We start from the raw sequence: 47,296 nt of genomic DNA on the forward strand, positions 1-47,296 counted from the left end.
CCCACGCCGAAGTGCTCGAAGTCTTCGCCCGCAACGTCGACCGGCTGCGCACCGTCCTGTTCAAGGCCCTGGAGGCGCTGCCCACCACCCGCGACTGCATCTGTTCCCACGCCCTGGACGACCTGGAGACCGGCCTGCCCGGCGTCTGACCCCGCTACCGGTTCCCGCCCGTCGTTCCCGACCGCCCCACCGCTCCGTACCGCCCCACCGCTCCCCGCCGGCCGGTCTGTCCTGCGGGCCCTTCAGCAGAGCCCGAGCTGGAGATACGAACCGGAGACGCGAACCGAAGACGCGAACCGGAGACGCGGGCCGCCCGTCGGCGGCCCGCCTGCCGGGCGGCTACCGAATTCGCCCTCGTCGGTGCAGGTGTGCCGCGACCACCACCAGCACCACCAGCACAGCGGCCCAACCGATCACCACGGCCAGCAGCAGGGCCGGTTCGTCCAGTGCCACCGCCATCGCCAACAGTCCGAACGAGACGGTCAGACAGCCGGAGATCACCGCGACCACGATCCATGGCCGGGCCACCAGCGTCCGTCGTAGCCGTGCGATCCTCGCTGTCCGCATCGTGCGCAGCTCGCGTTCCAGCTCCTGATCGCTCCCCAGCTCGGCCTCGATCTGCTGGAGAATCAGTAGCTCACGCGGGGAGAGTGCCGGTCCGTCCATCAACCACCTCCGCGCCGCAGGCAGGCACGCCCCGGCCTTCCCCGCCGACGCGCCCCTGCTCCCAGGTAGCAACACATGTGCCCGCTGGACGCCGGTTCTAACACGCGAACACGCGCTCGACCTCCTCCGTGTCCGTTGATATTCCGTCCAGTTGACGTCCCCTCGCCTCCGTCGCGCTCGCCGGGAGCGGGGACACGCGACGCGGACGGGCAGAACCGTTTTGCTGCCCGGCCCCGCTCCTACCGTTGTGCGTGCCGGGTCGGGCGCCCCGACCCCCACCTCGACCGGAAGGCCGTTCCACCCCATGCACCTGCGTCAGACGGTTGCCGCCGCCACTGCCTCGATCGCCCTGCTGCTCGCCCTGCCCAGCCCGGCCGGCGCGGCCGTCGGCGAGTTCCGCTACACCTACTACGACGACTTCGGGAACCGCGCGTCCGGCTTCCTCGTCGACCCGGACAGCCGGGTCTGCGTGACCCTCCCCGAGGTCGCGGACCCCGACGTCACCGAACCCGCCTTCGCCCCGCAGAACTTCACCGGATCGACAGTGACGGTGTTCACCGGCCCCGACTGCGACGGCGACCACTACAGCCTCCGCCCGGGCGGCCGCGCCTCCGACCGTCTCAAGCTCCGCTCCGCGATCTTCTCCTGACTCCGGTCCCGACCCTCGACCCCGCCCCTCGATCCTGGCCCGATCCCGGGTGATCCGCACTCGGCCGGAACTCGCCCGACCCCGGCCCGTGCCCTTCTCCGCCCCGGGGCTGTCGGTCCGCCGACCGGTGGGGCGGTCGGCGGGCCGTCGGACCGGGGCGGCAGCGGGCGGTGGGCCGATCAGCCCGCGGCGGGCGGCTCGGCGATCAGGGCGGTGGCTATTCGCCGGAAGCCGACGCTCTCGTATATCCGGGCCACCGCGGCGTCGCTGGCGGAGAGGAACACCGTCCGCACCCCGGTGGCGCGGGCGTGCTCGACCAGCCGCGAGGTGACCTGCCGCCCCAGGCCCTGTCGGCGCAGGGCCGGCAGGGTGGCCACCGCGACGATCTCGCTGACCTCGCCGACCGGCTGGTGGCAGCCGGAGGCGGTGGGCCCCCCGTCCGGGCCGATGGCCGCGGCGAGCACCGTGCGCCCGGCGGCTATCCGGTCGGCCATCCGGGTCGCCGCCGCTTCCGTCTCGGGGTTCTTCACGGCCTCGGCGAGCTGCTCGGGCCCGGCCGCGCCGATCCGGGTGCCGGACTCGGCGAAGGCCAGGTGCGGCAGCGTGACGGCGGCCGGCAGCAGCGGGTCGTCGGGGGCGAGCACCCGTACTTCGGGGCCGTCCGCCACTGCGGGGCCGCTGTCCGCCGCCGCGGAGCCGTCGGTGGACGGGGCGTCCAGGTCGAGCACCAGCAGCGGGTGCTCGTGCACCTCCAGCCCGGTGGCCTCGACGGCGGCGCGCAGGCCCGGCGTGGTCTCGTGCACCCACTCGAAGCTCTCGGGCGCGCCGAGCTCGCGCTGTCGGGCCCGGACCCGCTCGACGTCCTCCGGGGTGAAGACGCCGGGGGCGCCCAGTGCGGGTCGTCCGTAGTAGTGCCAGCCCTGCCCGGTGCGGACGAACAGGGTGAAGGGACCGTGCTCCTCGGTCCTCGCGGAGAACCGGGGGACCGCGTCGTAATAGGTTTCGAGCCGGGCCAGGACCGTCTCCGGCCCGGAACCGGGGGTGCGGTGCGTTTCGCGCATGCTGTCGTCCAAGGGTGCGGTACTTCCTCTTCCGTCTTCGTCGAGGTCGATCAGGCGGCATCACATCAGAGCGGTCGATCGTGTGCACGGGGTTTTTCGAACCGCGCCCACCTTCCGTTCGAACCGGGAAGCGTGACGGCGCATCAGTGGTGAACCGTTTCTGCCTGTCACCGATAGCCCCGTAGCGGCAGGAAAACGTCCCGACCGGCCGGGCGTCCAGTGGGTGCGACGTCCCGGCCGATCGGCGGGATTCACCCTGGAGAGTGAGGCCGGGGAAAACCGGAAGAGCTCGAACGGAATCCGAGCGGAGTCCGGGCGGGAAACGGCCGCAGGGCCCGGGGGAGGGCCCCGGGAACGCGGCGGGAGGTCATCGCCGACCGACCTCGGCGAGCCGGGCGAGCAGCAACTCGGCGGTCTCCGCCGGGCGTTCCAGGGCGGGCAGGTGGCCGGCCCAGGGGAGCTCGCGGTGCTCGGCGTCCGGCAGCAGGGCCGCCAGGTCGGCGGCGATCCGCCGGAAGTCGTCCAGGTCGTGCGCGCCGGAGTACACCAGGGTGGGGGCGACGGCCGCCCGCAGGTCCACCTCGACCGGCGTCGGGGAGATCTCCTCCTCGGGCGCCAACTGCACCTCGTACGCGTTGCGCTGCATCGTCCGCACCAGCGCCCGGGCCGTCTCGTCCGCGTCCGGCCCGAGCCAGGTGTCCACCATCAGCTCGACCGCCTCGTCCAACCGGCCGGACTCGACCAGGTCCACCTCCAGCTCGTCCAGCGCCACCAGCTCGGCGCTCGGCCGGTGGTCGGGGCTGCCCGGGCAGAGCAGGGTCAGCGAGCCGACCCGGTCGGGGTACCGGGCCGCGAACTGCAGGGCGATCCGGCCGCCGAAGGAGGAGCCGACCAGGGCCGCCCGTTCGATGCCGAGTCCGTCCAGCAGGTCCGCCAGGTCGGTCAGGTTGTCGTAGGGGCGGTCCGCGCAGGGGGTCTCCCCGAAACCGCGGAAGTCGCACCGCAGCACGCGGTAGCCGGCCTCGCGCAGCGCGTCCCACTGCCCGTCCCACATCCGCCGGTCGCAGACGGAGGAGTGCAGCAGGACCACCGCGGGGCCGCTTCCCGTCACCTCATGAGTGATCGTCATTCCGCCGACCGTAGAGCAGACCCGGCCCACTGACCAGCGGTTTCCGCTGGGAGCAGAGCGCGGCGGCGGGGAGGGGGCGCCCGATGGCGGTGTCGGTGGCGGACGGCATGATGGGGGACGTGCCCGAAGGAGACACCATCTACCACGCCGCCACCCAGCTGAACCAGGCGCTCGCCGGTCACCCGCTGACGGTGTCGGACTTCCGCGTGCCCGCCCACGCCACCGCCGACCTGACGGGGCGCCGGGTGCTGCGGACGGTGCCGCGCGGCAAGCACCTGCTGACCAGGTTCGAGGGCGGCGTGACGCTCCACACCCACCTGCGGATGGACGGCCGCTGGCAGACCTTCCGGCCCGGCGAGCGCTGGCGCGGCGGCCCCGCGTTCCAGGTCCGGGTGGTCCTCGGCACCGAGCACGGCACCGCCGTCGGGTACCGGCTGCCCGTCGTCCAGCTGCTGCGCAGCGAGGAGGAGCACCGGGTGGTCGGCCACCTCGGGCCCGACCTGCTCGGCCCGGACTGGGACGCCGCCGAGGCGCGCCGGCGGCTGCTCGCCGACCCGGCGCGCCCGGTCGGCGCCGCCCTGCTCGACCAGCGCAACCTGGCCGGCGTCGGGAACGTGTACGCCAACGAACTGGCCTTCCTGGCGGGTGTCACCCCCTGGCTGCCGGTCGGCGACCTGCCCGACCCGGACAGGCTGCTGCACCGGGCCCACCAACTGCTGGACGCCAACAAGCTGCGGCCCGGCCACGTCACCACCGGCGACACCCGCCCCGGCTGCCAGCACTGGGTGTACGGGCGGGGCCGCCGCAACTGCGTGCGCTGCGGCACGCCGATCCGCGTCGCCAAGCACGACCAGGAGCGCGTCGCCTACTGGTGCCCGCGCTGCCAGCGCGGCCCCGTGCCGGGCGCCTGACCGCCCGGCGCGCGCCCGGGGTCAGTCCCGTTCCACCAGCGCAGGGTGCCTGGGGTCCTCGACCCGCACCGTCAGGTCGGCCAGTTCGTCCGGACCGGTCTCGGTGCGGTAGCGCTCGTACGCGGGCAGCGTCCAGCGCTCGGGCTCCGGGGTGCGGCGGGCCAGCGCGGCGGCGGACTGGGTGAGGTGCACGGTCAGTTCGAACGGCAGCCAGCGGCCGAGCAGGAACGGCCCGTCCAGCAGCAGCACGCCGCGCGGCGGGAGTTCGACGTAGCCGGCCCGGGTGGAGCGGTCGGTCTCCCGGTCCCAGTACGTGGGCAGGACGCGGCCGTCGCCGTCCGGTTCCAGCGGGTCGAGGACCTCGCGCAGCAGCGCGCCCTGGTCGAGCCACAGGTCGTGGAAGGCGTCCGCGTCCTGCTTGCCGTACTCCAGGCGCACCGAGGCGGGGCGCAGGAAGTCGGCCGCGGACACCCGCTGCACCGGCCGGCCGAGCAGGCGCAGCGGTTCCACCAGGGCGTCCGCCAACTCGCCGGGCCGGGCGGCGTCCGCGCCGTCGATCGCGACCCGCAGCCGCCGGCCGTCGTCGGCCAGTCCGTCGATCCGCCCCGCGAGCAGCTCCACCAGTCGCTCCGGGGAGATCGGAGTCACCCGCACCGGACGATCACTCCCTTCGGTCAACCGGACTATACGTCGCGGCGGCTGAGCGCCCGTCCACCGATCCGGGGCCGGGCGGCGCGTGGAACACTCCGACCCGAACACCGCGAGCGGAGCACTCCGGGTGCAGTGCTCCGGGCAGAGCACTCCGGACGGAGTGGAGAAGGGAAGACACCATGACCAGCGCACCGCCGCTGACCCCGGACGAGGTCGACGTCCTCGCCGCCCGCGCACACGCCGGCCAGCACGACCGGATCGGGGTGCCGTACGTGGAGCACGTGCGCGCCGTGGCCGCCGGCGTCGCCCCGTTCGGCGCGGGCCTGCGGATGGCGGCGCTGCTGCACGACGTGCTGGAGGACACCCCCGTCACGGCGACGGACCTGCTCGCCGCGGGCGTTCCCGCCGCCGTGGTGGCGACCGTCCGGCGGGTGACCCGGACGCCCGGGACGGACTACCGGACGATGCTGCTGGACGTCGCCACCGACCACGCCGCCGCCCTGGTCAAGATCGCCGACAACGCGCACAACTCCCGCGCCGACCGCGCCGCGCTGCTCCCCGCCGCGGACCGGGAGCGGCTGGCCGAGCGCTACCGGGCCGCCCGCGCCGTGCTGTGGCCCGCCGTCGCGGAGGCGGACGTCCGGACGATCCTCGCGCTGGTCAACCCGGACCTGCTGGCCGAACTCGACTGAGACCGCCCGCGGAGGCACGCTGGAAGGAGAAGCGGGGGTTCTAGAGCGAGGAGCCCGGGATGTCCGAGATGAGCGACAGGCTCGACGAGAAGGCCCGGCGGGACGAGGACGACGTCCGGTCGGTCGACCCCGAGGAAGGCATCACCTCCTACCAGACCATGCACGCGTGGGAGGAGTCCCAGGCGGAGGGCGATCCGGTCGCGGACCCGCAGCAGGAGGAGGGGCGGTGAGCGGCCGCGCCGCGGTGCCCGAACCGCACAGCACCGAGTGGTCGGTCCGGCTGCGGGTGGTCGAGGTCGGCGACCTCACCCAGGCGCACGCCGTCCTCGACACCGGCGTCAACCTGATCGAGGTCGAGGCCGAGGCCCACCGCAGCCGGACCGACCCCGCGGATCCCGAGATCGGCGACGAACTCGCCGTCGGACGGGCCCTCACCGCCCTCGGCCAGCAGTTGGTCCACCGCGGCTCCATCGCCGCCGAGGCCGCCGCATCCGTCCGCCACCGCGACGCGCCGCCCGCGGACAGCGCCTGGTGACCGCCCGCCCGGTGGCACCGCCCGCCCGGTGACCGCCCGGCCGCGACCGTGCGCCGCCGACCGTCCGACGATCGGTGTGCGAAACAGCCGAATCGTGACCTTCCCCCGTCGCCGTGGCGGAACCCGCCCGGCCGGGGGCGCGTCACTCCCGGTGGCCGTGCACCCGCGCCGGCCCGCAGACGACGGACGGGGCGCCCCCGCGCAGCACGGGGGGCACGGGGGTGGACAGGGTGACGAGCGATCAGCATCCGGGCGGCGGCGGACCGGCGGACCCGCCCCCGCCCGGCCACCACGGCGAGCCGTCCGTCGCGGGCGGGCCCGTCCACTGGGAACTCCCCGACTACGCGCACGAACGCGAACTCGGCGCCGGCGCGTCCGGCCGGGTCGTCCTCGCCCACCACCGGGCCACCGGCACCCCGGTCGCGATCAAGTACCTGCTCGGCGACCACCCCGACCAGGCCGCCTTCCGGGTCGAGGCCGAACTGCTCGCCGCCCTCGACAGCCCGCACGTCACCCGCCTCCACGAGTACGCCGAGGGCCCGCGCGGCGCGGCCATCGTGATGGAGCTCGTGGAAGGGATCTCGCTGCGCGACCTGCTGCGCGCCGAGGGCGGCACCGGACCGGAAGCCGCCCTGGTCGTCCTCAAGGGCTCCCTGCTCGGCCTGGCCGCCGCGCACCGGGCGGGCGTCGTGCACCGCGACTACAAGCCGGGGAACGTGCTGGTCACCGTGGACGGGGAGTCGAAGCTCGTCGACTTCGGCATCGCCGTCCGGACCGGCGCCGGCGGTACCGTCGCCGGAACGCCGGCCTACATGGCCCCCGAGCAGTGGGCCGGGCACCCCGCCTCCCCGGCCACCGACGTGTACGCCGCCACCGCGACCTTCTTCGAGTGCCTCACCGGCGCCAAACCGTACGCCGGAACCACCCTGATGGAACTCGCGGTCCAGCACACCGAGGCCGAGATCCCCGACACCCGGGCGCCCGAAGCCCTCCGCCCGCTCATCCGGGCCGGGCTCGCCAAGACCCCCGAGCAGCGGCCCCCGGGCGCGGAAGCCCTAGTCGGCGAGTTGGAGGCCGCGGCCGGTGCCGCCTACGGCGCCGACTGGGAGGAACGCGGACGCAAGCGGCTGGCCGCGCTCGTCGCCCTGCTGCCGCTGCTGCTGCCCACCCCGACCGCCGAGGGCGCCCTGCCCGGTGCCACCTCGCACGCGACGACGGTGCTGGCCCCGCGCCGCCCGTTCCGGGGCAGGCTGGCCGCCACCGTCGGCGCGGTCGTCCTCGTCGTGGGCGCGCTTGCGGCGGTCGCCTCGGCCGGCGAGGACGGGACCACCACCGCCCCGCGACCCGTCGCCGCCCCGCTCGCCACCACCAGCGTCGGGCCCGTCGAGACGCCCACGCCCGAGGCCGCGCCGACCCCCGCCGACAGCCCCGGCCCCGGCGTTTCGCCCTCGCCCACGCCCTCGTCCTCGCCCACCGAGGAGAGCAGCCCGAGCGCGCCCCCGAGCCCGACCGCGAAGCCCAGCACCACCACGAAGCCGAGCCCCGCTCCCAGCGCGTCCGCCACGCCCTCGCCGACGCCCAGTCCGACCGCGAGCACCGCGCCGCCGGCCACGGTCAGGTTGAGCCGGGTCGCGGGCAGGCTGGACGGATACACCCTCACGGTGAACGTCCCGGTCTCGGTGCAACCCGCGGACGCCACCGGCGTGACGATGACGTTCACCTGGCTCGACGGCGCGGGCGGTTCCGTGACGGACGCCCCGGTGCAGGTCCAGGCCGGCACGAAGGCCGTGCAGCAGACCCACACGTTCCGGTGCCCCACCGGGAGCGGCGTCCACTACGTGAGCGCGAGCGTGACCACCACGCCGGCGGCGGTCGGAGGACCGGTGGCCTCCGGCAAGTACCTGATGATCTGCCCGGTGCCGTAGGAGACCGACGATGACCGAGCTTCCTCCCGACCCCGGCTTCCGGCTCGGGCCCGTCCGCAGGCCCGACGCCGCCGGTCCGACGGTCCGGCTGCGGCCCGCCGCTCCGTCCGACGGGCCGCGCACCGTCCGGCTCCGCCCGGCCGCCCCGCCGTCCGACGCCGAGCTGACCGTCCGGCTGCCCGTGGACCCCGCCGCCACCGTGCCCGCCCCCGTGGTGCCCGTGCCCGCTCCCGGGCCGGACGGCGGGTTGCGGCGGTTCGGCCCCGGGGTGCCGCCCCGGGCCGCCGCGGTGTGGCACGGGGAGGGCGTCGTGGCGCCGCCGCCGCGGCGGTGGGACAGGTGGCTGCTGGTGCCGCTGGCACTGCTGCTCGCACTGCTCGGGTACCTGGTGTGGGACAGGTACGTCCGCCCCGTCGAGGTGGTGGGCGTGACGGCGGGCGGCCCGGCCACCGGGCCCGGGTGCGACGGCACCGCCGTGGTCACCGGGACGCTGGAGACCGACGGCGGCGAGGGCGACGTGCGCTACCGGTGGGTGCGCAGCGACGGCACCGACTCCGGGCCGATCGTCCAGCACGTGGCGGCCGGGCGCCGGAGCACCGGGGTCGCGCTGGAGTGGACCTTCCAGGGGCGCGGCGAGCTCACCGCCACCGCCCGGCTGGAGGTGCTGGAACCCGCGGGCAGCCGCCCCGCCGAGGCGACGTTCCGGTACTCCTGCCCGTAGCGGCGGGCCCGGCAGGACGCACGAAACCCGGGTCGCGGCCGACGGCGCGTCGGCGGCGGCCCGGGCGGGCTGCTCCGGTCATGCCTGTGGGGCGGTCGCACCCCCGCCCGTCTTCACGGCCTCCACCATGTGCTGGTGCACCTCGCGCGCCGCCGCCTCGTCCGCGGCAGCCACGGGGCTGCCCTCCACGGTGAACCAGTCGAGCGCGCCGCTGTACTGCACGGTCAGCCGCGCCTCGCCCTCGATCCACATGGTGTGCACCGTCAGATCCCCGGTGATGACGCCGATCTCCACGGTCTTCACACCGCCGTGACCGGACAGAATGCCCTGAGTGGTCCAGGTTGCCCAGGTATTCACAAACCCGCTCCCATCCGCCGCCCAACGGGCCGCTCGGTCCCGACCCCACAGGTACCCGATCCATGGCGACCGCTTCCCACTGTCACCCGAAGGGCCGAAAACCGCCCCCCGGGCGGGTGCTCGCCGCGCGGTCTAGCATCGACGTATGGGAGAGCGAGAGGCTGCGCTCACCGCGCCGAAACTGATCCTGGAAACCGCTGGCGACTCGACGGTCATCACCCCGAGCCGCAGGTACGCCCTCGGACGCGACCCCACCAGCGACATCGTGCTGACCGACCCGCGGGTCTCCTGGCACCACGCGGAACTGCACGTCGGCGACGGCCACTGGATCGTCGACGACACCGGTTCCACGAACGGCACCTACGCCGCCGACGGCCACCGGGTCGTCCACCTGGAGATCGAGCCCGGCACCGTGCTCTGCCTGGGAAGTCCCGCCGACGGCCCGCGCTGCACGTTCAGCGCGTTGCCCGAACCGACCGCCGTGCACCCGCTGCCCGGCCGCCGCCCGTCCGGGCTGACCGCGATCACCGGGTCGTACCGGCCGCCGTCCAGCGTCATGCCGCTGCCGACCAAGGTGGTGCGGATCGGCCGGGCGCCCGACAACGACCTGGTGGTCGGTGACCTGTCGGTCTCCCGGCACCACGCCGAACTGCGCGCCGCGCCCGGCGACCGCTACGAGATCGCCGACCTGGACAGCCACAACGGCACCTACCTGAACGGCCAACCGGTGCGACGGGCCCCCGTCGGGCCCGGGGACCTGGTCGGAATCGGCCATTCGGTGTTCTGCCTGGTCGGCGACGAGCTGCAGGAGTTCGTCGACACCGGCGACATCGACCTCGACGTGGAGGACCTCACCGTCCAGGTCGACGGCGGCCGCACCCTGCTGGACCAGGTCACCTTCCCGGTCGGGCAGAAGAGCCTGCTCGCGGTCGCCGGTCCCAGCGGCGCCGGGAAGTCCACCCTGCTCAACGCCCTCACCGGGCTGCGCCCCGCCGACCGCGGCACCGTCCGCTACGACGGCCGCGACCTCTACCGCGACTACGCCGAACTGCGCCGCCGGATCGGCCTCGTCCCGCAGGACGACATCCTGCACACCCAACTGCCCGTCCGGAAGGCCCTCTCGTACGCCGCCGAACTGCGCTTCCCCGACGACACCGCGCCCGAGGAGCGGGCCGCCCGGGTCGAGGAGGTGATCGACGAACTCGGCCTCGGCAAGCGCGCCGACCAGGTCATCTCCAGCCTCTCCGGCGGCCAGCGCAAGCGGGTCAGCGTCGCCCTGGAACTGCTCACCAAGCCGTCCCTGCTCTTCCTCGACGAGCCCACCAGCGGGCTCGACCCCGGCATGGACCGGTCCGTGATGCAGATGCTGCGCAACCTCGCGGACGACGGCCGGACCGTCATCGTCGTCACCCACAGCGTGCTCAGCCTCGACCTGTGCGACCGGCTGCTGCTGCTCGCCCCCGGCGGGCGGACCGCCTGGTACGGGCCGCCCGGCGAGACGCTGGAGCACTTCGGGTTCGCCCACTGGCCGGACGCCTTCGAGGCGTTCGAGAACCAGACCGAGCGCGACTGGGCCGGGCAGTTCCGCGCCTCCGCCCCCTACCGCAAGTACGTCAGCGGCCCGGCCGGCGGCCCCGGCGACTGGCCCGGCGCGCTCGCCCCCGCCGAGCGCGCCCTGCCCGAGGAGGCGACCCCCGCGCCGCTGCCCCGGCCGCGGAGCTGGCTCGGGCAGGTCAGCACGCTGTGCCGCCGGTACGCCAGCGCGCTCGCCGCCGACCGGACCTTCCTCGCTGTGATGATCGCGCTGCCGTTCGTCATGGGCGCGATGGCGCACGCCCTGGCCGGCAGCCGGCTGAACCAGGACACCGCCCTGAACGCGCTGCTGATCCTGTGCGTCGGCGGGGTGCTCACCGGCGCCGCCAACGCGGTGCGCGAACTGGTCAAGGAACGCACCATCTACCAGCGCGAACGCGCCGTCGGCCTGTCCAGATCCGCGTACCTGTGCTCGAAGGTCGTCGTGCTGGGCACCGTCACGGTCGTCCAGTCGGTGGTGCTGACCATGGTCGCGCTGATCGGGGTGAAGCTCAGACCGCTGGGCGGCAGCGGGGTCTTCCTGCCGCCACTGCTGGAGATCACGCTGGCCGTGGCACTGCTCTCGCTCAGCGCGATGATGCTCGGACTGCTGATCTCCGCGCTGGTCAAGAAGGAGGAGGTGACCATGCCGCTGCTGGTGCTGGTCGCCATCGTCCAGGTGGTGTTCTGCGGGGCGCTGCTGCAACTCGACCACATTCCGGTGCTCAACCAGCTGTCCTGGCTGGTCCCCTCGCGCTGGGCGCTCGGCGCCATGGCCGCCACCATCGACCTGCACGCCACCGTGCCCGGCACGCTCACCGACGACCCGCTGTTCGCGCACCGGCAGGGCATCTGGCTGCTCGACATGGGCATGCTGGTCGTGCTGGCCGTCGCCTACGGCCTGGTGGTCGCCCGGCTGCTGCGTCGGCACGAACCCGCCGTGATGCGGCGGTAGCGCATGGGCCCGCCCGACGGGTTCCGGCCCACCCACGTCGTCCCGGCCGACGGGCTGCCGACCTGGACCGCCCCCGACCCGGCCGCCGCCGGAGTGCCGCTCGACCCGCTGCTGCCGGTCGTGCTCGCCGAGTCCAACGGCAACTGGGCCCGGATCGTCTGCTCCAACGGCTGGACCGCCTGGGTCGACGGACGCCTGCTGGTCGCCCTCCCGCAACGCCCCCCGGCCACCGGCACCCCGCTCGCCACCACCGACGACCCGCGCCCGCTGCTCGCCGCGCTGGAGCGCTCGCTGGCCACCTACCGGCGGCTGGTCGACGACTGGGCGACCGGCCGGATCGACCTGGAGGCCTTCCGTGACGGCACCCGCGACCTGCGGCTGGGCGCGGTGCTGGACGGCTCGGACGCCTGGCTGCTCGACCTCGACCGGGGCCGCTGGTACTACTGCGACGCCGCCCAGTTGCAGACCTACGCGGCCGCCGACCGCGACGAGCGGGGCTGACCCGGTGCCCGGGGAACGGCCCGAACCGCCGTCGCTGGCCGCCGCCGAACCCGGCGAACTGGACGGGCGCACGCTGGCCGGCTACCGGCTGGAGCACGTGCTGGGACGGGGCGGCATGGCGGTGGTCTACCGCGCCGAGGACCTGCGGCTCGGCCGCACCGTCGCGGTCAAACTGCTCGCCCCCGAACTGACGCGCAACGAGACCTTCCGGAAGCGCTTCGTCCGCGAGTCGCACATTGCCGCCTCGCTCGACCACCCGAACATCGTCCCGGTGTACGACGCGGGCGAGGTCGAGGGCGTCCTCTACCTGGCCATGCGCTACGTGCGCGGCCGCGACCTGCGCGCCCTGCTCGACCGGGAGGGCCCGCTGACCGGCGCCCAGACCGTGCGGATCGCCGTCCAGGTGGCCAGCGCGCTGGACGCCGCGCACGCCCACGACCTGGTCCACCGGGACGTCAAGCCCGGCAACGTGCTGATCGCCGAGGGCACCGACCCCGACCACCCCGAACACGCCTACCTGACCGACTTCGGACTCACCAAGAAGTCGCTCTCGCTGACCGGCCTGACCAGCGTCGGCCAGTTCGTCGGCACGCTCGACTACGTGGCCCCCGAGCAGATCTCCGGCAGACCGGTGGACGGGCGGTGCGACGTGTACAGCCTGGGCTGCGTGGTGTTCGAGATGCTCACCGGCAGCCCGCCCTACCGGCGCGACGACGACCTGGCGCTGCTCTGGGCCCACCTCAACGACCCGCCGCCGGACGTCCGGGAACGGCGCGCGGAGCTGCCCGCCGAGGTGGGGGCGGTGCTGGAACGGGCGATGGCGAAGCGGCGCGACGACAGGTACGGGAGCTGCCTGGAGTTCGTCGCGGCGCTGCGGTCGGCGGCGGAGGTGCGGAGCGCGCCCCCGGTGGTGCCCTCGGCCTCCCGGGAGGCGGTTCGGGTGGTGCACTGGCGGGACCGGCCGCCGGCGCCGCCACTGTCGCCCCCGCCGCCGCCGGCCTGGGCGCGGCCGGTGTTCGAACCCTGAGCGCGTCGCGAGGGCGTCGGACCGGTCGCGGGCCCGCGCACCTGCGGGCCCGCGCGTCTGCGCGTTCGCGTGCCCGGGGCCGGCGGTTGGCGGGCCGGCGGGTTTGCGGGCTGGCGGCTGGTGGGGCAGCGGTTGGTGGGGCAGCGGATCGGGGACCGGCGAGCGGCGTCGGGGCGGTGGCCGGCGGGCCGTCAGGGTTCCGTCCGGTCCGGCGGACGCTGCCCGGCGGTGCCCGGCCGGCTCCGGCGGCGCCGCGCCCGCCCCCGGACGAGCAGCGCGCCCAGCAGGCCGGCCAGCGCGCCCCAGCCGGCGGCGATCGGGACGGCGGTGAGCAGGTCCGGTTCCAGCACCGTCCGCCCGCCGCCGCCCAGGCCCAGCAGCGACAACCCGAACACCGCCGACACCCGGGTCACCAGGCCGACCGCCAGCACCGCCAGCGCCAGCACCACGGCCCACTGCACGGCGGAACGCCACACCGGCAGCGGCGGACGCGTCCGGGCCGCCGACACCACGCCCGCCGCCAGGACCAGCAGCGCCGCCAGCGGGAGCAGCAGCCACGCCCAGCCGTTCCGCTCCGCCAGCGCCCCCAGGTTCAGCGTCACGTCCTGCCCGGAGTGCAGCACCGCCGCCAGCGCGTGCGGGAACGGGAGACCCAGACTGTTCGTGACGTGACCGTGCCAGGACGCGCCCAGGCCGACCCCGAAACCCAGCCAGGCCAGGTTCGGCAGCCCCAGGCACACCACCGCCAGTGCCTCGCGCGGCTCGCTGCTCGTCACCGCGCCCACCAACCCGCCCACCAGCCCCAGCAGCACGTATCCCAACAGCAGCGCCAGCACCGCGTGCACCGTCGGGCGCAGCGTGCCGTGCCAGCGCACCAGGCCGGTCGGCAGCGGCGCCCGGCGCGAGGCCGCCAGCGCCAGCAGCACCACCACCGCCAGCCACAGCAGGCCGAAACCCACCGCCGGGCCCGGATCCACCCGGAACCCCACCGTCGGCGCCGCGCCGAACGCCCCGCCCAGTTCGTCGAGCAGCGGATCGCCCGTCGACACGGTGAAGGAGTGCCGCGCGGCCGCGGACAGCAGCAGCACCGCCAACGTCCAGCAGGCCGCCAGCGCGAGCACCCGGGCCAGCAGCGCCCGCCCGCCCACCACGGCGTGCCGGCGCAGCGGCCGCAGGAACAGGTACGCAGCCACCAGCGCCCCCACCAGCGTCACCGACAGCGGCATCGCCGAGATCCCGCCCTGCGCGGTCGCCACGAAGGCCGCGCCGCCGTCGAGTTGCGCCGGCGCGCCCAGCGCCAGCAGCAGCGTCGCCGCCAGCACCGGGCCGAAGCCGCCGCCGGGCAACCGGTCCGCGCCCGCCAGCCACAGGCCGAGCGCGGCCACCACCGCCATCGCCGCGAGCGCGCCCGCCACCGTCACCAACGCGGAGACCAGGACGGGGAGGGGCGCGGAGAGCCGGCCGGACGGGCCGGAGGACGGCGGCGGGGGCGGGGGAGTGCGGGGGTTCGCAGGAGTGGCGGCACCAGGCACGCGTCTCACCGGCCCTTCGAACGCGGTCCCCCGACGCCGGCCAGGAGCGGCCGACCCCTCCAGCTTCCGACAGGCCGCAACGGACGGCGAGTCGCCGCGGGCGTCGGCCCCGGGGCCGGGACAGCCGGCGATCCGGGGGCGCAGTGCGGTTCGGGACGGAGTGACGGAGTGCGGTTCGGGGCGGCGGGTTCGGAGGGGCGGGCGGACAATGGTGGGTGCGCACGTGGACTCGGGGGAGTCCGACCGGAAGGCAGTCCGTGACTGAGCAGCCGACACCCCGGCAGCCCGAAGAGCCGGGTAGTGAGAACGACGGTGCCCAGGCCTCGCCGCCGCACCGCCCCACCGAGGTGGCGGGCGGGACGGGCGGACCTCCGACAGAGGTGGTCGGGCCGGGCGTGGTGGGTGCGGAGGGCGCCGAGGTCGTGGGGATCCCGGAGGTGCCGCCGATCCCGGAGCCACCGGAGACCGAGCCGCCGGAGACTGCCGGGGGTGCGCCGACCGAGCTGGTGGACCGGGCGGGCGGGGCGGCTGGCGGAGGCGGAGCGGGCGGGCCTGGCCCGGGGGCGGGAGGTGGTGGGACGGCAGCGGGGGCGTCGGCCGCCTCTCCGCCCTCGTCCTCCGGCGAGGGCGGAGCCGGACCCGCAGGACCGCCGTCCGGGCCGCTGTCGGCGGGCGGGCTGCGCCCGTCGGGCGACTCGGGGAGCGGCGCGCCGGCGCCCGGTGGCGGCGGTTCGTCGGCCGGTGGTGGCTCGTCGGCGGGCGGTGGCTCGGGGACGGGCGGGGAGGGGCCGCTCGGCGGCGGAGCGTCCGGTGGGAGTGGCGGGAGGCCGTGGTGGCGGAGGGGGCCGGTGCTCGCCGGGGCGGTCCTGGTCGCCGGGCTGGGCATCGCGCTGGGCGTGGTCGCCACCGGAGGCTCGGGCGGCGGTGGCAGTGCGCAGGCCGTCGAGATGCAGCCGGTGTCCTCGTCCGGGAAGGAACCCTTCACCGACTCGGTCGCCAACGGCGGCGCGCCCGCTTCGGCCTCGCCCAGCGGCGCCACCTCGGCCGGGGGTTCCGCCCCGTCCGGCAGCGCCACCTCCGGCGGTGCCTCGGCACCGTCCGTCGCCGGGAGCCCGAGCGCGTCCGGCGGCACCGTGAACGGCGGCCAGCCCGGCCTGTACGGCGGGACCCGCGAGATGGCCAGCTGCGACGTGCCGAAGCTCTCCGGGTACCTGGCCGCCAACACCGACAAGGCCCACGCCTGGGCCGGGGTCGAAGGCGTCGACAGCTCGCAGATCGACGGCTACCTGAACGGCCTGACGCCCGTGGTGCTGCGCCAGGACACCCGGGTCACCAACCACGGCTACCAGGACGGGCGGGCCACCCCCTACCAGGCGGTCCTGCAGTCCGGGACGGCCGTGCTGGTCGACAGCCAGGGCGTACCGAGGGTGCGCTGCGCCTGCGGCAACCCGCTGACGCCGCCCAGCGGCACGGGCGGTACGTACACCGGGGCGGCATGGTCCTCCTTCCGTCCGGACGGGGTGGTGACGGTGCAGCCCGCACCGGCGCCGGTGAACCAGATCGTGCTGGTCGACCAGACGTCTGGCCGTCAGTTCGATCGCCCGGTGGGCGGAACGGGCGGAAACGACGGGTCGGCCTCGCCCAGCGCGTCCGGCTCGGGCCCCTCCGGGAGCCGCTCCGGGACGGGCACGCCGTCCGGCTCCTCCTCGGCGCCCTCGTCCGGAGCGTCGTCGGCGCCGTCGTCCGGCGGTCCCGGCTCCTCCGGCTCCGGTTCGTCCGGACCGGCCTCGCCGGGCAGTCCGGGTTCGGGCGGGGCCTCCGGCGGCGGGTCGGGGCCCTCGAGTCCGGCCGGAGCGTCCTCGGGCGCGTCGAAGGCGCCGGGTTCGGGCACGCCGTGACGGGGCGGGTGCCGGGTGTGCTGCGGCTTCCTGCTCCGGTCGGATCCGGTCGGGGCCGGGCAGGTTCGGTCGGGGCGGCCGCGTCCGCCGGGGCGGGGCCGGAGTGAGCGGGGCGGGGCGCCGCCGGGGCGGGTCAGCGGCGCAGGTAGCGGAGCAGCGTGACGCCGCTGCCGAAGGTGCGCGTCTCGGCGAGCACCAGGTCGGTGCGGGTGCCGGAGGGCGGGAACAGCGGGCGGCCGCGGCCCAGCACCACCGGGTGGACGTAGAGGCTGTACTCGTCGATCAAGTCCAGCCGGCGGAGCTCGGCGGCGAGGGCGGCGCCGCCGACGGCCAGATCGGACGCGGACGAGGATTTGAGGGCGGTGATCGCCTCCGGGTCGACGGTGCGGGCGATCGTGGTGTTCCAGCCGGCGTGGTCGAGCGTTCGGGAGAAGACCGTCTTCGGCATCTCCCGCCAGATCCGGGCGAACTCGACCACCGGCGGGGTGCTGGTCGGGTCCTGGTCGGCGGTGGGCCAGTAGTCGGCCATCAGCTGGTACGTGACGCGGCCGTCGAGGAAGCCGCTCATCGCGGCCAGTCTGCGGTTGAAGTGCTCGTGCAGCTCGTCGTCGATGAGCTGCCAGTCCAGTTCGCCGTCGGGGCCGGCGAAGCAGCCGTCGATCGACACGGACATCATCAGCACGAGGTCGGACATCGGCGCCTCCGGGACCGTCTGCGGCCAAGGGTGCGGGTCACGCTACCCGCGCACGGCACCCGAACGGCGGAGGCGGCCGGCCACGGGCGCGCGCGCCGTGGAAAAGCATCCACCGGTTGACGCCGGGGTCAACCGATCAGCTGATGGCTCGTCAACCGATCGTCGCCGCAACGGCATCCGATCGTCCGGTGGGCGGGCCGGGAGGGCCGGGCACACTTCCAACAGCAGGAGACAGAAGGTACGGACGGTGCGGATCGGGCACCGGCGTCGAAAGGGGAACACCATGCGTGAGGCGCACGAGAGGCGCGGGGTGCGCGAGACGTCCGCGGAGAGCGGGCCGCCTCGCCCGGGCGGCCTGCAGGCCCTGCTGGACCGGCGGGTCGCGGACGGCACGGTGCCCGGAGCGGTGGCCCTGGTCGCCCGGCCGGGGGAGGTCGAGACGGCCGCCGCGGGCGAACTGGGCCGGGGGTCGCCGGTGCGGATCGCCTCGGTGGGGAAGCCCGTCACGGCCGCGGCGGTGCTCCAGTTGGTGGACGACGGGGTGCTCGGGCTGGACGACCCGGTCGAGCGCTGGCTGCCGGAGCTGGCCGACCGGCGCGTGGTGCGAACACCGCACGCCCCGGTGACGGACACCGTCCCGGCCGACCGGCCCTTCACGGTGCGGGACGTCCTGGAGTCGCGGGCCGGCTACGGCTTCCCGGCGGACTTCACCCTGCCCGCGCTGGCCCCGCTGTTCGCGGAACTGGGGCAGGGGCCGCCGCAGCCGCAACGGGTCGCCCCGCCGGACGAGTGGACGGCCGTCCTGGCGGGGATCCCGATGCTCCACCAGCCCGGTGCCGCCTGGCTGTACAACACCTGCTCCGACATCCAGGGCGTCCTGGTCTCCCGGGCGACCGGCCGGCCGCTCGACCAGGTGCTGGAGGAGCAGCTGTTCGACCCGCTGGGCATGCCGGACACGGCCTTCCACGCGCCACCCGACCGCCTGAGCCCGCTCTACCGACCGAACCCGGACGGCACGCTGACGGTGGCCGACCCGCCGGACGGCCAGTGGAGCACCCCGCCCCCGTTCCCGTCCGGGGCCGGCGGCCTGGTGTCCACGCTCGACGACGTGTTCACGTTCCTGCGGATGCTGCGCTCCGGAGGCCGCGCCGAGGACGGGCGGCGGGTGCTCTCCCTCGGCGCGGTGCGGTTGATGACCACCGACCACCTGACGGAACGCCAGCGGGCGGAGAGCGAGCTGTTCCTGGAGGGGCAGGGCTGGGGCTACGGCGGCTCAGTGGACGTGGTCGGGCGTGACCCGTGGAACGCACCGGGCCGCTACGGCTGGGTCGGCGGCACCGGCACCGCCGCGCACGTGGTGCGGTCGACCGGGTTGGTGACGGTGCTGCTCACCCAGCGGGAGATGACGGGCCCCACTCCGCCGCCGCTGATGCGGGAGTTCTGGCGCTACGCGGCGGGGGGCTGAACACAGCCCGGGGCGGTGGCGGTGTCACCCGGGGTGCCGTCCGGAGTGCCCTCCGGGGCGTTTCCCGGGGCTTCGAGGTCGGCGGTGGTGGCCCGGCGGTAGCTCGACCCGTCCCGGGTGCGGGTCAGCAGGTGGGCCTCGACCAGGTAGCGGCGGAGCATGGAGGTGTCGGAGTGGACGGCGAGCAGCGCCTCGTTGACCTCCCGCTCGGTGTACGGGCGCTCGGGGTCGAAGAGGGAGCACGCCAGGTGCTGGAGCAGGGCGGCGCGGCGGGCCGGCTTGCGCGGGACGGACGTCAGACGGCCGTCGGTGAAGAACGCGGCGAGGGTGGCCGGCGGTTCGTGAGCGGACATGACCGGCAGCCTGTCAGGGCGGCCACCAGGAGACAACCGGATTACCGGACGGGGTGCCGGCCCGATGAGCTGGGACGACACCCCGGAGGAGGGGGGAACGGATGGGTACGAGCAATGCCGGGCCGGGCCGCTTCCGGCGGGCGCCGACACGGGCGCCGATGCGGGCGCGGGCGCGGGCGCGGGCGCGGGTACGAGTGCGGCGGCGGAACCGGACGGGGCGGTGGGCCCGGTGGGTTGAACGGGTCGAGCGGGTCGATCGGGCGCCGGGTACGGGGAGAGGGGCAGGCGGCGGGGACGGGTTACGACAGCGGGAGGCGGAACTCGACGGAGCGGTGGGTGCTGCGGTAGCCCAGGGCGTGGTTGACCGCCAGCATGCCGGTGTTGTGTTCGGCGGTGTCGGTGAGCAGACCGGTGATCCCGGGGTGCTCGGCCCGCGTCCAGCGGATCGACTCGGTCTTCATCGCCCGGGCCAGGCCGCGCCTGCGGTGGTCGGGCTGGACGGCGGTGCCGTAGTGCTGGGCGTCGCCGGACCGGTCGGCGGGCAGCACCAGTTCGCTGAACCCGACCAGCTCGCCGGTGGCGGTCTCCAACACGGCGACGGTGTGCAGCAGTTCGCCCCGGTCGGCGACGGCCTGCGCCGCGGACAGCGTCCGGGCCTCGTCCCAGGCGACCGGGCCGTACCCGGTGTCGCCCATCGGCATGTCGTCCATGGCGGTGCGCGAGCGGGTGAAGGCGGGCAGCCACTCCTCGGGGCAGCGGCCGACCCAGGAGACCAGCCGGTAGCCGGGCGGGAGCCCGGCGGCGGAGCCGGGGGCGGGGGTGGCGGCGGTGGCGGCGGTGGCCAGGTCCAGCCGGGCGAAGTCGAGGACGAGGGCCCGCTCGAAGCCGCGGGCGGAGAGGAACGCGTCGCCCGGGGAGCCTTCGACCGCCTGGGCGAGCAGCGCGCGGCGCCCGTCCTCCCGGGCCGCGGCCGTGGCGGCCGCGAGCAGTGCCGACCCCACGCCGCGCCGCCGCTCGGCGGGGTGGACGTCCAGGGTGAGTTCGCACAGGTGGGCCTGCCCGGGGGAGGTGAGCAGGCGCAGGAAGGCGCTGCCGAGTGGGGTGCCGTCCGAGGCGGCGGCCAGCCAGGCCAGGCGGCGGGAGAAGGGGGTTTCGGCGGGATCGGCGAGGGCGGTCAGACGGAAGGTCACGGGTGGCGGTCTCCGGTGAGTGGCGGGAGGGGCGGGCACGCGCCACCGAAGCAGGTCCGTCCGACCGGGGCAATCGGATTTCCCCCGCGTTTCCCCCGCGCGCGGGGAGTGGACAACGGAGGAGAGCGGGGTGAAGGGCTGATGTTGCGTCATATTGCCTGGAGTAATGATCTTCTGACGGTTCGTCGGGAAATCGCGACACCCGCGCGGACACTGGTGCGCCCGGGTCCGGGGCGGGATCATCGTCGCTGTGGCGGACCGGTCCGCGCGCGGCTGGCCGGGTGGCGGAGGTGGTGGGCGGATGACCGAGGCGCGGCTCACGGTGGAACGGCTGCGGGAACTGGTGGCCGAGGGCGCGGTGGAGACGGTCGTGCTGGCCGTCACCGACATGCAGGGCCGGTTGCAGGGCAAACGGCTGGACGCCGGGTACTTCCTGGCCGAGGTGCTGAGCGGCGGCGCCGAGGGCTGCGGCTACCTGCTGGCGGTGGACGTGGAGATGAACACCGTCGACGGCTACACCGTCTCCTCCTGGGAGAGCGGCTACGGAGACCTGGTCTTCGCCCCCGACCTCGCCACCCTGCGGATGGTGCCGTGGCACCCGGCCACCGCCATGGTCCAGTGCGACCTGGCCCACCACGACGGCACCCCCGTCGCGGTCTCGCCCCGCCAGGTGCTGCGCCGCCAGCTGGAGCGGCTGGCCGGCTACGGCTGGAGCGCGTACGTGGGCACCGAGTTGGAGTTCATGGTCTTCCGGGACAGCTACGAGCGCGCCTGGGAGAAGCACTACCAGGACCTCACGCCCGTCAACCAGTACAACGTCGACTACTCGATCCTCGGCACCGGCCGGATCGAGCCGCTGCTGCGCCGTCTGCGCACCGGCATGGCCGGGGCCGGGCTGACGGTGGAGTCCGCGAAGGGCGAGTGCAACCTCGGGCAGCACGAGATCGCGTTCCGCTACGCCGACGCGCTGACCACCTGCGACGACCACGCCGTCTACAAGACCGGCGCCAAGGAGATCGCCGCGCAGGAGGGCGTCAGCCTCACCTTCATGGCCAAGTACGACCAGCGCGAGGGCAACTCCTGCCACGTGCACCTGAGCCTGCGCGACGAGCGGGGCCGCCCGGTGTTCCCCGGCGAGGGCGCGCACGGCTTCTCCCGGACGATGGAGCACTTCCTCGCCGGGCAGCTCGCCTGCCTCGACCGGTTCGCGCTGCTGCTCGCCCCGACCGTCAACTCGTACAAGCGCTACGTGCCGGGCAGCTTCGCCCCCACCGCGATCGCCTGGGGGCGCGACAACCGGACGTGCGCGCTGCGGGTGGTCGGGCACGGGGACTCGCTGCGGTTCGAGAACCGGGTGCCCGGCGGGGACGTCAACCCGTACCTGGCGGTGGCCGCGCTGATCGCCGCCGGGCTGTACGGGGTGGAGCACCAACTGCCGCTGGAGGGCGAGTTCACCGGCAACGCGTACGCCTCCGACGCGCCCAGGGTGCCCGCCACGCTGCGCGAGGCGGTCGAGCGGTTCGAACGCAGCGAGGCCGCCACCGAGGCCTTCGGCAAGGACGTCGTCCGGCACTACGCCCACGCCGGGCGGGTCGAACTCGCCGCGTACGACGCCGCGGTGACCGACTGGGAGCGCCGCCGCGGCTTCGAGCGGCTGTGAGACGGCCGTGGCGCGAGGACGCGGCGGACACGAGAACGAGAACGAGGAGGAGCAGGTGACCGAGGGCCCCGAGCCGTACCAGGTGGTCAACCCCGCCACCGAGGAGGTGATCGCCACCGTCGACCTGGCCGACCTGGCCGCCACCGACGCCGCGGTCGCCCGCGCCGGGGCGGCGTTCGAGAGCTGGCGGAACGTGGCGCCCGGCGACCGGGCCCGGCTGCTGCGCCGCTTCGCCGCCGAAGTGGACGCCGAACGCGAGCGACTGGCCCTGCTGGAGGTCGCCAACGCCGGGCACACCATCGGCAACGCCCGCTGGGAGGCCGGCAACGCCCGCGACGTCATCGAGTACTACGCGGGCGCCCCCGAGCGGCTGTTCGGCCGGCAGATCCCGGTCGCCGGCGGCCTGGACGTCACCTTCCACGAGCCGCTGGGCGTGGTCGGCGTGATCGTCCCGTGGAACTTCCCGCTGCCGATCGCCGCCTGGGCGCTGGCCCCCGCGCTGGCCGCCGGGAACACCGTCATCGTCAAACCGGCCGAACTCACCCCGCTCACCGCCCTGCGGCTGGCCGAGCTCGCCCTGCGCGCGGGCCTGCCCGAGGGCGTGCTGCAGGTGCTGCCCGGCCGCGGCCCGGTGGTCGGGCAGCGCTTCGTCACCCACCCGGGCGTCCGCAAGGTGGTGTTCACCGGCTCCACCGCCGTCGGCAAGTCCGTGATGGCCGGCTGCGCCGCCCAGGTCAAGCCGGTCACGCTGGAACTCGGCGGCAAGAGCGCCAACATCGTCTTCGCCGACGCCGACCTGGACCGGGCCGCCGCCACCGCCCCGTACGCGGTCTTCGACAACGCCGGGCAGGACTGCTGCGCGCGCTCCCGGATCCTGGTCGAGGCGAGCGTGTACGAGGAGTTCACGGAGCGGCTGGAGCGCGCGGTCCGGGGCGTGCGGGTCGGTGACCCGGCGGACGAGAAGACCGAGATGGGGCCGCTGATCTCGGCCGCGCACCGGGCCCGGGTGGCCTCCTACGTGAACGGCGACACCGAGGTGGCGTTCCGCGGCAGCGCGCCCGAGGGGCCGGGCTTCTGGTACCCGCCGACGGTGCTGGCGCCGATCGCCCCCGACCACCGGGCGTTCACCGAGGAGGTGTTCGGCCCGGTCGTCGCCGTGGTCCCGTTCCGCGGCGAGAGCGACGCGGTGCGGATCGCCAACGCCACCGAGTACGGCCTGTCCGGGTCGATCTGGACCAGGGACGTGGGCCGGGCCCTGCGCGTCGCCCGGGCCGTGGAGGCGGGCAACCTGTCCGTCAACTCGCACTCCTCGGTGCGCTACTGGACGCCGTTCGGCGGCTTCAAACAGTCCGGCCTGGGCCGCGAGCTCGGACCGGACGCCCTGCACGCCTTCACCGAGACCAAGAACGTCTTCATCGCGACGGAGGAATGAGCCACATGAGCAAGCGACTTGACGGCCGGGTGGCGGTCGTCACCGGCGCGGGCAGCGGCATCGGCCTGGCCACGGTGCGCCGCTTCGCCGCCGAGGGGGCGAAGGTGGTGTGCGCCGACATCGACGGGGAGACCGGCGCCAAGGCCGCCAACGAGGTCGGCGGCCTGTTCGTCCGCACCGACGTGACCGACGAGGAGCAGGTCCGGGCCCTGTTCGACACCGCGGTCGAGCACTACGGCAGCCTGGAGGTGGTGTTCAACAACGCGGGCATCTCCCCGCCGGACGACGACTCCATCCTGGTCACCGGCCTCGACGCGTGGAAGCGCGTCCAGGACGTCAACCTGACCTCCGTGTACCTGTGCTGCAAGTACGCGATCGGCCACATGCGGCGGCAGGGCAAGGGCTCGATCATCAACACCGCGTCCTTCGTGGCGGTGATGGGCGCCGCGACCTCGCAGATCTCCTACAGCGCCTCCAAGGGCGGTGTGCTGGCGATGAGCCGGGAGCTGGGCGTGGAGTTCGCCCGGGAGGGCATCCGGGTCAACGCGCTGTGTCCCGGCCCGGTCAACACCCCGCTGCTCCAGGAGCTGTTCGCCAAGGACCCGGAGCGCGCCGCCCGCCGCCTGGTGCACATCCCGCTCGGCCGGTTCGCCGAACCCGAGGAGATCGCCGCCGCAGTGGCCTTCCTGGCCAGCGACGACTCCTCCTTCATGACCGCCAGCACCTTCCTGGTGGACGGCGGCATCTCCGGCGCGTACGTCACCCCGCTGTAGGAACGGACAGCGCGGCGGCCGGGCGGGTCCGCTGGGGACACCGCCCGGCCGCCGCACCGCCGAGGGGCGTCAGTGCGAGGAGGAGGCGTCCCCGCCGACCGCGAGGGCGTCGCCGCCGTTGCCCAGCGCGTCCCCGCCGACGGCCAGGGCCGAACCGCACAGCGCCTCGGCGTCCCCGCCGACCGCGAGGGCGTCGCCGCCCTCGGCCCAGGCGTCGCCGCCCACCGCACCGGCGCTGCCGCCCAGCGCGCCCGCGTCCCCGCCGACCGCCAGCGCGTTCCCGCCCTCGGCCCAGGCGTCCCCGCCGACCGCGCCCGCGCTGCCGCCCTGGGCCGCCGCGTCGCCGCCGACGGCGAGCGCCCCGTGCGGGTGCGGGTGGTGGTAGCGGGCGGAGGCGGTGCCCGCCGTGCCGAGCAGGGCGAGGCCGGTGAGGAAGGCGGCGGTGGTGACCTTGGCGAGGCTGGAACGCATCGAGTTCTCCATGCTCAGCGCCGAACGCGGTGGCGTCGGACGTGGGTTGGTGCCGGACGCGACGATCATCGGCACCCGCGGACCAGGGCCGCACGCCGTCGGCCGAACGGTCACCCGGCCGGGGCAAGGGCACCGCCGCGACGGGTGAGCGCGGTACCGCCGGATGCCGCACGGGGTGGCGCGCGGGGTTGACGCACCTGCGGGGCAAGGGAGTTGGGGACCCGTCAGTATGACGATCGGACCGGTAGCTCCATCTCGAACCAGACCACCTTGCCGTCCTTGGTCGCCCGGCTGCCCCAGCGGTGCGCCAACTCGTTGATCAGCAGCATTCCCCGCCCGCCCTCGTCGTGCTCGCCCACCGGCCGCAGCCGCGGCTCCCGGCTGTCCGCGTCCGACACCTCCACCGTCAGCAGCGCCCCGCGGAACACCCGCAGCTGCAGCGGCGAACCGGCGTGCAGCACCGCGTTCGCCAGCAGCTCCCCGGTCAGCAGCACCACCGGATCCACCAGCGAGGACAGCCCCCAGCCGGTCAGCGTCCGCCGGGTGAACTCACGGGCGTGCCGCAGCAGCGCCGGGTCGCCGGACAGCGCCAGGGTCGCCAGCCGGTCCGCGCCGACCGGCCCCGCGTGCGCCATGATCACTGCCACGTCGTCCTGCCCCAGCGTCGACCCGAACGCCCCCAGCACCGCGTCGCAGCCCCGTTCCAGGGTCGGCTGGCGGTGCGTCACCGTCTCGCGCAGCAGTTCCAGGCCCTCGTCCAGGTCCTGCCCGCGCCGCTCCACCAGCCCGTCTGTGTACAGCACCAGCAGCCCGTCCTGGCGCAGCGGGAAGCGCACCGACTCGAACGGCACCCCGCCCACGCCCAGCGGTGCCCCCGGCGGGGGCTCCACCAGCCGCGCCCGGCCGTCCCGCTCCGACAGCACCGGCGGCAGATGGCCGGCCGAGGCCAGGATGCACTCCTCGTCCACCGGGTCGAACACCGCGCACACGCAGGTCGCGAACTGGCCCTCGCCGAGCTGCGCGGTCGCCTCGTCCAGGCGCCGCAGCACCCGCGCCGGATCCAGGTCCAGCGTCACCAGCGTCCGCGCCACCGTCCGCAGCTGGCCCATCGTCGCGGCCGCCCGGATGCCGTGCCCCATCACGTCGCCGACGATCAGCGCCACCCGGCCGCCGGTCAGCGGCACCACGTCGAACCAGTCGCCGCCGATCTCGTCGCCCACCGTCGACGGCAGGTACCGGTGCGCGATCTCCAACCCCGGCGTGCCGTGGACGTCCTGCGGCAGCAGGCTGCGCTGCAGGGTCAGCGCGGTGTCCCGCTCCCGCCGGTACAGCCGGGCGTTGTCGATGCACACCGCCGCCCGCGCCGCCAGCTCCTCGCCCAGCGCCCGGTCGGCCGGGGTGAACGACTCCGGGTTCGTCAGCCGCACGAACTCCACCCCGCCCAGCACCTGGCCGCGCGCCAGCAGCGGCACCATCAGGTACGAGTGGATCCCGGCGTCCAGGCCCGGCTGGACCCGGTCCGGGTGCGCGACGATCCGGCGCAGCTCGAACTCGTCCACGTGCGGCACCAGGACCGGCCGGCCGGTGCGCATCGCCTGCGCGTACAGCTTGGCCGAGTGCGTGGTCTCCCCGACCTGGTCCGCCGCTCCGGTCAGCAGCGTGCCGTCCTCCCGCTCGCCCACCGCGACCGCGCGCAGCGCCACCGAGCCCGAATCGGGCACCGGCTCCGGGTCCTCGCCGGTCAGCACCGCCTCGCGGATGTCCACCGTCGCGAAGTCCGCGAACCGCGGGATCACCACATCCACCAGCTCCTGCGCGGTGATCGACAGGTCCAGCGTGGTGCCGATCCGGGTGGACGCCTCGTTCAGCAGCGCCAGCCGCTGCTGCGCGGCCTCCGCCGCCTCCAGGGCCCGCTGCCGCTGCTCGGCCGCGTCCCGCTCCCGGGTGTACAGCAGCGCGTTGTCGATCGACACCGCCGCCCGGGCGGCCAGCTCGCTCGCCAGCGCCAGGTCCCCGTGGTCGTACGGCGCCGTGCTCCGGGAGCGGAAGAACGTGGCGGTGCCGATCGCCGCACCCCGCGCGATCAGCGGCACCACCATCAGCGAACGCACCCCCTGCGCCCGGATCGCCCCGCCGCGCACCGGGTCGTCCGTGAACCAACTCATCGCCGCGCCGTCCGTGCGCGGCACCAGCACCGGCCGGCCGTGCGACAGCGCCCACGCGTACGGCGTGCTCGGGTGCAGCCGCTGCACCGAGCCCACCGGCGCGATCGGGGCCATCCCGCTGTCCGGGACGGTGTGGAACGCCATCCGGCGCAGCACCGCGGACCGGTCCGTCCGGCCCGGCAGCACGGCCGGCTCGCCCCGCACCAGGCCGTCCAGCACCTCCACCATCACGGTGTCGGCCAGGATCGGGGCGGCGGTCTCGGCCAGCTCCCGGGCCGTGGTGGCCAGGTCCAGCGTGGTGCCGATCCGGGTGGACGCCTCGTTCAGCAGCGCCAGCCGCTGCTGGGCGGCCTCGGCGGCGGTCTCCGCCTCGAAGCGGTCGGTGATGTCCACGATGGTGGTGCACACCCCCAGCACCGTGCCGTCCGGCTGCTCCAGCCGGAAGCTCGACACCGACCAGGCGTGCTCGCGCTCCGGGTCGCCCGCCGTCCGGCCGTGCGTCCGGAGGTCCACCAGCGGCCGGCCGTCGGCCAGGATCCGCTGCATCGTCTCCTCGGCCGTCCGGCTGTCGATCCCCGGCAGCACCTCCGACAGCCGCCGTCCCAGGTGCCGTTCCACCGGCAGCCCGTTGATCCGGGCCAGCGCCTCGTTCAGGCGGACGAAGCGCAACTCGGTGTCGAACACGCCCATGCCGACCGGCGACTGCGTGAAGAACCCGTCCAGCACCGCGAGGTCCGCCGCCAGTTGGCGCACCTCGCTGACGTCCGAGGCCACCGCCAGCACCATCGGCGAGCCGCTGTGGTCGAGCACCGGGAAGGTCCGGAAGTCGAGCCGCACCAGGTGGCCGTCGCGGTGCCGCACCGGGAACACCCCCGCCCAGGGGCGGCCGCTCAGGATCCGGGCGAACAGCTCCAGCGCCGCCGGACGCCGCTCCGGGCCGACCAGGATGTCCGCCGCGCGCGTCCCCACCGCCTGGTCCGCCGGGAAGCCGAGCAGGGCCTCCGCGTCCGGGCTCCAGTGCAGGATCCGGCCGTCCGCCGCGATCAGGGCCGTGGCCACCGGGATCGCGAGCAGGCCGTCGGGTACCGGCGCCCCGCCCGCCGCGAGCGGGGCGGTGGGGCGAGTCCGGGGAACCGTGCGCTGTTTGTCGGTGTCCATCTGGCCACCTGCCGTTCCGGGGGGCGGTCACCGCCCTGCCATCGTCGCACGGCGGGCCGCCCGCGCCCAGACGGGTGACCTGCCGCTAAGGTGGACCGGATGGACACCCGTCGGACGAACACCCCGGTGGCGCGCGGTGGTGCGTAGGAAACCCGCCCCCGTCAGCCCGCTCCCGCAGCGCGGCGGCATCGATCCCGTACACGTCAAACTTCCGCCGGACGGCGCCTGGCCGACGGTGCGCGCCTACCTGGAGGAGCGCTACGGCGCCGCCGCGGGGGACGGGCGGGTCGGCGCGATGCTCGCGGCCGGCGAGTTCGTCGGCGCCGACGGCCCGGTCACCGCCGACACCCCCTACCGGCCCGGCGGCCATGTCTGGTTCCACCGCGAACCGGGGCCGCCCGAGCCGGTGGTGCCCTTCCCCGTCGAGGTCCTGTACCGCGACGAGCGGATCGTGGTCGCCGACAAGCCGCACTTCCTCGCCACCACCCCGCGCGGCAGCCACGCCACCGAGACCGCCCTCGCCCGGCTGCGCCGCGACCTCGACCTGCCCCGGCTCAGCCCCGCCCACCGCCTGGACCGGCTCACCGCCGGCGTGGTGCTGTTCGTCGCGGACCCGGCGCTGCGCGGCGCCTACCAGGGCCTGTTCGAGCGCCGCGAGGCGGTCAAGGAGTACGAGGCCGTCGCCCGGTACGAGGAGGGCGCGGCGGCCCGGCTGCCCGCCGTGGTGCGCAGCCGGATCCTCAAGGACCGCGGCCGGCTCGCCGCGTACGAGGTGCCGGGCGAGCCCAACGCGGAGAGCCGGGTCGAGCTGGCCGAGGCGCGCGGCGGCCTGGGCCGCTACCGCCTCGCCCCGCGCACCGGGCGCACCCACCAGCTGCGGGTGCACATGAACGGGCTCGGGCTGCCGATCCTGGGCGACCCGCTCTACCCCGAGGTGCTGGGCGGGGACGAGCCCGAGGACTACCGGCGGCCGCTGCAGCTGCTGGCGCGCTCGCTGGAGTTCACCGACCCCGTGGACGGCCGGCGGCGGTGCTTCACCAGCGGACGGGAGCTGGCGGCCTGGCAGGACCCGGCGGGCTGGTGGGGCCCGTAGGGCGGGGCTGGGGCCCATAGCGGGGCCGGGGGCCGTGGGGCGGGCTGAGGGCCCGGCGGGAAGCGGGGCCGCTTCGCGCGCGGTGTATTGACGGAAAGTCTAATAACTTCTACCTTCGCGGCAGTGCCACCACTCCACCCTCTCCGCCCCCCCACCGCGAAGGAGCCGGCATGCCGCCCCAGACCGCCCGCACCGCCCCCGACCGGGAGCGCACCGCCGAACGCCTGCTCGCCTCCTCCGCGAAGCTCTCGTTCAACCCGCTCACGGACGTCGACTGGGACGCCGATCCCGTCCCCGGCGCCTACTACTGCCCGCCCCGCCACCTCTCCCTCTACGGCACCGACCTGTGGGAGCGGATGACCGAGGAGGAGCGGATCGAGCTCTCCAAGCACGAGGTCGCCTCCATCGCCAGCGTCGGCATCTGGTTCGAGGAGATCCTCATGCAGATGCTGCTGCGCCACGCCTTCGACCGGGACCCGACCAGCAGCCACGTCCAGTACGCGCTCACCGAGATCGCCGACGAGTGCCGGCACTCGATCATGTTCGCCCGGATGATCGCCAAGATGGGCGTCCCCGCCTACGGCGCCGGATTCGTCGCCCACAACCTCGGCCGGCTGTTCAAGGCGATCTCCACCCACAGCCAGACCTTCGGCGGCACCATGTACGTCGAGGAGATCCTGGACGCCTTCCAGCGCGAGGTGATGAGTGACGACACCCTCCAGCCGCTCACCCGCCAGGTCTCCCGGATCCACGTCATCGAGGAGGCCAGGCACATCAGCTACGCCCGCGAGGAACTCGTCCGCAAGCGCCTCGGCCCGATCCGCCGCCGGTACGAGCAGCTGTTCATCGGACTGATCGTCTACTACGCCACCACCGCGCTGATCCACCCCCGGCTCTACGCTGCCGTCGGCATCGACCCCAGGACCGGCCGGGCCGTCGCCCGCGCCAACCCCAACTGGCGGGCCACCAAGGTCGAGATGGCGCGGAAGGTGGTCTCCGTCCTGGACAGGGCCGGGCTGGTCGGCCGCACCAACCGCTGGCTGCTGCGCGCGGCCGGGGTGGTGGCCTGAACCCCGGCGGAGGGCCGGGTCGACGGCCGGGCCTGAACCCCGGCGGGCCGCTCCGGCGGTTCCGGAGCGGAAACGTGACAGTACGGTGCCGATGTGGGCTTCCGGTGTTCGAGTGGCGCGGATAAAGTGCGACGTCACCGAACCGCCGGGGGGTCCGTTCATGCGTCGCGCCACAGTCGGCACAACCGCCGCCGCCACCGCAGTCCTGCTGTTCACCGCCGTCGCCGGCTGCGGCGGACCGTCCCCGTCCGAGGACCGGGCCGCCACCACCCCCGGGGCCTCGCCGACGTCCGCCGCCCCGGCGTCCGCGCCCCCCGGGTCCGGAGCCCCGGACCCGGCCGGACCGTCTCCCGCCGCCCCGGGCAGCGGCACTCCGACCGGCTCCGGAACGGCGGACGGCGGCGCGGGCGGCAGCATCACGGTGGCGTTCGCGGGGGACGTCCACTTCGAGGGCCGGACCGCCTCCCGGCTCGGCGCCGGCAAGGCGGACACCGCACTCGGCCCGATCTCCGCGACGCTCTCCACCGCGGACCTGGCGGTGCTCAACCTGGAGACCGCGATCACCTCCCGGGGCAAGGCCGAATCCAAGACCTACACCTTCCGCACCACGCCCAAGGCGCTCGAAGCGCTCAAGGACGCCGGCGTCGACGTGGTCTCCCAGGCCAACAACCACGCCGTCGACTTCGGCCCCGACGGCCTCGCCGACACCCTGGCCGCCAAAGCCGCCTCCCCGATACCGGTGGTCGGCATCGGCAAGGACGCCGAGGAGGCGTACGCCCCCCACGTCACCACGGTGCGCGGGGTGAAGGTCGCGGTGCTGGCGGCCAGTCAGGTCAACGAGATCACCAACCAGAAGTGGCGGGCCGGTGCCCGCAAGCCGGGCATCGCCTCCGCCCTCGACGAGGGGGCGCTGCTGCACGCCGTCGCCGGGGCGAAGGCACAGGCGTCCGTGGTCCTGGTCTACCTGCACTGGGGCGACGAGGGCGTGGCCTGCCCGACCCGGGCGCAGACCGCCCTCGCCAAGAAGCTCGCCGACGCCGGGGCGACCGCCGTGGTCGGCACCCACGCCCACACCATGCTCGGGGCGGGCATGCTCGGGAAGACCTACGTCGCCTACGGCTTCGGCAACTTCCTCTGGTACGGCACCTCGAACTACACCGCCTCCGACGAGACCGGCGTCACCACGCTCACCGTCACCGCCGACGGCCGCGTCACCGGCGAGGCCTTCACGCCCGCCCACATCGACGGCCGGGGCGTGCCCGTCCCGCAGACCGGCAACGCGGCGAAGGCCGCCCAGCAGCGCCGCGACGGCCTGCGCGGCTGCACCGGGCTGGCCGCCGTCCCGAAGTGACGGCGGCTCAGCCGGAGGCGCACCCGCCGGGTGCCGGTCAGCCCAGTTCCAGCACCTGACCGGGACGGATCAGGTCCGGGTCCTCGCCGACCACCTGATGGTTGGACTCGTAGAGCTCGGACCAGCCGCCGCCCAGGGCGTGCTGGCGGGCGATCGCCGCCAGGGTGTCGCCGGGGGTGACGGTGTACGGCTGCGCGGACCGGTCCGCCGCCGGGGTTGCCGGGGCTGCCGGGGTCGCCTGGGCCGTCGGTTCGGCCGGAGCCGCGGGCGTGGTGGGCGAGCCGGCGGCGGGGGACGTCGCGGTGCCGGTGGGCGAGGCGTCCGGGGTGGTGCCGGAGGTGCCGGTGCCGTCGGACGGGCTGGGCGACGGGGTGACCGGGAGGGTGGGGAACAGACCGCTTCCGTTGCCGTCGCCGTTGTTGCCGTTCCCGTTCCCGTTGTCGCCGTCCGCGGGCGTGCTCGGGCTGGGAGTGGCGGTCGGGTCGGTGGGCACCGTCGGGATGCCGGGGGAGACCGGCGGGACGGGCTGGGTGACCGGGGCGTCCGGGGTGGGGCTGGCCGAGGCGGGCGCGCTCGGCTGCGGCTGGGGGTGCGTCAGCTGCATGTAGCGCTCGTACAGGCTCTGGTGGCTGGTCCAGAACCAGGCACCGTTCTTCTCGTACCAGTACACGTGCGAGACCGGGTCGTAGCCGGGCAGGCCGGAGAAGACCGGTGCGCTGTTTCCCTCCGGGACGGTGCTGCCGTCCGGGGCGGCGTTGACCGCCGCGACGCCGCGGGCGCCGCGCAGCGAACCCGTCTCGTCCGCCGAGTCGTTGTCGTCGACCACGCCCGGCGCGCTGGCGGTGTCCAGACCCGCGTCGTCCGCGCACGCGGACCAGGCCAAGGGGCCCTCGGTGGCCAGGATGCGTTCGGCCACGGCGATCTGCTGGCTGCGAGTGGCCCCGCTCGGCAGCGGGGCGTACTGGGTGCCGCCGTAGTCGGTCCAGCGCTGGGCGTTGATCTGCAGACCGCCGTAGAGGCCGTTGCCCGCGTCGGAGTTCCAGTTCCCCCCGCTTTCGCAGTCGGCGACCCGGTCCCAGACGGCGCTGGGCGCGGCGTGGGCGCCGGACGCGGCGAGCAGCGGCAGGGCGATGCCGATACCGGCCACGCCGGCTGCCGCGATGGCGCGCTCGGCGGCCTTCTCTGCCGGGCCCTGCCGACGGTGGCGTCCCGAACCGGTGAAGAGCATGCGAGATCCTCTCCGCACGCCTGCGAGGTGAGCTGTCGGGTTCGGACCGGGAGGGAGGCCCGGCCGTCGCACCCCGGTCACCCGGCGCGGACGGCTTCACCCCTAGCCGTGGGGAACGGCAACAATCGTGGTTCCCCCGCCCCTGTCCAAGGGTGGTGGTGGTCGACCCGGCGGCGCGGTGGACAGGGTTCGGCGTTTCGCGCGCGGGGCCCGGCGGTGCGGGCTGGGAGGAGCCTATTCACTCGAACGTGGCAATCACAAGCGCGTCGCGCGGGGATCACGCCTCCGTCACGCCGGTTGCCGCGTGGTCCGTGGACGACCTGTTGACGCTGTTGACGGCGCCTCGGGCAGTGGCGGACATCGGTCGGGTGACGGGAGGTCGGCGGATCGGTTGGAGAAGTCCGGCCGATCGGTGGGATTGGGGTGTGGACGAACGGGGGAGGCGGACGCCCCGGTTCGATGGCGGAAGCGCCCATGGGGCATCAACTTCCTTGTTGGCAGGCTCAGTTGGATCGAATCAGGGCATTTTCGGCGTTGCGGATAAATCGCGCGACATGGGATCCGGGGGCTTCCTACGATCGCCGTGCTCGCTGTCCTCGTGCCGCGGGCGCGCCGTCGAGCCCGTCGAACCGGATCCCGAGTCCGGGTCCGTCGAGCCCGAGTCCGTCGAGTCCGTCGAGGAGGCCCCGTGGGTGCCCTGATTCCCGAAGTGCTCCGCGCCGAGCGCCAGTTCGCCCGGCTGTTCGTCGGCCAGTCACTGTCGGTCCTGGGAGACCGGGTGTCCTTCGTGGCGCTGCCCTTCGCGGTGCTGGCGATCGGCGGCTCGGCCGCCGACGTCGGCCTGGTCACGGCCGCCGGGCTGCTCCCGCTGCTGGTGTTCACGCTGGCCGGGGGAGTCTGGGCGGACCGCATGCCGAGGCAGCGGATCATGCTGGCCTCCGACCTGGTGCGGTGCGCCGTCCAGGCGACAGCCGCCGTGCTGCTGCTCACCGGCAGCGCCCGGGTCGGGACGCTGGCGCTGCTGATGGCGCTGTTCGGTGTCGCGGACGCCTTCTTCCTCCCCGCCTCCACCGGCCTGCTGCCCCTGCTCGTTCCCGCCGACCGGTTGCGCGAGGCGAACGCGCTGCGGGGGTTCGTGCAGTCGACGGGGCTGGTGGTCGGCCCGGCACTGGCCGGCGTGCTGATCGCGGCGGCCGGGCCGGGCGGCGCGCTGGCGGTGGACGCCGCGAGTTTCGCGGTCAGTGCCGCCGTACTGGCCCGGCTGGGCCCGGTGGGCGGCGCGGAGGTCGGCGGCGGTGGCGTCGGCGGCGGGGCGGAGCGGGCCGAGCGGCTCGGTTTCCTGGCCGAACTCCGGGTCGGCTGGCAGCAGGTGCGCAGTCGGACGTGGGTGTGGTCGGGGATGCTGGCGATAGCGGTCTACCACGTGGTGGTGCTGCCCTCGGTGTTCGTGCTCGGGCCGGTGCTGGCGAAACGCGAATGGGGCGGCGCCGGTGCGTGGACCGTGGTGGTCATCGCGTTCGGCCTCGGCTCGATCGTGGGGGACGTCTGCGCCTACCGCCTGAAACCGGCCCGTCCGATGGCCGTCGCGGCCGTGGCGATGGCGGTCGCCTCCTGCCAGGCGCTGATCATCGGGTCCGGCGCGCCGGTCTGGGCGATCGCCGCGCTGGAGGCGGTCACGGGGGTGGGGGTGTCCCTGACCTTCGTGCTCTGGGAGACCTCGCTCCAGGTGCACATACCGGAGCAGGTGCTCTCCCGGGTCAGTTCCTACGACCACCTGATCGCCGTCGCCCTGATGCCGCTGGGGCTGGTGCTGGCCGGTCCGCTCTCCGAGAGCCTGGGGGTGCGCCCCGCGCTGTTCGGGATGACCGCCCTCGCCGTTCCGGCCGCGCTCGCCCTGCTCGCCGTTCCTGCGGTCCGCCGCCTGCCGGCGAATCCGCCGACCGGTGCCGAGGCCGGAACGGTGGCCGTGGTCGAACCCGGGGAAGCCTCCAAGGAGGTTTCCGGGGGCCGGGAACCCGCCCCGGAGGCGGTGGCGGGAACGTGACCCCCTCCCTTGATCCAGTTGTCCATGAATCTTCGGAATGGCATGAGGTATGGACGGGCGGATCCCCGCCAGCCGCGAGCCGTCGCACGCACCAGCCAGGAGCACCGCCCATGACCTTCGAAACCAGGAGCCCCGCACACCGCCCCGTACCGCCGAGCCCTTCGGCCGGTGGCCGCCCGATCCGGCTCGGCCTGCGCGCCAACCTCGCCCAGTTCGGCCTACTGGTCGCGGTGAACGCGTTGGTCGGCGGCGTGCTCGGGCAGGAGCGCACGGTGCTGCCGCTGCTCGCGGACCGGACGTTCCAACTGTCCGCCTACACCGGTGCGCTGACGTACATCCTGGCGTTCGGCGCGACCAAGGCGGTCACCAACTTCTTCGCCGGCACGCTCTCCGACCGCTACGGCCGCAAACCGGTGCTGGTCGCGGGGTGGCTGATCGCCCTGCCGGTCCCCGCCATGCTGGCCTGGGGCCCCACCTGGGGGTGGATCGTCGCGGCCAACGTGCTGCTCGGCGTCAACCAGGGGCTCACCTGGTCCACCACCGTGATCATGAAGATCGACCTGGCCGGCCCGGCCCGCCGCGGCCTGGCCATGGGCCTCAACGAAGCCGCCGGATACCTGGCGGTGGCCGGTACCGCGACCGCCACCGGCGCGATCGCCGCGCACTGGGGGCTGCGCCCGGCCCCCTTCCTGCTCGGCGCGGCCTACGTCGCGCTCGGCCTCGGCCTGGCCGCGGCCGCCGTGCGGGAGACCCGTGGGCACGCCCGCGCCGAGGCCGCCGCGCACCCGGACCCGGCCGGTGGACAGGCCCGTCCCGGCACGGCCCGAATAGCGCGCACCGTCAGCCTCGGCGACCGGGCGCTGTCCGCCGCCAGCTGGGCGGGCATGATCAACAACCTGAACGACGCCCTCGCCTGGGGCGTCTTCCCCCTGCTGTACGCCGCGCACGGGCTGGACCTGGGCCGGATCGGCATCCTCGCCGCGCTCTACCCGGCGGTCTGGGGCGCGGGGCAACTGCTCACCGGCTGGTGGTCGGACCACATCGGCCGCAAACACCTGATCACCGCCGGGATGCTGCTCCAGGCCGCAGCCCTGGGCATGGTCGCCGCCGGCAGCACCTTCCCGGTGTGGGCGGTGGCCCAGGCCCTGCTCGGCGCGGGCACCGCACTGGTCTACCCGACCCTGCTCGCCGTCATCGGGGACGTCGCCCACCCGGCCTGGCGGGCCCGGGCCGTCGGTGTCTACCGGCTGTGGCGTGACGGGGGATTCGCGATCGGAGCCCTGGTCGCGGGCGTCCTCGCCGACGCCTACGGCCTGACCGCCGCGATCTGGGCCGTCGCCGCCCTCACCGCGGCGGCCGGTGCCACCGTGGCGATACGGATGTACGAGACCCATCCGAGGGCGGCGGCCGAGGCGCCGACCGGCTGACGCGCCGTCGACCGGGGAGAGCGGATCGGCCCCTCGGAGCCTTCAGGCCCCCCGGACCCGGACCCGAGGAGGTGGCGGTGGGGCCGGTGGGATCAGCGGTACTCGCAGAGGTAGGCCGTGTCGATCGAGACCTGGAGCTGGAACTTGCTGTCACCCGGAACGGAGAACCGCTCGCCGGCGGAGAAGGTCCGCCAGTCGTCGGCGCCGGGAAGCTTGACGGTCAGCGCGCCGCTGACCACGTGCATGACCTCGGGCGCGGCGGTGCCGAACTCGTACTCACCGGGGGCCATCACGCCGACGGTCGCCGGGCCGTCGGCCGAGGTGAAGGCGACCGACTTGACCGTGCCGTCGAAGTATTCGTTGACCTTGAGCATGCGCGTTCTCCTGCGGAAGGTGTGCGGGACGGCGGCCGGGGCGTCGCGCGCCCGGCCGCGGCGGGGGCGAGCCTATCGGCGCGGGCCGTCCGGTCGCCGCGGGCGTCCGCTGGTTGGTCATCGGTCGGTGGCGGCCTCCGGCAGGGGCCGGAACGCGGTGCGCAGAGCGGCGAGTTCGGCGGGACCGGCGCCGTGCGCGCGCAGGTGCTCGTCCAGGGTGCCGTGGTGGGAGCGGACGGAGAGCAGCGCCCGGAGCAGGTGGACGGCGGCCACCGGGCGGGTGGCGCGGTCGGGCCCGGCCGGTGCAGGCAGGCTGCCCGGCCGTCGCGGGGCGGGTGGGCCCGGCCCGCGGTGGTGGTGCGGGCCGGGCCGGCCGGCGTCCGGACGGGGACGCGGGGCGGGTGGATCAGCCGAGCGAGATGCCCGGGTAGAGCGGGTGCCCGGCGAGCAGGTCGACCGCGCGTTTGGCGACGGAGTCGCGGACGGCCTCGTCCAGCGCGTACTGCGCCTTGGAGGAGCCGACCGGTGCGGCGGCCGTCAGCACCGTGTGGATCAGCTCGGCAACCTCGTCCAGCTCCGCCGCGCCCAGGCCGCGGGTGGTCAGCGCGGGCGTGCCGAGCCGGATGCCGGAGGTGTACCAGGCGCCGTTCGGGTCCCGGGGGACGGCGTTGCGGTTGGTGACGATGCCGGAGTCCAGCAGCGCCGCCTCCGCCTGGCGGCCCGTCAGGCCGTACGAGGAGACGTCCGCGAGCACCAGGTGGTTGTCGGTGCCGCCGGTCACCAACTGGGCGCCGCGCTTCAGCAGGCCCTCGGCGAGCGCCCGCGCGTTGTCGACCACCTGCCGGGCGTACACCTGGAACTCGGGGCGGCGCGCCTCCGCGAAGGCCACCGCCTTCGCCGCCATCACGTGCGACAGCGGGCCGCCGAGCACCAGCGGGCAGCCCCGGTCGACGTACTCCGCCAGCTCCGAGGTGCACAGCACCATGCCGCCGCGCGGGCCGCGCAGCGACTTGTGCGTGGTGGTGGTGACGATCTGGGCGTGCGCCACCGGGTCGAAGTCCCCGGTCAGCACCTTGCCCGCGACCAGGCCCGCGAAGTGCGCCATGTCGACCATCAGGGTCGCGCCGACCTCGTCCGCGATCTCGCGCATCCGGCGGAAGTTCACCAGCCGCGGGTACGCCGAGTACCCGGCGACCAGGATCAGCGGCTTGAACTCCAGGGCGATCCGCCGCACCTCGTCGTAGTCGACCAGCCCGGTCCCCGGGTCGGTCCCGTAGCTGCGCTGGTCGAACATCTTGCCCGAGATGTTCGGCCGGAAGCCGTGGGTGAGGTGGCCGCCCGTGTCCAGCGACATGCCCAGCATCCGCTGGTTGCCCAGCTCGCGGCGGAGCTCGGCCCAGTCCTGCTCGCTCAGGTCGTTGACGTTGCGCACCTGGGCGCGCTGCAGCGCCGGGCTCTCCACCCGCTGCGACAGCACCGCCCAGAACGCCACCAGGTTGGCGTCGATCCCGGAGTGGGGCTGCACGTACGCGTGCTCGGCGCCGAACAGCTCGCGGGCGTGCTCGGCGGCCAGCTCCTCCACGGCGTCCACGTTGCGGCAGCCCGCGTAGAAGCGGCGGCCCGGGGTGCCCTCCGCGTACTTGTCGCTCAGCCAGTTGCCCATCGTCAGCAGCACCGCGGGCGAGGCGTAGTTCTCGCTGGCGATCAGCTTCAACGAGGCGCGCTGGTCGGCCAGTTCCCCGGAGATCGCCGCGGCGACCCGGGGTTCGACGGCGCGCACCACGTCCAGGGCGCTGCGGAAGGCGGTGTCGGCGGCGGGGCTGCCGAAGGTGTGTGCGGACACGGACTCGACCACGGGCGGTCTCCTCGTAGTTCGGAACGACGATTCGGACGGCCCAGGCGCACGGCGACAGCAGACGGTGCCCGAGGGCACCGCACGGAGCCGCTCCCCGATGGTGATTTCCATCCCAGCGCGCCAGTCACGGCTCACCGCGATGCTACCAACCGGTGCGGCCGGCCCGCAGCGGGTCCGGGGGATGCCGCTCCGGTGGCTGGGACGGGGAGCCGGGAGGGAGACGCGGGAGAGGGAGGAGACGCAGGAGGGGGAGGGGCGCGGGAGGTCGCGGCGGAAAACCCCTGGTACGTCCGGGCGGACCCCGGCATGATCGGGCACATGACATGGACCGTCCCCGCCACCCCCCGCACCGGCGGCTCGCTCACCGCGCCCGAGACCGAACTGCTGCCCGGCTACCTCGCCTGGCACCGTGCCACCTTCCTGCACAAGTGCGCCGGGCTGACCGGCGAGCAGCTCGCGCTGCGACCGCTGCCCGCGAGTTCGCTCTCGCTGCTGGGGCTGATGCGCCACCTGGCCAAGGTGGAGCGGACGTGGTTCCGGATCCGCTTCGCCGACCAGGGCGTCCCGCCGCTGCACTTCGTGGAGGGCCACAAGGACGCCGACTTCGACCTGCTGGAACCGGAGCAGGCCGAACGGGAGTACCTGGCGCTGCTGGAGGAGCAGCGGCTCGCCGATCTCGCGGTGGCCGGCGCCGGATTGGACGAGACGCTGGCCGCGCACGTGGAGGAGCAGTCGCTGCGGACGACGTACCTGCACGTCATCACCGAGTACGCCCGCCACAACGGGCACGCCGACCTGCTGCGCGAGCACATCGACGGGGTGAGCGGGAGCTGAACGGGCGGGTCCGCCGGGCGAAGTCCCTTGCCGGGCAAGGGCGCTGGAACGGACCCCGACCGAACGGATCGTCGGATGAGCGGATAGCATACTCGGTATGGGACCTCTCGAACCGAACGTGCCCGAGCTGATCCTCGGACTGATCGTCTTCTTCGCCCTCTTCGGGGTGCTCGGCAAGGTGCTGCTGCCCCGCATCGAACGCACCCTCGCCGAACGCCACGACAAGACCGACGGCGGCATCGCCCGCGCGGAGGCGGCCCGGGCCGAGGCGGAACGCATCCGCCAGGAGTTCCAGGCCGAGCTCGCCGCCGCCCGGCACGAGGCTGCCGCCATCCGGCAGACCGCCGCCGAGGAGGGCGCGGCCCTGGTCGCCGCCCTGCGGGCGGAGGGGCTGCAGCAGCGCGAGCAGCTGGTGGCCGAAGCGCAGGTGCAGCTGGCCGCCGACAAGGTGCTGGCCGAGGCCGAACTGCGCGAGGACGTCATCAAGCTGGCGTCCGAGCTGGCCTCCCGGGTGGTCGGCGAACCGCTCGGCGACCTGCCCTCCACCCGGGCCGTCGCGGAGGAGTTCCGCAACCGCGCCGAGGTCTGAGACCCCGACGGGGAGAAAACGGGCGGGCCGCCCGGCCCACGAGCTCAGGCTCGGGGCCGGGTGGCCCGCCCGTTTCCGGAGCGACCCGGAGCGACCCGGAGCGGTCCGGAGCGGTCCGGAGCGGTCCGGAGCGACTCAGCGCCGGTTCAGCGCCGGTTCAGGGCCGTGCGGGAACCGCGCGGTTCAGGAGCAGGGGCCGTCGTCGGCCCACACGCCCCACTGGCCGCTGCTGGCCGGGTTCTCGTTCAGCGTCCACCACTTGGCGTGGTAGTTGTGGCCGTTGTAGCTGACCTTGCTGCCGCCCGTGTAGGTGGCGGTGGCGGACCAGGCCGGGCTGCAGGTGCCGGTGCCCGTGCTCGGCGAGGAGCTGGTCCCGGTGCTCGGCGAGGTGCTGCTGGTCGGGCTCGGGGAGGTGGTGCTGGTGGGCGGGGTCGCACCGGCGAACTTCACCGTGTACTTGGTGAAGTCCCAGTCGTTCTGGGCCACGCTGGAGCAGGCGCCGGACAGGCCGGGGTCGACCGTGCCGGGGCACTGCCGGTCGCGGTTGACGGACCAGTAGGTGTAGCGGGCCAGCTTGTGCGCGGTAGCGAAGTCCAGCACGGTCTGGAAGTCCGCCTGCCGGAAGTACTCGGCGGCGTCGGTGCGGCCGTTCATCATCGACACGCCCTCGTGGGCGTACGCGGTGGCCTCGTTCCAGCCGAAGGTGCTCTGCAGGAGCTGGTTGAACTTCACCAGCGCGTCGGTCTGCGCCGCCGCCCCGTTGAAGCCGCCGTCGAACGGCATGATCGAGTAGTTGTTCGGCGTGAAACCCTGGGACTTCGCCTCCAGCAGCATCTGGGTGCCGAACCAGCCGGTGCCGGCGTTGGTGCCCGCGGTGGTGATGGAGATGTAGATGCCCGGGTTGTTCTGCTGCAGGATGCGGGCCGCGCCGATCTCGTTGTGGATCGCGGCGGTGTTCTCGTACTCGGGCTCCTCGAGGTCGAAGTCGATCGCCTTGAGGTTGTACTTGGTGACGACCTTCTGGTAGGCGGCGGCGGTCGCCTCCGGGGTGCCGCAGGTCTGGCCGAGCTTGGTGCCGCCGTAGCCGCCGACCGAGACCGAGACGTCGCCGCCCTTGTTGCGGATGGTCTGGATGACGGCCGGCATCGTGGTGTCGGTGTCGATCGAGGACGTCCCGCCCCAGGACGGGCTGCAGGTGTTGCCCTGGGCCAGGATGAAGGCGAGCTGGAACGCCTTCTGCCCGGTGGCGTCCATCACGGCGGCGGCGTCCGGCGGGCTGTTGTCCTCCGGCATCAGGTACGGCGCGGAGGCGTACCAGTTGGAGCCGAGTCCGCCCGTGGTCGCGGCGTTCGCCGAGCCGGAGACGGCGACCGCCGAGACGGCTCCGGCCAGCAGGCCGAACACGGACAGGGCGATCGCGGCGGTGCGGCGCGGACGGCGTCGCCGCGCCGGGGCTGCTTCGGGCGTGTGTGGGGGAAGTGCGCGTTCCATCGAGGACCTCTCCAGGAGGCGGCGAGGACGGTGGCCCGGACGCGCGGAAGGTGGGGGTGCGCGGCCGGGTCAACGGTCGGGTGCCTAGCCGAGGTTGACGTGACTGCCACTGGTATAGACCTGTGCTGGGGCGCCGTCAACCCTCCCCGTCACACCCCGGGCGGAACGGTTCAGGACGCGGTCAAGTCGCGGTAAAGCGCAGGTCAAAGCGGGTGGTGCGGGTTCGTCGACGACCGGTCAGGCGTCGAGCCGGTGGCGGCTCGGCCGGTGCCGGTCGGCGCGGGCACCGGCGGGCAGGTAGGACTCCAGGCCGCGCAGGAACACCTCGATCTTGAAGGCGTAGCGCTCGTCCCCCCCGCCCGCCAGCATGGTGTCGGCCATCCCCTGCAGGACCGGGAAGCGGTCGGCGGGCAGCGCCAGCAGGAAGCTGTGCAGCTGGCCGAAGTACTCGCCGATGTCCGTCCCCCGGGCGATCCGCTCCGCGTAGACGGACGCCTCGTAGGCGTCGGTGTCGATCAGCTGGCCGAGCCCGTCCAGCGCCCAGGCCGCCACCTGCGGCGGCAGGCCGACCTGGAGCAGCAGGTCCAGCAGGAACTCGGTGATCGCCAACTGGCTCTCGCCCAGCGGGATGCTGCCCAGCGACACCAGCGACACGTCCCGGTGGGAGGTCAGCACCCGCTGCGCCTCGAAGCAGATCTCGGTGATCTGCTCCTTCCACCGCCCGGGCTCCGGCCGGGCCGGCATCCGGATCTCCGAGGTCACCCGCTCCAGCACCAGGTCGAGCAGCTCCTCCTTGTTGGAGACGTGCGCGTACAGCGAGGCCGGGCCGGTGCCCAGCTCCTGCGCGACCCGGCGCATGGTGACCCCGGACAGGCCCTCGGCGTCCAGCACCCGCACCGCGGTCTCCACGATCAGCGAGCGGCTGAGCGGCTGCCTCGGCTCCGCCTTGCGGGGCTTGTGCCACGGGATCTCGGGCATCTGCGCGGGCATCGGGCCACCTGCTTTCGCTGAACGTTCCGCCGGCGATCATCGTACTCCGGGCGAACGGCGTTCGACGGGTGCGCGAAGCGCCCGCGCTCGGACCGGTCGCAGGGCCGGCTCGGGGCGGGGGTCGGGACCGGTCGCAGGGCCGGCTCGGGGCCGGGCTCGGGGTCGACTCGGGGGCGGCTAGGGGAGAAGTCAGGGTTAATTCGTTTGACGGGAACGGCGCTCGACTCGTAGAACAGTGTTCGTCCAAGGAAACACCGTTCATCGCGCGGCCCCGTCCTCCGCGCCTGGTAGCAAACAGGAGCTGTCATGACCGACGCGGTCGGCCCCACCACCGCGGCACCGCCCTCCGGCGCCGCCGCCGAACCCTACCGCTGGCGCTGGGTCGCGCTGTTCGTCATCCTCGCCGCCGAGGTGATGGACCTGCTGGATTCGCTGGTGACCAACATCGCCGCCCCCGCGATCCGGGCGGACATCGGCGGCGGCGAGTCCACTATCCAGTGGCTCGGCGCGGCGTACACGCTGGCGATGGCCATCGGCCTGATCACCGGCGGCCGACTCGGCGACATCTTCGGCCGCCGCCGGATGTTCATGATCGGCGCGGCCGGGTTCACCCTCGGCTCGCTGGCCTGCGGCCTGGCCCAGGAGCCCTGGCAGCTGGTCGCCGCGCGGGTGCTGCAGGGCCTGCTGGGCGCGGTGATGCTGCCGCAGGGCCTGGGCATCATGAAGGAGATCTTCTCGCCCAAGGAGCAGGGCGCGGCCTTCGGCATGTTCGGTCCGGTGATGGGCCTGTCCACGGTCGGCGGCCCGATCCTGGCCGGCTGGCTGGTCGACGCCGACCTGGCCGGCACCGGCTGGCGCATGATCTTCCTGATCAACATCCCGCTCGGCCTGTTCGCCTTCGTCGGCGGCCGGATCTTCCTCCCCGCCCAGGCACAGGGCCGGACGGTCCGGCTCGACCTGCTCGGCGCGCTGCTGGCCGCCCTCGGCGCGGCCATGGTCATCTATCCGCTGGTCCAGGGCCGCGAGCAGGACTGGCCGCTGTGGGCGTTCGCGCTGCTGGCGCTCGGCGTGGCGGTGTTCGGCCTGTTCGGCTGGTACGAGGCGCGCCGCAAGGCGGCCGGGGTCGACCCGCTGGTCGAGCCCAGCCTGTTCGCCAAGCGCGGCTTCAGCGGCGGCATGGGGCTCGGTCTGGTCTTCTTCACCGCGATGACCGGCTTCTGGCTGACGTTCAGCCTCTACACCCAGCTCGGCCTGCACTACAGCGCCTTCAAGTCCGGCCTGACGGGCATCCCGTCCTCGATCGGCATGGTGGTCGCGTTCGTCGCCTCCCAGGCGCTGCAGAAGTACGGCCGCAAGGTGATGCACGCGGGCCTGGTGGTGATGCTGGCCGGCGTGCTGGGTCTGATGTACACCCTGCACAGCCAAGGCGCCGGCGTCACGCCGTGGCAGATGGTGCCCGCGCTGACGGTCAGCGGCCTGGGCATGGGCCTGGTGATGGCCCCGTTCTTCGGCATGGTGCTGGCCTCGGTGGAGCCGCACGAGACCGGTTCGGCCTCGGGCACGCTGACGTCGGTGCAGCAACTCGGCGCGGCCCTGGGCAGCGCCATCCTGGGCACCGTCTTCTTCGAGCGGCTGAAGACCGCGGACTTCGCCAGTGCCGAGCAGATCACCCTGTGGACCGAGGTCGGCCTGCTGGTGGTGGTCTTCGCCGCGATCTTCCTGCTCCCGATGCACGGCCGCCCCGAGCACGAGGGCGCCGAGGAGGGCGGTTCCGAAGACGGGGGCGCGCTCCGCAAGGAGGGCGAGCACCAGCCGGTCTGACGCTCCGGCACGCGGGCGGGCCGGCGGCCCCGGAGCGCGATCGCTCCGGGGCCGCCGGCCGCTGTCCCGGCCGTCGTCCCTGCTGCAGCTGTCGCCGCAGAGAGGGGGTCAGCCGTGGTAGGCCGCGAAGAGCTTCGAGAACTGGTACGGCGTCTGCGGGACGTTGGTGCACTTGGGCAGCGAGCCGGTGCACGCGTTGGCGTCCCGGGTCATCTCCCAGAAGGCCAGCTCGCCGAGGTGGTTCTGCTGGGCGAAGGCGATCAGCTGCTGCGCGTCGGTGAGGCCGAACACCTCGGAGGAGGTGTCGTTCTGGCCGAGCATCGGGGTGACGCCGACCACGGCGTACGCCTGGGCGTCCGTCAGGTCGGTCCACACGGAGCGGATCTGCGCCTGGGTGGACTGCGCGGACTGGATCGCGTAGGCGCCCATCCTGCCCGCCGGGCTCGGCGCGGCCCAGTCGCCGAAGTCCATCGCCATCACGTTGACCAGGTCGACGGAGAGCCCGGCGTCCTTGGCGGACCGCAGGATGTAGACGCCGTCCGCGGTGAGGCCGCTGGGCAGCACCGGCAGGGTCAGGCTGACCTTCAGCTCGCGGCCCTTGGCCCGCTGCGCGGCCTGGACCTGGGCGAGCGCGGCGGAGCGGCGGTCGACCGAGGCGCGGTCGGTGACGGCGGTGCCCTCGATGTCGAAGTCGACGCGGTCCAGCGCGTAGACGTCCACGACCTTCTGGTACTGCGCGGCCAGCGCGGCCACCGTGGTGCAGGACTGGGCGAGTTCGGTGCCGTTGGCGCCGCCGAAGGACGGGCGGACGTCGCCGCCCGCGTCCCGGACGGCGTCCATGTCGGCCTTGTTCCAGCCGGTGGCCGGGTCGTACGCGCCGAACCAGCTGGCCGTGCACGGCTGGCTGCCGTTGATGATGAACGCCAGCGAGAACTCCTTGACGCCGCTGGCGGCGGAGAGCGCGGGCAGGCTGGGGGTCGGGTAGGCGCCGAGGTCCACGTAGGGGGCGGCGGTGCCGGCGCTGGTGCCGGTGCCCGCGGCGGCGGTGACGGCCGCGGAGTTCGCGGACTCGTTGCCCGCCGCGTCGAAGGCGCTGACGGTGAAGGTGTGGCTGCTTCCCTGGAGCAGGCCGCGGACGGTGGCCGAGGTGCCGGTCACGGTGGCGACCACGGCGGACCCTTCGCGGACGTGGTAGCCGGCCACCGCGGTGTTGTCGGTGGAGGCGGTCCAGCCCAGGGTGATGCTGCCCGGCCCGGTGCCGGTGGAGTGCGGGTTGCCGGGGACGGACGGCGCCGCGCCGTCGGCGGGGGCGCCGGCGCACGGCTGGTTGTTGATCGTGCAGTTGGCGGGTGCGCTCTGCACGGCGCCGGTGGTGACGCCGAAGCCGACCGCCGGGGCGGCGGCGCCGGGGGCCAGCGGGGCGGCCCAGCTCGGCGAGGTCACGGTGTAGTGGGTGCCGGTGGGGGTGGCGGTCGAGCTGAGCGTGCCGTTCCACAGGCTGGAGACGCTCTCGCCGGTCGGCAGGTCGAAGGAGAGCGACCAGCTGTTCACGGCGGCGTTGGTGTGGTTGGTCACGGTGTACGTGGCCTGGAAGCCGTTCGACCAGCTCTGGGTGACCACGTAGTCGGCGGTCAGGCCGGACAGGCCGGCCGCTCCGGCGGCGGTGGCGCCCAGCGGGGCGGCGATCAGGGCCGCGGCTGCGGCGAGGGAGAGGGTGACGCGCCTCATGGGCGAGTCCTCCTTGGCGGTGTGGGGGATGGGGGCCGTGCTCGGGTGCGTGGGGCGCACTCAAGATGGTCCAGACCAATCTGGGTCGTCAAGGAGAAGTCCTGCGGTTTTGCGAGGAGTTGACGGTTCGACCGGGCGCGACCGGCTCGATCGGGGGACGACGGAAGGCGCGGCCCCCGAAGTGTGGGGGAAGGGGCCGCGCCACCCGCCTGACACCAGGTCAGGCGTCCATGGGCCGTCAGGTGGAGACGGCGGCGCCGCGCATCCGGCGGGCCAGGTACGCACCCGAGGCGGTGGCCGACAGCAGGGCCGCGCCGGCCAGGCCGAGCAGCAGGTCGCCGTGGCCGGCCCGGTTCACCGCCACGGTGCCGGAGGTGGCCGCGACCGCCTCGGCGGCGGTGAGGTCGCCGCCGTGGCCGTGGTGCGAGACGGTCGAGCGGGCGGCGTCCGCGCCGATCCGCGCCTCGGTCGGCGCGGCCGGGGCGCCCGCGGCGAGCGGGCCGGCCGCGGCGGCGGTGGCGCCCCCGAAGTCGAGGTCGGAGCAGCCGTAGAACGCCTCCGGGCTGTCCGAGCGCTGCCACACCATGTAGACCAGCTGGCCGCCGGTGCGCTGCGGCAGGTTCACGTTGACGTGGTAGTACCCGTTGTCCGAGGTGCGCGCCGTGTCGTAGACCGCGACCGGGTCGGCCAGGTCCAGGTCGGACCACTTCAGCGGCTTGGTGGGGTCGTAGCCGGCGTTGGTGATGTACAGCTTCATGGTGCCCTGATGGGGCGCGGTGACCCGGAAGTCGAAGTTCTTCGCGCCGGCGGCCACCGGGGTGGCGGGCCAGTCGGCGCGGGCCCAGTCCAGGGCGCGGTACTTGTCACGGTTGGCCGAACAGAGGCGGCCGTCCGGGATGATCTGCCGGCTCTGGCCGTTGGCGCCGGCGATGTTGACCTCGTTCCAGTCGTACAGCGGCTGGGTGCCGCTGTCGGCGACGAGGTCCTTGCAGACCTGGGACTTCGGGGTCTCGGGGCCTTCCGCGTAGCAGGCCGCGATGCGGCCGGGTGGACCGAACATGGCGCCGTGCGCGCCGGCGGTGCCGGTGGCGAGGGCGGTGGCGACCAGGGCGCCCGCGCCCACCGCGGAAGCGGCGAGCAGGCGGCGGGACCGGGACATGGTTCTCCGTAAGGTGTTGGTCGGCCCGGGAGGGCCGGATGTGGCTAACGGTTCTCTGCCTTCAGTGGCTTGCGAGGAGTGGCCGTCCGGCTCTTCGGG

Annotated in this window: 41 protein-coding genes, 2 pseudogenes and 2 riboswitches; of the genes and pseudogenes, 24 read left to right on the forward strand and 19 right to left on the reverse strand. The window is 74.3% G+C overall.

What is annotated here, in order from left to right; all coding sequences use genetic code 11:
* A pseudogene (locus tag OO48_RS40120) lies at positions 1-149 on the forward strand (5'-methylthioadenosine phosphorylase); the annotation flags it as partial.
* Between the two features lie 190 nt (positions 150-339).
* Here OO48_RS40120 and OO48_RS37600 read toward each other — a convergent pair.
* Positions 340-666 carry a hypothetical protein gene (locus OO48_RS37600; protein ID WP_033219713.1) on the reverse strand — a complete coding sequence of 109 codons (327 nt, stop codon included), beginning with the start codon at positions 664-666 and terminating at the stop codon, positions 340-342.
* Positions 667-970: 304 nt separating this feature from the next.
* On the opposite strand from OO48_RS37600, the gene OO48_RS24020 reads away from it, so the two are divergent.
* On the forward strand, positions 971-1,315 hold the full coding sequence (locus OO48_RS24020) for a hypothetical protein (RefSeq protein ID WP_033219715.1): 345 nt from the start codon (positions 971-973) through the stop codon (positions 1,313-1,315).
* A gap of 179 nt (positions 1,316-1,494) precedes the next feature.
* Here the strand turns inward: OO48_RS24020 and OO48_RS24025 are convergent, their stop codons facing one another.
* The gene (locus tag OO48_RS24025; protein WP_051732644.1) at positions 1,495-2,376 is read right to left on the reverse strand and encodes a GNAT family N-acetyltransferase; all 882 of its coding nucleotides are present in this window, start codon (positions 2,374-2,376) and stop codon (positions 1,495-1,497) included.
* Between the two features lie 367 nt (positions 2,377-2,743).
* Positions 2,744-3,505 carry an alpha/beta fold hydrolase gene (locus tag OO48_RS24030; protein WP_033219717.1) on the reverse strand — a complete coding sequence of 254 codons (762 nt, stop codon included), beginning with the start codon at positions 3,503-3,505 and terminating at the stop codon, positions 2,744-2,746.
* Positions 3,506-3,624: 119 nt separating this feature from the next.
* On the opposite strand from OO48_RS24030, the gene OO48_RS24035 reads away from it, so the two are divergent.
* Positions 3,625-4,416 carry a DNA-formamidopyrimidine glycosylase family protein gene (locus OO48_RS24035; RefSeq protein ID WP_033219766.1) on the forward strand — a complete coding sequence of 264 codons (792 nt, stop codon included), beginning with the start codon at positions 3,625-3,627 and terminating at the stop codon, positions 4,414-4,416.
* Between the two features lie 21 nt (positions 4,417-4,437).
* Here the strand turns inward: OO48_RS24035 and OO48_RS24040 are convergent, their stop codons facing one another.
* The gene (locus OO48_RS24040) at positions 4,438-5,070 is read right to left on the reverse strand and encodes a nucleoside/nucleotide kinase family protein (RefSeq protein ID WP_033219719.1); all 633 of its coding nucleotides are present in this window, start codon (positions 5,068-5,070) and stop codon (positions 4,438-4,440) included.
* 176 nt (positions 5,071-5,246) lie between these two features.
* Between OO48_RS24040 and OO48_RS24045 the strand changes: the two genes are divergently transcribed.
* The 5 genes from OO48_RS24045 (at position 5,247) to OO48_RS35375 (ending at position 8,940) form a co-directional block, all read left to right on the forward strand.
* Positions 5,247-5,759 (forward strand): HD domain-containing protein, encoded by a 513-nt coding sequence (locus tag OO48_RS24045; RefSeq protein ID WP_033219721.1) that lies wholly within the window; start codon positions 5,247-5,249, stop codon positions 5,757-5,759.
* Between the two features lie 59 nt (positions 5,760-5,818).
* The gene (locus tag OO48_RS38500; protein ID WP_157845522.1) at positions 5,819-5,989 is read left to right on the forward strand and encodes a hypothetical protein; all 171 of its coding nucleotides are present in this window, start codon (positions 5,819-5,821) and stop codon (positions 5,987-5,989) included.
* The gene (locus tag OO48_RS37605; protein ID WP_051732631.1) at positions 5,986-6,294 is read left to right on the forward strand and encodes a dsRBD fold-containing protein; all 309 of its coding nucleotides are present in this window, start codon (positions 5,986-5,988) and stop codon (positions 6,292-6,294) included. The genes OO48_RS38500 and OO48_RS37605 overlap by 4 nt, the downstream gene beginning before the upstream one ends.
* 230 nt (positions 6,295-6,524) lie before the next feature.
* On the forward strand, positions 6,525-8,219 hold the full coding sequence (locus OO48_RS24055; protein ID WP_081952336.1) for a serine/threonine protein kinase: 1,695 nt from the start codon (positions 6,525-6,527) through the stop codon (positions 8,217-8,219).
* 10 nt (positions 8,220-8,229) lie between these two features.
* On the forward strand, positions 8,230-8,940 hold the full coding sequence (locus OO48_RS35375) for a hypothetical protein (RefSeq protein WP_051732633.1): 711 nt from the start codon (positions 8,230-8,232) through the stop codon (positions 8,938-8,940).
* A gap of 78 nt (positions 8,941-9,018) precedes the next feature.
* Here the strand turns inward: OO48_RS35375 and OO48_RS24065 are convergent, their stop codons facing one another.
* Positions 9,019-9,297 (reverse strand): hypothetical protein, encoded by a 279-nt coding sequence (locus OO48_RS24065; protein ID WP_033219723.1) that lies wholly within the window; start codon positions 9,295-9,297, stop codon positions 9,019-9,021.
* A gap of 145 nt (positions 9,298-9,442) precedes the next feature.
* On the opposite strand from OO48_RS24065, the gene OO48_RS24070 reads away from it, so the two are divergent.
* The 3 genes from OO48_RS24070 to OO48_RS24080 are packed head-to-tail and all read left to right on the forward strand — an operon-like array spanning position 9,443 to position 13,352.
* Positions 9,443-11,824 (forward strand): FHA domain-containing protein, encoded by a 2,382-nt coding sequence (locus OO48_RS24070; RefSeq protein WP_033219725.1) that lies wholly within the window; start codon positions 9,443-9,445, stop codon positions 11,822-11,824.
* 3 nt (positions 11,825-11,827) lie between these two features.
* On the forward strand, positions 11,828-12,325 hold the full coding sequence (locus OO48_RS24075) for a hypothetical protein (protein ID WP_051732636.1): 498 nt from the start codon (positions 11,828-11,830) through the stop codon (positions 12,323-12,325).
* Positions 12,326-12,329: 4 nt separating this feature from the next.
* Positions 12,330-13,352, forward strand: coding sequence for a serine/threonine-protein kinase (locus OO48_RS24080; RefSeq protein WP_033219727.1), 1,023 nt, complete (start codon positions 12,330-12,332; stop codon positions 13,350-13,352).
* Positions 13,353-13,543: 191 nt separating this feature from the next.
* Here OO48_RS24080 and OO48_RS24085 read toward each other — a convergent pair whose 3' ends face one another.
* The gene (locus OO48_RS24085; protein ID WP_209439533.1) at positions 13,544-14,884 is read right to left on the reverse strand and encodes a streptophobe family protein; all 1,341 of its coding nucleotides are present in this window, start codon (positions 14,882-14,884) and stop codon (positions 13,544-13,546) included.
* A gap of 848 nt (positions 14,885-15,732) precedes the next feature.
* On the opposite strand from OO48_RS24085, the gene OO48_RS24090 reads away from it, so the two are divergent.
* Positions 15,733-16,782, forward strand: a complete 1,050-nt coding sequence (locus tag OO48_RS24090) for a DUF6777 domain-containing protein (RefSeq protein ID WP_051732638.1) — start codon at positions 15,733-15,735, stop codon at positions 16,780-16,782.
* A gap of 133 nt (positions 16,783-16,915) precedes the next feature.
* On the opposite strand, the gene OO48_RS24095 is transcribed toward OO48_RS24090, so the two are convergent.
* Complete coding sequence (locus OO48_RS24095; protein ID WP_033219729.1) at positions 16,916-17,476, reverse strand: dihydrofolate reductase family protein; 561 nt, start codon at positions 17,474-17,476, stop codon at positions 16,916-16,918.
* A 283-nt stretch (positions 17,477-17,759) separates the two neighbouring features.
* Between OO48_RS24095 and OO48_RS24100 the strand changes: the two genes are divergently transcribed.
* Complete coding sequence (locus tag OO48_RS24100) at positions 17,760-18,941, forward strand: serine hydrolase domain-containing protein (protein ID WP_081952333.1); 1,182 nt, start codon at positions 17,760-17,762, stop codon at positions 18,939-18,941.
* A gap of 92 nt (positions 18,942-19,033) precedes the next feature.
* On the opposite strand, the pseudogene OO48_RS24105 reads toward OO48_RS24100, so the two are convergent.
* Positions 19,034-19,294 (reverse strand): annotated as a pseudogene (locus OO48_RS24105) (DUF2087 domain-containing protein); the annotation flags it as partial.
* 299 nt (positions 19,295-19,593) lie between these two features.
* Positions 19,594-20,523, reverse strand: a complete 930-nt coding sequence (locus tag OO48_RS24110) for a GNAT family N-acetyltransferase (protein WP_051732640.1) — start codon at positions 20,521-20,523, stop codon at positions 19,594-19,596.
* A gap of 262 nt (positions 20,524-20,785) precedes the next feature.
* Here OO48_RS24110 and OO48_RS24115 point away from each other — a divergent pair, with 262 nt between their 5' ends.
* From OO48_RS24115 to OO48_RS24125, 3 genes are read left to right on the forward strand one after another with little or no spacing between them, the layout of a single operon-like run.
* Complete coding sequence (locus OO48_RS24115; RefSeq protein WP_033219730.1) at positions 20,786-22,144, forward strand: glutamine synthetase family protein; 1,359 nt, start codon at positions 20,786-20,788, stop codon at positions 22,142-22,144.
* 55 nt (positions 22,145-22,199) lie between these two features.
* Entirely contained in the window at positions 22,200-23,576 is a 1,377-nt protein-coding gene (locus tag OO48_RS24120) for an aldehyde dehydrogenase family protein (protein ID WP_033219731.1), read from the forward strand.
* Complete coding sequence (locus tag OO48_RS24125) at positions 23,573-24,349, forward strand: 3-oxoacyl-ACP reductase (protein ID WP_033219733.1); 777 nt, start codon at positions 23,573-23,575, stop codon at positions 24,347-24,349. The genes OO48_RS24120 and OO48_RS24125 overlap by 4 nt, the downstream gene beginning before the upstream one ends.
* 69 nt (positions 24,350-24,418) lie before the next feature.
* Here the strand turns inward: OO48_RS24125 and OO48_RS24130 are convergent, their stop codons facing one another.
* Together OO48_RS24130 and OO48_RS24135 are read right to left on the reverse strand one after the other, a co-directional pair.
* Positions 24,419-24,820 (reverse strand): hypothetical protein, encoded by a 402-nt coding sequence (locus OO48_RS24130; protein WP_033219735.1) that lies wholly within the window; start codon positions 24,818-24,820, stop codon positions 24,419-24,421.
* Between the two features lie 224 nt (positions 24,821-25,044).
* Complete coding sequence (locus OO48_RS24135) at positions 25,045-28,143, reverse strand: SpoIIE family protein phosphatase (protein WP_033219737.1); 3,099 nt, start codon at positions 28,141-28,143, stop codon at positions 25,045-25,047.
* A 136-nt stretch (positions 28,144-28,279) separates the two neighbouring features.
* Here OO48_RS24135 and OO48_RS24140 point away from each other — a divergent pair, with 136 nt between their 5' ends.
* The 3 genes from OO48_RS24140 (at position 28,280) to OO48_RS24150 (ending at position 31,657) form a co-directional block, all read left to right on the forward strand.
* Positions 28,280-29,236 (forward strand): pseudouridine synthase, encoded by a 957-nt coding sequence (locus OO48_RS24140; RefSeq protein ID WP_033219739.1) that lies wholly within the window; start codon positions 28,280-28,282, stop codon positions 29,234-29,236.
* A 170-nt stretch (positions 29,237-29,406) separates the two neighbouring features.
* Positions 29,407-30,306, forward strand: a complete 900-nt coding sequence (locus tag OO48_RS24145; protein WP_033219741.1) for an AurF N-oxygenase family protein — start codon at positions 29,407-29,409, stop codon at positions 30,304-30,306.
* A 160-nt stretch (positions 30,307-30,466) separates the two neighbouring features.
* Positions 30,467-31,657, forward strand: a complete 1,191-nt coding sequence (locus tag OO48_RS24150; protein WP_033219743.1) for a CapA family protein — start codon at positions 30,467-30,469, stop codon at positions 31,655-31,657.
* A gap of 37 nt (positions 31,658-31,694) precedes the next feature.
* Here OO48_RS24150 and OO48_RS24155 read toward each other — a convergent pair whose 3' ends face one another.
* Positions 31,695-32,885, reverse strand: a complete 1,191-nt coding sequence (locus OO48_RS24155) for a LysM peptidoglycan-binding domain-containing protein (RefSeq protein ID WP_033219747.1) — start codon at positions 32,883-32,885, stop codon at positions 31,695-31,697.
* 3 nt (positions 32,886-32,888) lie between these two features.
* Positions 32,889-33,053, reverse strand: a riboswitch (cyclic di-AMP (ydaO/yuaA leader).
* 520 nt (positions 33,054-33,573) lie between these two features.
* Between OO48_RS24155 and OO48_RS24160 the strand changes: the two genes are divergently transcribed.
* Complete coding sequence (locus OO48_RS24160; RefSeq protein ID WP_106970402.1) at positions 33,574-34,929, forward strand: MFS transporter; 1,356 nt, start codon at positions 33,574-33,576, stop codon at positions 34,927-34,929.
* A gap of 110 nt (positions 34,930-35,039) precedes the next feature.
* Positions 35,040-36,356, forward strand: coding sequence for an MFS transporter (locus OO48_RS24165; RefSeq protein WP_051732642.1), 1,317 nt, complete (start codon positions 35,040-35,042; stop codon positions 36,354-36,356).
* Positions 36,357-36,448: 92 nt separating this feature from the next.
* Here OO48_RS24165 and ppnP read toward each other — a convergent pair whose 3' ends face one another.
* From ppnP to OO48_RS24175, 3 genes are all read right to left on the reverse strand, one after another.
* A complete protein-coding gene (gene ppnP / locus OO48_RS24170) occupies positions 36,449-36,730 on the reverse strand; it encodes a pyrimidine/purine nucleoside phosphorylase (RefSeq protein ID WP_033219749.1) in 282 nt (93 codons plus the stop codon).
* A gap of 117 nt (positions 36,731-36,847) precedes the next feature.
* Positions 36,848-37,003, reverse strand: coding sequence for a hypothetical protein (locus OO48_RS36590; protein WP_209439534.1), 156 nt, complete (start codon positions 37,001-37,003; stop codon positions 36,848-36,850).
* A 133-nt stretch (positions 37,004-37,136) separates the two neighbouring features.
* Positions 37,137-38,585, reverse strand: a complete 1,449-nt coding sequence (locus OO48_RS24175; RefSeq protein ID WP_033219751.1) for a glycine hydroxymethyltransferase — start codon at positions 38,583-38,585, stop codon at positions 37,137-37,139.
* A 31-nt stretch (positions 38,586-38,616) separates the two neighbouring features.
* Positions 38,617-38,723: riboswitch (ZMP/ZTP riboswitch) on the reverse strand.
* 180 nt (positions 38,724-38,903) lie between these two features.
* Here OO48_RS24175 and OO48_RS24180 point away from each other — a divergent pair.
* Entirely contained in the window at positions 38,904-39,419 is a 516-nt protein-coding gene (locus tag OO48_RS24180; RefSeq protein ID WP_033219785.1) for a DinB family protein, read from the forward strand.
* Positions 39,420-39,516: 97 nt separating this feature from the next.
* Positions 39,517-40,008, forward strand: a complete 492-nt coding sequence (locus tag OO48_RS24185; RefSeq protein WP_033219753.1) for a F0F1 ATP synthase subunit B — start codon at positions 39,517-39,519, stop codon at positions 40,006-40,008.
* A gap of 183 nt (positions 40,009-40,191) precedes the next feature.
* On the opposite strand, the gene OO48_RS24190 is transcribed toward OO48_RS24185, so the two are convergent.
* Together OO48_RS24190 and OO48_RS24195 are read right to left on the reverse strand one after the other, a co-directional pair.
* Positions 40,192-41,499 (reverse strand): carbohydrate-binding protein, encoded by a 1,308-nt coding sequence (locus OO48_RS24190; protein WP_081952335.1) that lies wholly within the window; start codon positions 41,497-41,499, stop codon positions 40,192-40,194.
* A 237-nt stretch (positions 41,500-41,736) separates the two neighbouring features.
* Positions 41,737-42,489: a TetR/AcrR family transcriptional regulator C-terminal domain-containing protein gene (locus OO48_RS24195; RefSeq protein ID WP_033219755.1), complete on the reverse strand. Its 753-nt coding sequence runs from the start codon at positions 42,487-42,489 to the stop codon at positions 41,737-41,739.
* A gap of 306 nt (positions 42,490-42,795) precedes the next feature.
* Here OO48_RS24195 and OO48_RS24200 point away from each other — a divergent pair, with 306 nt between their 5' ends.
* Positions 42,796-44,310, forward strand: coding sequence for an MFS transporter (locus tag OO48_RS24200; protein ID WP_033219758.1), 1,515 nt, complete (start codon positions 42,796-42,798; stop codon positions 44,308-44,310).
* Positions 44,311-44,418: 108 nt separating this feature from the next.
* On the opposite strand, the gene OO48_RS24205 is transcribed toward OO48_RS24200, so the two are convergent.
* Together OO48_RS24205 and OO48_RS24210 are read right to left on the reverse strand one after the other, a co-directional pair.
* Positions 44,419-46,038: a cellulose binding domain-containing protein gene (locus OO48_RS24205; RefSeq protein ID WP_033219760.1), complete on the reverse strand. Its 1,620-nt coding sequence runs from the start codon at positions 46,036-46,038 to the stop codon at positions 44,419-44,421.
* A gap of 238 nt (positions 46,039-46,276) precedes the next feature.
* Positions 46,277-47,197, reverse strand: a complete 921-nt coding sequence (locus OO48_RS24210; protein ID WP_033219762.1) for a lytic polysaccharide monooxygenase auxiliary activity family 9 protein — start codon at positions 47,195-47,197, stop codon at positions 46,277-46,279.
* Positions 47,198-47,296 lie beyond the last annotated feature (99 nt).

This window comes from Kitasatospora phosalacinea (assembly GCF_000716545.1).
Taxonomy (GTDB): domain Bacteria; phylum Actinomycetota; class Actinomycetes; order Streptomycetales; family Streptomycetaceae; genus Kitasatospora; species Kitasatospora phosalacinea.

Bases quoted from the DNA above. Each gene is read 5' to 3' on its own strand.
- OO48_RS37600 (WP_033219713.1), bottom strand. From the start codon at position 666: ATGGACGGACCGGCACTCTCCCCGCGTGAGCTACTGATTCTCCAGCAG.
- OO48_RS24020 (WP_033219715.1), top strand. From the start codon at position 971: ATGCACCTGCGTCAGACGGTTGCCGCCGCCACTGCCTCGATCGCCCTG.
- OO48_RS24025 (WP_051732644.1), bottom strand. From the start codon at position 2,376: ATGCGCGAAACGCACCGCACCCCCGGTTCCGGGCCGGAGACGGTCCTG.
- OO48_RS24030 (WP_033219717.1), bottom strand. From the start codon at position 3,505: ATGACGATCACTCATGAGGTGACGGGAAGCGGCCCCGCGGTGGTCCTG.
- OO48_RS24045 (WP_033219721.1), top strand. From the start codon at position 5,247: ATGACCAGCGCACCGCCGCTGACCCCGGACGAGGTCGACGTCCTCGCC.
- OO48_RS38500 (WP_157845522.1), top strand. From the start codon at position 5,819: ATGTCCGAGATGAGCGACAGGCTCGACGAGAAGGCCCGGCGGGACGAG.
- OO48_RS35375 (WP_051732633.1), top strand. From the start codon at position 8,230: ATGACCGAGCTTCCTCCCGACCCCGGCTTCCGGCTCGGGCCCGTCCGC.
- OO48_RS24070 (WP_033219725.1), top strand. From the start codon at position 9,443: ATGGGAGAGCGAGAGGCTGCGCTCACCGCGCCGAAACTGATCCTGGAA.
- OO48_RS24075 (WP_051732636.1), top strand. From the start codon at position 11,828: ATGGGCCCGCCCGACGGGTTCCGGCCCACCCACGTCGTCCCGGCCGAC.
- OO48_RS24095 (WP_033219729.1), bottom strand. From the start codon at position 17,476: ATGTCCGACCTCGTGCTGATGATGTCCGTGTCGATCGACGGCTGCTTC.
- OO48_RS24100 (WP_081952333.1), top strand. From the start codon at position 17,760: ATGCGTGAGGCGCACGAGAGGCGCGGGGTGCGCGAGACGTCCGCGGAG.
- OO48_RS24115 (WP_033219730.1), top strand. From the start codon at position 20,786: ATGACCGAGGCGCGGCTCACGGTGGAACGGCTGCGGGAACTGGTGGCC.
- OO48_RS24125 (WP_033219733.1), top strand. From the start codon at position 23,573: ATGAGCCACATGAGCAAGCGACTTGACGGCCGGGTGGCGGTCGTCACC.
- OO48_RS24130 (WP_033219735.1), bottom strand. From the start codon at position 24,820: ATGCGTTCCAGCCTCGCCAAGGTCACCACCGCCGCCTTCCTCACCGGC.
- OO48_RS24135 (WP_033219737.1), bottom strand. From the start codon at position 28,143: ATGGACACCGACAAACAGCGCACGGTTCCCCGGACTCGCCCCACCGCC.
- OO48_RS24145 (WP_033219741.1), top strand. From the start codon at position 29,407: ATGCCGCCCCAGACCGCCCGCACCGCCCCCGACCGGGAGCGCACCGCC.
- OO48_RS24150 (WP_033219743.1), top strand. From the start codon at position 30,467: ATGCGTCGCGCCACAGTCGGCACAACCGCCGCCGCCACCGCAGTCCTG.
- OO48_RS24155 (WP_033219747.1), bottom strand. From the start codon at position 32,885: ATGCTCTTCACCGGTTCGGGACGCCACCGTCGGCAGGGCCCGGCAGAG.
- OO48_RS24165 (WP_051732642.1), top strand. From the start codon at position 35,040: ATGACCTTCGAAACCAGGAGCCCCGCACACCGCCCCGTACCGCCGAGC.
- ppnP (WP_033219749.1), bottom strand. From the start codon at position 36,730: ATGCTCAAGGTCAACGAATACTTCGACGGCACGGTCAAGTCGGTCGCC.
- OO48_RS24180 (WP_033219785.1), top strand. From the start codon at position 38,904: ATGACATGGACCGTCCCCGCCACCCCCCGCACCGGCGGCTCGCTCACC.
- OO48_RS24185 (WP_033219753.1), top strand. From the start codon at position 39,517: ATGGGACCTCTCGAACCGAACGTGCCCGAGCTGATCCTCGGACTGATC.
- OO48_RS24190 (WP_081952335.1), bottom strand. From the start codon at position 41,499: ATGGAACGCGCACTTCCCCCACACACGCCCGAAGCAGCCCCGGCGCGG.
- OO48_RS24195 (WP_033219755.1), bottom strand. From the start codon at position 42,489: ATGCCCGCGCAGATGCCCGAGATCCCGTGGCACAAGCCCCGCAAGGCG.
- OO48_RS24200 (WP_033219758.1), top strand. From the start codon at position 42,796: ATGACCGACGCGGTCGGCCCCACCACCGCGGCACCGCCCTCCGGCGCC.
- OO48_RS24205 (WP_033219760.1), bottom strand. From the start codon at position 46,038: ATGAGGCGCGTCACCCTCTCCCTCGCCGCAGCCGCGGCCCTGATCGCC.
- OO48_RS24210 (WP_033219762.1), bottom strand. From the start codon at position 47,197: ATGTCCCGGTCCCGCCGCCTGCTCGCCGCTTCCGCGGTGGGCGCGGGC.